The organism is Brevibacillus daliensis (assembly GCF_021245735.1).
GTDB classification, from domain to species: Bacteria; Bacillota; Bacilli; order Brevibacillales; family Brevibacillaceae; genus Brevibacillus_B; species Brevibacillus_B daliensis.
Genome location: NZ_JAJISB010000028.1, coordinates 1 through 57,671, shown reverse-complemented (window position 1 = coordinate 57,671; position 57,671 = coordinate 1). Strand labels below are relative to the sequence as shown.

Annotated in this window: 58 protein-coding genes and 1 other annotated feature (1 of these 59 running past the window's edge); of the genes, 6 read left to right on the top strand and 52 right to left on the bottom strand. The window is 41.3% G+C overall.

Annotated elements, in window-relative coordinates; translation table 11 throughout:
- Together LM917_RS17940 and LM917_RS17935 are read left to right on the top strand one after the other, a co-directional pair.
- On the top strand, positions 1 to 565 hold the end of the coding sequence (locus tag LM917_RS17940; RefSeq protein WP_232699057.1) for a methyl-accepting chemotaxis protein. Its footprint begins 1,409 nt before the window's first position; 565 of the gene's 1,974 nt are visible here — the last part of the coding sequence; its start codon lies off the left edge, out of view; its stop codon occupies positions 563 to 565.
- A 99-nt stretch (positions 566 to 664) separates the two neighbouring features.
- Positions 665 to 1,522 carry a transporter substrate-binding domain-containing protein gene (locus tag LM917_RS17935; RefSeq protein ID WP_232699056.1) on the top strand — a complete coding sequence of 286 codons (858 nt, stop codon included), beginning with the start codon at positions 665 to 667 and terminating at the stop codon, positions 1,520 to 1,522.
- Positions 1,523 to 1,697: 175 nt separating this feature from the next.
- Here LM917_RS17935 and LM917_RS17930 read toward each other — a convergent pair whose 3' ends face one another.
- The 7 genes from LM917_RS17930 to LM917_RS17900 form a co-directional block, all read right to left on the bottom strand.
- A complete protein-coding gene (locus LM917_RS17930; RefSeq protein WP_232699054.1) occupies positions 1,698 to 2,483 on the bottom strand; it encodes a type III pantothenate kinase in 786 nt (261 codons plus the stop codon).
- A 20-nt stretch (positions 2,484 to 2,503) separates the two neighbouring features.
- Complete coding sequence (nadC, locus tag LM917_RS17925; protein WP_232699053.1) at positions 2,504 to 3,352, bottom strand: carboxylating nicotinate-nucleotide diphosphorylase; 849 nt, start codon at positions 3,350 to 3,352, stop codon at positions 2,504 to 2,506.
- Positions 3,339 to 4,961: an L-aspartate oxidase gene (nadB, locus tag LM917_RS17920; RefSeq protein ID WP_232699052.1), complete on the bottom strand. Its 1,623-nt coding sequence runs from the start codon at positions 4,959 to 4,961 to the stop codon at positions 3,339 to 3,341. Before nadB ends, nadC begins: the two co-directional genes overlap by 14 nt.
- Positions 4,962 to 5,136: 175 nt before the next feature.
- A complete protein-coding gene (locus tag LM917_RS17915; RefSeq protein ID WP_232699051.1) occupies positions 5,137 to 6,765 on the bottom strand; it encodes a YybI family spore inner coat protein in 1,629 nt (542 codons plus the stop codon).
- A gap of 321 nt (positions 6,766 to 7,086) precedes the next feature.
- A complete protein-coding gene (locus LM917_RS17910) occupies positions 7,087 to 7,500 on the bottom strand; it encodes a Fur family transcriptional regulator (protein WP_232699050.1) in 414 nt (137 codons plus the stop codon).
- A 17-nt stretch (positions 7,501 to 7,517) separates the two neighbouring features.
- On the bottom strand, positions 7,518 to 8,357 hold the full coding sequence (locus LM917_RS17905) for a metal ABC transporter permease (protein ID WP_232699049.1): 840 nt from the start codon (positions 8,355 to 8,357) through the stop codon (positions 7,518 to 7,520).
- 36 nt (positions 8,358 to 8,393) lie between these two features.
- Positions 8,394 to 9,167 (bottom strand): metal ABC transporter ATP-binding protein, encoded by a 774-nt coding sequence (locus LM917_RS17900; RefSeq protein WP_232699048.1) that lies wholly within the window; start codon positions 9,165 to 9,167, stop codon positions 8,394 to 8,396.
- A 111-nt stretch (positions 9,168 to 9,278) separates the two neighbouring features.
- Between LM917_RS17900 and LM917_RS17895 the strand changes: the two genes are divergently transcribed.
- Positions 9,279 to 9,650, top strand: a complete 372-nt coding sequence (locus LM917_RS17895; protein ID WP_232699047.1) for an ArsR/SmtB family transcription factor — start codon at positions 9,279 to 9,281, stop codon at positions 9,648 to 9,650.
- A 73-nt stretch (positions 9,651 to 9,723) separates the two neighbouring features.
- Here LM917_RS17895 and LM917_RS17890 read toward each other — a convergent pair whose 3' ends face one another.
- Complete coding sequence (locus tag LM917_RS17890; RefSeq protein WP_232699046.1) at positions 9,724 to 10,695, bottom strand: metal ABC transporter substrate-binding protein; 972 nt, start codon at positions 10,693 to 10,695, stop codon at positions 9,724 to 9,726.
- A 176-nt stretch (positions 10,696 to 10,871) separates the two neighbouring features.
- On the opposite strand from LM917_RS17890, the gene LM917_RS17885 reads away from it, so the two are divergent.
- Positions 10,872 to 11,393 carry a PCYCGC motif-containing (lipo)protein gene (locus tag LM917_RS17885; RefSeq protein WP_232699044.1) on the top strand — a complete coding sequence of 174 codons (522 nt, stop codon included), beginning with the start codon at positions 10,872 to 10,874 and terminating at the stop codon, positions 11,391 to 11,393.
- Between the two features lie 75 nt (positions 11,394 to 11,468).
- Here LM917_RS17885 and nadA read toward each other — a convergent pair whose 3' ends face one another.
- The 23 genes from nadA to glmU form a co-directional block, all read right to left on the bottom strand.
- Positions 11,469 to 12,413, bottom strand: a complete 945-nt coding sequence (gene nadA, locus LM917_RS17880) for a quinolinate synthase NadA (RefSeq protein WP_232699043.1) — start codon at positions 12,411 to 12,413, stop codon at positions 11,469 to 11,471.
- Positions 12,414 to 12,490: 77 nt separating this feature from the next.
- Positions 12,491 to 13,366, bottom strand: a complete 876-nt coding sequence (locus tag LM917_RS17875; RefSeq protein ID WP_232699042.1) for an HAD family hydrolase — start codon at positions 13,364 to 13,366, stop codon at positions 12,491 to 12,493.
- A gap of 88 nt (positions 13,367 to 13,454) precedes the next feature.
- On the bottom strand, positions 13,455 to 15,536 hold the full coding sequence (gene ftsH / locus LM917_RS17870; RefSeq protein WP_232699041.1) for an ATP-dependent zinc metalloprotease FtsH: 2,082 nt from the start codon (positions 15,534 to 15,536) through the stop codon (positions 13,455 to 13,457).
- Between the two features lie 81 nt (positions 15,537 to 15,617).
- Complete coding sequence (gene hpt, locus LM917_RS17865) at positions 15,618 to 16,157, bottom strand: hypoxanthine phosphoribosyltransferase (protein WP_232699040.1); 540 nt, start codon at positions 16,155 to 16,157, stop codon at positions 15,618 to 15,620.
- On the bottom strand, positions 16,150 to 17,601 hold the full coding sequence (gene tilS, locus LM917_RS17860; RefSeq protein WP_232699039.1) for a tRNA lysidine(34) synthetase TilS: 1,452 nt from the start codon (positions 17,599 to 17,601) through the stop codon (positions 16,150 to 16,152). The genes hpt and tilS overlap by 8 nt, the downstream gene beginning before the upstream one ends.
- The gene (locus LM917_RS17855) at positions 17,573 to 18,028 is read right to left on the bottom strand and encodes a threonine/serine exporter family protein (protein WP_232699038.1); all 456 of its coding nucleotides are present in this window, start codon (positions 18,026 to 18,028) and stop codon (positions 17,573 to 17,575) included. The genes tilS and LM917_RS17855 overlap by 29 nt, the downstream gene beginning before the upstream one ends.
- A 15-nt stretch (positions 18,029 to 18,043) precedes the next feature.
- The gene (locus LM917_RS17850; RefSeq protein ID WP_232699037.1) at positions 18,044 to 18,796 is read right to left on the bottom strand and encodes a threonine/serine exporter family protein; all 753 of its coding nucleotides are present in this window, start codon (positions 18,794 to 18,796) and stop codon (positions 18,044 to 18,046) included.
- Positions 18,797 to 18,810: 14 nt separating this feature from the next.
- The gene (locus LM917_RS17845; protein WP_309241961.1) at positions 18,811 to 19,698 is read right to left on the bottom strand and encodes a serine/threonine protein kinase; all 888 of its coding nucleotides are present in this window, start codon (positions 19,696 to 19,698) and stop codon (positions 18,811 to 18,813) included.
- Between the two features lie 28 nt (positions 19,699 to 19,726).
- Positions 19,727 to 20,494 carry a VWA domain-containing protein gene (locus tag LM917_RS17840; protein ID WP_232699032.1) on the bottom strand — a complete coding sequence of 256 codons (768 nt, stop codon included), beginning with the start codon at positions 20,492 to 20,494 and terminating at the stop codon, positions 19,727 to 19,729.
- A gap of 68 nt (positions 20,495 to 20,562) precedes the next feature.
- On the bottom strand, positions 20,563 to 23,046 hold the full coding sequence (spoIIE, locus tag LM917_RS17835; RefSeq protein ID WP_232699031.1) for a stage II sporulation protein E: 2,484 nt from the start codon (positions 23,044 to 23,046) through the stop codon (positions 20,563 to 20,565).
- A gap of 381 nt (positions 23,047 to 23,427) precedes the next feature.
- Positions 23,428 to 23,742 carry an FtsB family cell division protein gene (locus LM917_RS17830; RefSeq protein ID WP_232699030.1) on the bottom strand — a complete coding sequence of 105 codons (315 nt, stop codon included), beginning with the start codon at positions 23,740 to 23,742 and terminating at the stop codon, positions 23,428 to 23,430.
- Positions 23,743 to 23,767: 25 nt separating this feature from the next.
- Positions 23,768 to 24,337, bottom strand: a complete 570-nt coding sequence (gene yabQ, locus LM917_RS17825; RefSeq protein ID WP_232699029.1) for a spore cortex biosynthesis protein YabQ — start codon at positions 24,335 to 24,337, stop codon at positions 23,768 to 23,770.
- Complete coding sequence (yabP, locus tag LM917_RS17820) at positions 24,334 to 24,618, bottom strand: sporulation protein YabP (RefSeq protein ID WP_232699028.1); 285 nt, start codon at positions 24,616 to 24,618, stop codon at positions 24,334 to 24,336. The genes yabQ and yabP overlap by 4 nt, the downstream gene beginning before the upstream one ends.
- Positions 24,619 to 24,739: 121 nt before the next feature.
- The gene (locus tag LM917_RS17815; protein ID WP_232699027.1) at positions 24,740 to 25,033 is read right to left on the bottom strand and encodes an RNA-binding S4 domain-containing protein; all 294 of its coding nucleotides are present in this window, start codon (positions 25,031 to 25,033) and stop codon (positions 24,740 to 24,742) included.
- 26 nt (positions 25,034 to 25,059) lie between these two features.
- Entirely contained in the window at positions 25,060 to 26,529 is a 1,470-nt protein-coding gene (gene yabN, locus LM917_RS17810) for a bifunctional methyltransferase/pyrophosphohydrolase YabN (protein ID WP_232699026.1), read from the bottom strand.
- A gap of 32 nt (positions 26,530 to 26,561) precedes the next feature.
- Entirely contained in the window at positions 26,562 to 28,202 is a 1,641-nt protein-coding gene (locus LM917_RS17805) for a putative polysaccharide biosynthesis protein (protein WP_232699025.1), read from the bottom strand.
- Between the two features lie 214 nt (positions 28,203 to 28,416).
- Positions 28,417 to 28,956 (bottom strand): stage V sporulation protein T, encoded by a 540-nt coding sequence (gene spoVT, locus LM917_RS17800; protein ID WP_232699024.1) that lies wholly within the window; start codon positions 28,954 to 28,956, stop codon positions 28,417 to 28,419.
- Positions 28,957 to 29,290: 334 nt separating this feature from the next.
- Complete coding sequence (locus LM917_RS17795; RefSeq protein ID WP_232699023.1) at positions 29,291 to 30,397, bottom strand: peptidylprolyl isomerase; 1,107 nt, start codon at positions 30,395 to 30,397, stop codon at positions 29,291 to 29,293.
- Positions 30,398 to 30,440: 43 nt separating this feature from the next.
- The gene (gene mfd, locus LM917_RS17790) at positions 30,441 to 34,007 is read right to left on the bottom strand and encodes a transcription-repair coupling factor (protein ID WP_232699022.1); all 3,567 of its coding nucleotides are present in this window, start codon (positions 34,005 to 34,007) and stop codon (positions 30,441 to 30,443) included.
- Positions 34,008 to 34,207: 200 nt separating this feature from the next.
- Positions 34,208 to 34,438, bottom strand: a complete 231-nt coding sequence (locus LM917_RS17785; RefSeq protein WP_232699021.1) for an anti-sigma-F factor Fin — start codon at positions 34,436 to 34,438, stop codon at positions 34,208 to 34,210.
- A 74-nt stretch (positions 34,439 to 34,512) separates the two neighbouring features.
- A complete protein-coding gene (gene pth / locus LM917_RS17780; protein WP_232699020.1) occupies positions 34,513 to 35,085 on the bottom strand; it encodes an aminoacyl-tRNA hydrolase in 573 nt (190 codons plus the stop codon).
- A 177-nt stretch (positions 35,086 to 35,262) separates the two neighbouring features.
- On the bottom strand, positions 35,263 to 36,216 hold the full coding sequence (locus tag LM917_RS17775; RefSeq protein ID WP_232699019.1) for a ribose-phosphate diphosphokinase: 954 nt from the start codon (positions 36,214 to 36,216) through the stop codon (positions 35,263 to 35,265).
- Positions 36,217 to 36,240: 24 nt separating this feature from the next.
- On the bottom strand, positions 36,241 to 37,620 hold the full coding sequence (gene glmU, locus LM917_RS17770) for a bifunctional UDP-N-acetylglucosamine diphosphorylase/glucosamine-1-phosphate N-acetyltransferase GlmU (protein ID WP_232699018.1): 1,380 nt from the start codon (positions 37,618 to 37,620) through the stop codon (positions 36,241 to 36,243).
- A 215-nt stretch (positions 37,621 to 37,835) separates the two neighbouring features.
- On the opposite strand from glmU, the gene LM917_RS17765 reads away from it, so the two are divergent.
- On the top strand, positions 37,836 to 38,858 hold the full coding sequence (locus LM917_RS17765) for a CobW family GTP-binding protein (protein ID WP_232699016.1): 1,023 nt from the start codon (positions 37,836 to 37,838) through the stop codon (positions 38,856 to 38,858).
- Positions 38,859 to 38,914: 56 nt separating this feature from the next.
- On the opposite strand, the gene spoVG is transcribed toward LM917_RS17765, so the two are convergent.
- From spoVG to metG, 11 genes are all read right to left on the bottom strand, one after another.
- Complete coding sequence (spoVG, locus tag LM917_RS17760; RefSeq protein ID WP_232699015.1) at positions 38,915 to 39,202, bottom strand: septation regulator SpoVG; 288 nt, start codon at positions 39,200 to 39,202, stop codon at positions 38,915 to 38,917.
- Positions 39,203 to 39,315: 113 nt separating this feature from the next.
- Positions 39,316 to 39,699, bottom strand: a complete 384-nt coding sequence (locus LM917_RS17755) for a RidA family protein (protein WP_232699014.1) — start codon at positions 39,697 to 39,699, stop codon at positions 39,316 to 39,318.
- The gene (purR, locus tag LM917_RS17750; protein WP_232699013.1) at positions 39,692 to 40,537 is read right to left on the bottom strand and encodes a pur operon repressor; all 846 of its coding nucleotides are present in this window, start codon (positions 40,535 to 40,537) and stop codon (positions 39,692 to 39,694) included. Before purR ends, LM917_RS17755 begins: the two co-directional genes overlap by 8 nt.
- Positions 40,538 to 40,598: 61 nt before the next feature.
- The gene (gene ispE, locus LM917_RS17745) at positions 40,599 to 41,477 is read right to left on the bottom strand and encodes a 4-(cytidine 5'-diphospho)-2-C-methyl-D-erythritol kinase (protein ID WP_232699109.1); all 879 of its coding nucleotides are present in this window, start codon (positions 41,475 to 41,477) and stop codon (positions 40,599 to 40,601) included.
- 239 nt (positions 41,478 to 41,716) lie between these two features.
- The gene (locus LM917_RS17740; RefSeq protein ID WP_232699012.1) at positions 41,717 to 41,899 is read right to left on the bottom strand and encodes a small, acid-soluble spore protein, alpha/beta type; all 183 of its coding nucleotides are present in this window, start codon (positions 41,897 to 41,899) and stop codon (positions 41,717 to 41,719) included.
- Positions 41,900 to 41,976: 77 nt separating this feature from the next.
- Positions 41,977 to 42,252 (bottom strand): biofilm formation stimulator Veg, encoded by a 276-nt coding sequence (gene veg, locus LM917_RS17735; protein WP_232699011.1) that lies wholly within the window; start codon positions 42,250 to 42,252, stop codon positions 41,977 to 41,979.
- Between the two features lie 277 nt (positions 42,253 to 42,529).
- Positions 42,530 to 43,423: a 16S rRNA (adenine(1518)-N(6)/adenine(1519)-N(6))-dimethyltransferase RsmA gene (rsmA, locus tag LM917_RS17730; protein WP_232699009.1), complete on the bottom strand. Its 894-nt coding sequence runs from the start codon at positions 43,421 to 43,423 to the stop codon at positions 42,530 to 42,532.
- Positions 43,420 to 43,980 (bottom strand): ribonuclease M5, encoded by a 561-nt coding sequence (gene rnmV, locus LM917_RS17725; protein ID WP_232699007.1) that lies wholly within the window; start codon positions 43,978 to 43,980, stop codon positions 43,420 to 43,422. Before rnmV ends, rsmA begins: the two co-directional genes overlap by 4 nt.
- A gap of 182 nt (positions 43,981 to 44,162) precedes the next feature.
- Positions 44,163 to 45,206 (bottom strand): resuscitation-promoting factor, encoded by a 1,044-nt coding sequence (locus tag LM917_RS17720; RefSeq protein ID WP_232699006.1) that lies wholly within the window; start codon positions 45,204 to 45,206, stop codon positions 44,163 to 44,165.
- 599 nt (positions 45,207 to 45,805) lie between these two features.
- Positions 45,806 to 46,570 carry a TatD family hydrolase gene (locus LM917_RS17715; protein WP_232699005.1) on the bottom strand — a complete coding sequence of 255 codons (765 nt, stop codon included), beginning with the start codon at positions 46,568 to 46,570 and terminating at the stop codon, positions 45,806 to 45,808.
- 110 nt (positions 46,571 to 46,680) lie between these two features.
- Entirely contained in the window at positions 46,681 to 48,711 is a 2,031-nt protein-coding gene (metG, locus tag LM917_RS17710) for a methionine--tRNA ligase (protein ID WP_232699004.1), read from the bottom strand.
- A 108-nt stretch (positions 48,712 to 48,819) separates the two neighbouring features.
- Positions 48,820 to 49,062 (bottom strand) — a binding site (T-box leader).
- 465 nt (positions 49,063 to 49,527) lie between these two features.
- Between metG and LM917_RS17705 the strand changes: the two genes are divergently transcribed.
- Positions 49,528 to 49,791 carry an AbrB/MazE/SpoVT family DNA-binding domain-containing protein gene (locus tag LM917_RS17705; RefSeq protein ID WP_232699003.1) on the top strand — a complete coding sequence of 88 codons (264 nt, stop codon included), beginning with the start codon at positions 49,528 to 49,530 and terminating at the stop codon, positions 49,789 to 49,791.
- Between the two features lie 138 nt (positions 49,792 to 49,929).
- Here the strand turns inward: LM917_RS17705 and rsmI are convergent, their stop codons facing one another.
- The 10 genes from rsmI to LM917_RS17655 form a co-directional block, all read right to left on the bottom strand.
- Positions 49,930 to 50,808: a 16S rRNA (cytidine(1402)-2'-O)-methyltransferase gene (gene rsmI, locus LM917_RS17700; RefSeq protein WP_232699002.1), complete on the bottom strand. Its 879-nt coding sequence runs from the start codon at positions 50,806 to 50,808 to the stop codon at positions 49,930 to 49,932.
- 17 nt (positions 50,809 to 50,825) lie between these two features.
- Positions 50,826 to 51,140 (bottom strand): GIY-YIG nuclease family protein, encoded by a 315-nt coding sequence (locus tag LM917_RS17695; protein WP_232699001.1) that lies wholly within the window; start codon positions 51,138 to 51,140, stop codon positions 50,826 to 50,828.
- Entirely contained in the window at positions 51,115 to 51,879 is a 765-nt protein-coding gene (locus LM917_RS17690; protein ID WP_232699000.1) for a tRNA1(Val) (adenine(37)-N6)-methyltransferase, read from the bottom strand. Before LM917_RS17690 ends, LM917_RS17695 begins: the two co-directional genes overlap by 26 nt.
- A gap of 94 nt (positions 51,880 to 51,973) precedes the next feature.
- The gene (gene yabA / locus LM917_RS17685) at positions 51,974 to 52,354 is read right to left on the bottom strand and encodes a DNA replication initiation control protein YabA (RefSeq protein WP_232698998.1); all 381 of its coding nucleotides are present in this window, start codon (positions 52,352 to 52,354) and stop codon (positions 51,974 to 51,976) included.
- A gap of 25 nt (positions 52,355 to 52,379) precedes the next feature.
- Positions 52,380 to 53,195, bottom strand: coding sequence for a PSP1 domain-containing protein (locus LM917_RS17680; protein WP_232698997.1), 816 nt, complete (start codon positions 53,193 to 53,195; stop codon positions 52,380 to 52,382).
- Between the two features lie 3 nt (positions 53,196 to 53,198).
- A complete protein-coding gene (gene holB, locus LM917_RS17675; RefSeq protein ID WP_232698996.1) occupies positions 53,199 to 54,182 on the bottom strand; it encodes a DNA polymerase III subunit delta' in 984 nt (327 codons plus the stop codon).
- 13 nt (positions 54,183 to 54,195) lie between these two features.
- Positions 54,196 to 54,636 carry a YaaR family protein gene (locus LM917_RS17670; RefSeq protein WP_232698995.1) on the bottom strand — a complete coding sequence of 147 codons (441 nt, stop codon included), beginning with the start codon at positions 54,634 to 54,636 and terminating at the stop codon, positions 54,196 to 54,198.
- 45 nt (positions 54,637 to 54,681) lie between these two features.
- Positions 54,682 to 55,011 (bottom strand): cyclic di-AMP receptor DarA, encoded by a 330-nt coding sequence (darA, locus tag LM917_RS17665; protein ID WP_232698993.1) that lies wholly within the window; start codon positions 55,009 to 55,011, stop codon positions 54,682 to 54,684.
- 378 nt (positions 55,012 to 55,389) lie between these two features.
- On the bottom strand, positions 55,390 to 56,022 hold the full coding sequence (gene tmk / locus LM917_RS17660) for a dTMP kinase (protein WP_232698991.1): 633 nt from the start codon (positions 56,020 to 56,022) through the stop codon (positions 55,390 to 55,392).
- Positions 56,022 to 57,521, bottom strand: coding sequence for an aminotransferase class I/II-fold pyridoxal phosphate-dependent enzyme (locus tag LM917_RS17655; RefSeq protein ID WP_232698990.1), 1,500 nt, complete (start codon positions 57,519 to 57,521; stop codon positions 56,022 to 56,024). The genes tmk and LM917_RS17655 overlap by 1 nt, the downstream gene beginning before the upstream one ends.
- Positions 57,522 to 57,671 lie beyond the last annotated feature (150 nt).

The following is a 57,671-nucleotide window of genomic DNA, read 5'->3' as shown; positions in this document are numbered from 1 at the left end:
TAAAGAAATCGGAATCATTTTGGATACGATCACTCAGCTTACCTCTCAGATCAATTTGCTTGCTCTTAATGCTTCCATTGAAGCAGCACGTGCGGGTGAACATGGTCGTGGCTTCGCAGTAGTAGCCGGTGAGGTGAAAAAGCTGGCGAACCAATCTGAAGAATCAGCAGGAAAAATCGCGGAGTTAATTGGAGAAATTCAGAACGACACAGCAAATGCAGTCAACATGATGAACAGCAGTCATAAAGACGTAGAAGATGGCGTGAAGTTGATTGAGGAAGTTCGTGATATCTTTGACAGTATTCTTTCTACTTCTCGTGATGTAGCTGCTCACATTCTTGATGTATCGGCAGCTTCAGAGCAAATGTCAGCAGGCTCTGAAGAAGTTAGTGCATCCGTTGAGGAAATGCACGCCATTTCTAAGTACTCTTCCGATGACGCAAGTGTTGTACTTGCTTCAACCGAAGAGCAGCTGCAAATTATGCAAGAAATCAACGATACGGTTGCCGAGCTTAATCATGTTGTAGAAGAACTGCAACACCAATTAGGTAAATTCACTCTATAGAATCCCGCTGCTTGTAAGGGGGGATGCCATGCAGAACTAGCAGCAAGAATTATACATCCTCACCACAATATTTTTAGATAACCAAAGGAGAGAGAAATCATGAAAAACTGGAAAAAATTATTACTAACTAGCTCAGTCGTAGCATCCTTACTTGTATCTGGTAGCATTGTAGGTGCTGCTCCTACGCAAAACTCATCGGCTCAAGCTACTAATGTAGCTGCAGCTGAACAACTAAAAAAAGATAAGAAATATGAATCTCGTCTGGATGAAATCATTGCACGTGGCTATATTCGTGTAGGTACTCCTGGTGACTACAAGCCATTTACATATCTGAACCCTAAAACGAAACAATACGAGGGTTATGATATTGATGTAATGAAAGAACTGGCTAAAGATTTGGGCGTTGAAGTTCGCTTTGTTGAAACCTCTTGGTCTAACCTGATGAATGATCTGCTTGCTGACAAGTTCGACATCGCTGCTGGTGGTGTTAGTCGCAATACTGATCGTCAAAAGAAAGCGTACATGACGGAAGGTTACATCGGATTTGGTAAATCCCCACTTATCCGTAAGGCAGATAAGGACAAATATAAATCTCTAGAAGATATCAACAAAAAAGAAGTTCGCATCGGTGTTAACCCTGGTGGAACAAACCAAATCTTCGTTAACACGTATCTAAAAAACGCAACAGTAACAGTTGTACCTAACAACCTGGATGTTCCTGGTCTAGTAGCAAACGGAACATACGATGTAATGATTACAGATAATATTGAAGCTATCACATATGCAAAAGCAGATGATCGTTTGTATGCAGCTTTGACTGATAATACGTTTACTAAGAGTGAAAAAGCTTATATGATTCAACGTGGTGATTTTATCTTCGCTAGCTACCTGGATGTATTCTTGGATGAAATGAGACTTCAAGGTAAATTTGATGAGCTTGCTAAAAAGTGGCTGTAAGATAGATTAAATTGTTTAGGCGTCCCTCGGGGCGCCTTTTACAATTCTGGTAAGAAGAGGCTCTTTTTTTTCGATCGAAATGAAAAAACCCTACAAGCATGTACATCGACACGCTGTAGGGCCCTCTTCTTCCCATAGTTATCATGCTCACCAGCTATATAAGTCGGTGAACAACTCATTTTTCACTCCTGCTCGCATCCATATTACGCTGATAGATCAATCGTAGTCCCTTCAAGGTTAAATCAGGATCAACTACATTGATACAATCCGTATTATCAGCAATCAAGGTAGCAAGACCACCTGTAGCGACTACAGTAGGATTACTATTCATTTCCTTTTTCATGCGATTAACGATTCCCTCTACTTGTCCAATAAAACCGTAGTAGATACCTGCCTGCATGGAAGCAACCGTGTTTCGTCCAATGGCGCTTGCTACTTTGTTAATTTCGATGCGTGGCAATTTGGAAGCACGGGTAAATAATGCTTCTGTCGCAATTGAAACCCCAGGTGCTATTGCTCCCCCTAGGTATTGCTTGCGTTCATCTACATAGCAAAAAGTTGAAGCAGTCCCAAAATCAACGATAATCAGTGGCGTGCCATATTCATGGATAGCAGCTACTGCATTAACGATTCTGTCTGATCCCACTTCTCTTGGATATTCTGCCTTGATATTAAGCCCCGTCTTGATGCCTGGACCAATAATGAGTGGAGTTTGTCCAAAATACTTCTTGCACATTCTTTCAATCGCTCTGTTTAATGGCGGTACGACAGATGATACAATGATCCCACTCACCTCGTTAAACGTTACTTGTGCATTTTGAAACAGACTACGAACCACCATACCATACTCATCTTCCGTCTTGCTACGATCGCTAGCAATTCGCCAGTGATGCACCAATTCTTCCTCTTTATACATTCCAAGTACAATATTCGTATTTCCTATATCTATTACCAGTAGCATGGTCCTTGCCCCTTTTGTTCTTATCTTTTTCGTTGATTAAGGTCCAGACTAATATCAAGAGCTTTGACAGAATGGGTCAAACCACCGACAGAAATGACATCTACACCTGTCATCGCAATTGCTTGTACCGTCTCCAGAGTTATTCCCCCGGATGCTTCTGTTATTGCTCTTCCATTAATAAGCGAAATCGCTTCAGACATCATTTCGCAGGACATGTTATCCAGCATGATGATATCAGCTCCTGCCTCTAGTGCCTGCTTCACTTCATTCAACGACTCTGCTTCCACTTCGATTTTCATGGTATGCGGGATGGCTTGTCGTGCCTTACTAACGGCATTCGTAATTCCACCTGCACCTTTAATATGGTTATCTTTAATCATGACAGCATCATATAACGCAAAACGGTGATTATGTCCGCCACCTACACGAACAGCATACTTCTCTAGTATACGCAGTCCAGGAGTGGTTTTACGAGTATCAACGATTCTTGCATTCGTGCCCTCAATTGCCTGTGCGAACTCATTGGTACGAGTAGCAATACCACTCATGCGTTGCATCAGATTAAGAGCTAGACGCTCGCCTGTTAGAATAGATTGTACGGAACCGCTCACCTCAACAATTACTTCGCCTTTTTGTACGCGACTGCCATCTTCCAATTTCTTGGTAAATACCAGCTTATCATCTACAGTATGAAATACAAGTTCTGCTATTTCGATCCCGGCAACTACGCCATTTTCCTTGGCATACAAAATACCTGTTCCTTGTTCTTCACTTGAGATTGTAGATGACGTCGTAATATCACCATGTCCAACATCTTCAAATAACCATTCTTCTATTTTTCTTTGCAGCTCTCTTTTATTCCACAACATGCTGGCTTGCCCTCTCTTTCATGAGACCCATGCTCATACTTTGAATTAAATGTACACACCAGTCTGTATCGTTCTTTTCTGGATAATCCAGACGATAATGTCCGCCCCTGCTTTCAGTTCTGGTCAAAGCTGCACGTGCCGTTAAGAGTGCAACCGTTAATAAATTCTTCATTTCAAAAGCTTCTTGGGTAGTGTAGTCCAACCCATATATCGCATGCATCTTTTCCAATTGATCAATCGTATCAGTTAGACTCTTTGCATCGCGCTTCACACCTACTTTTCGAAGCATTAACTTTTGAAGATGAAGCCGCTCTTTCATCACATTATATCCCTTTTGTGTAGAGAGATTTTCATGAAGATGATTCTGATTATTCTCCAGTTTTTCAAGTGTGGCAAGTCTAGCTGTGATGCGATGCCCAAATACAATCGCTTCAGATAAGGAATTACTGGCTAAGCGATTGGCTCCATGTACACCTGTGCATGATACCTCTCCGCAGGCAAACAGCCTTGGCAATGTGGTTTCACCATTCAGATCTGTTGTCACACCGCCCATCATGTAATGGCAAGCAGGTGCTACAGGAATCCAGTCTGTTACCATATCAAGACCATATGTTAAGCAAAATTCATAGATTGTCGGAAAGCGATGCTTAATCAATTGTTCCGACTCATGTGTAATATCTAAATAAACGTACGTAGAATTAGTTCTTTCCATTTCAGAAACAATCGCTCTGGCTACAATATCACGAGGAGCCAGCTCCATCAGTTCATGATAATTGCCCATAAATCGCTCACCATGAATGTTTCGTAAAATGGCACCTTCTCCCCGTACAGCTTCAGAAATCAAAAACCTTGGTGCATCTGGATAGCAGAGAGCAGTAGGATGGAACTGGATAAATTCCATATCTTTTACTTCCGCACCAGCTCGGTAAGCCATAGCGACTCCATCTGCTGTTGCGATTTCAGGATTGGTCGTATAACGGTATAGTTGTCCCGCTCCACCTGTTGCAAGTACGGTAGCCTGTGAACGAATCGCAATAATCTTTCCATCAGGTTTCATTACAAGCACACCAGAGCAATGGTTATTTTCTGTTAGTAAGTCAATCGCAAAATGCTCTTCAAATAAGGTAATTCGTGGTGAGGCTTTTACTTTTTCAGCTAGAGCACGCACGATTTCCGCACCGGTGGCATCACCTTGAGCATGCAGAATTCTACGTTCGCTATGCGCTCCTTCGCGTGTTAATTCGTATTCTCCATCTTCATCTTTATCAAAACGAGTTCCATATGTAATAAGCTCCTGTAGGCGATCAGGTCCTTCATGTACCAGTGCGTCAACTGCTTCATAAGAACAAATTCCGGCACCTGCCAATAAAGTATCGTGACGATGTAATGCAGGAGAATCAGATTCAGCGGTTACTGCAGCAATTCCGCCTTGGGCAAATCTTGTGTTACTCTCCATCAAACCCTTTTTACCAATCAGCACAACGTCAGCATTTTTACTGGCTTCCAATGCTGTGTACAATCCAGCAATCCCAAAGCCAATTACTACTACATCCGTCGATATATTGTGCAAATTCTCTGTATTGAAATTACATACGTATCTAGGGATCATCTGTCTACCTACTCTCTGTTCGCTTCAATATCCCCATCATTATAGCAAAACGTTTTCTAGCAATGAAGCACCTTTCTAGACAGTTTTGTAAACGTCTACACTCTTTTGGTAGAAATAACGTAAAAACGGCAGAAGAACATTCTCCTCTGCCGTCTATAGCTATTTGCTTCACGATCTATTTTTCTTTGCGTAATTCTAATGTTTCATTCACCAATTCTAACTTGTTATTTTTCACAGACCACACCGTTTTTGCAATCCCTAGTCTATCAGCATGAAACGACCCAGAGATACCTTGAATCGCTTCAAGTTCATAGATTCCATCTTTATCGATATCTACAGCAGTCAGCATGGACACAGGATCTGCCCAACCTTCTACTTTCTCAAGCAGCTTGCCGTCTCCTTTATACATGTTCATTTCGATGTAACCTGCTTTAGACTTACTGATATCCATTGTTTCTTTTAAGCCTGTTTTTTCATTGCTGATATTTACTTTGAAATTGTCTGCGAAATCTACATCATACTCGAATCCTCTTGAAAGCACTTCTTGGTCAGCTAACGCAGAGAGCTTATTATCAGTAAAAGTTAGAAGGCTGAATGTTTGCAAGCCACCGCTGCCACCATTCGGTATCTGTACCAGAATGTCTTTATTTTTATCTTTATTAAAGTGTCCGATGAACAATTTAGCATCATCGTATCCTTCATTTATTTCGCCTACTGTACCCAGAGTTAGTTTTTTTGTTTTTCCATCTTTAATACCTAGGGTAATTTCAGATACGTATAAGCTTTCTTTTCCTTCTGCTTTATGTCCTACCAGGAATATCTCATCACGAACACCATCGCCTGTTACATCTGCCAATTTTGAATCCAGGATGTAGTTATTCTCTTTTGTCTTTAGAGAAGCTTCTGTAAAAGCTTGTGTTGGTAAGTAATCAGGAGCAATGGAGTCATTGTCCCAATCAAAAGGAGTTACTTTTGTTTGTTCCAAAACTAACTTGCCATTCTCTACTTTCCATGTAGATTTGGCGAATGCCAGAGTATCTGCATGATAGCTACCCCAAATTTTTTGTAAGCCAACCAGCTTCACATTACCTTCTAAATCATAATCAACATTCAACTGACCCAATCCATTAAAAGCACCTGTTACTGGTTCTAATAATTTACCCTTAGCATCATACATACCCATCTCTAAGTAGTTCGCTTTATTTTCACTTATGTCTACAGTTGTTACTTCTTTCGTGCTTTTATTTGTAATAACTGCTTTGAATTGATCTGCAAAGGCTACATCAAACTCAATACCTTGGTTCAGAACATCCTGATCAATTAGAGCAGCACCTTTTCCACCGGCAAAGGTAATCAAGCTATATACGGATGTTCCGCCACTTCCACCAGTCGCCATTTGAACCAGCACATCTTCTGTGCCATTCTTATCAATATCAGCTGTTACCATTTTAGGACCATAACCACTGTCATCTTTACCTACGGAAACTTGGTTAAATTTCAGTGTTTTTCCATCCTGCATCACCAATGTGATGTTCTCCATATAAATATCTTCTTTTGCTTCTTTCGTACCAATTAGCGTAAGGCTGTCAGCAATATTATCGCCTGTCACATCTACAACAGCTGAATCCAAAACATAGCTGTTTGGTTTAACCTGCAAATCTTTTATAGAAAATAGGGTATCTTTTTCGAATTCTCGTAACAGTTTGGTAGTATCAACCGCATGAACCGGAAAGTTGACTGCCGAACCTGCTAAAAGACCCCCGCATAAAGCGATGCTAGTTAAGATTTTTACTGATGATTTCATATGTAAAACCTCCAAAGTGATAGTAAAATTTATCATTTGAGTGAATATTTTTCGTTTGAGTGAATATTTATCATCTCTGTTGATAAGTTTATCTTACCTCTCTGTTATTGGTAAGTGGTTACAAAAGTTTTACAACAAGTTACAAAAGGTTAACAGATAAAAACATTCTATATATTAGCTTTTCTTAAAAATAGTAGCTCCTTCTTCTTTGAATATTTGTCCATATTTTCCCCGTGAAAAACAATACTGCTTATCCATTCTACTACCACAAAAAAACAGAGCCAACTCTTTTTAAGAGAGGCTCTGTTTCATTATATTCATCTATTCATTACAAGCCTTACATGTACCATATACTTCGAATTTATGACCCGTTACCACGAAGTCTTCCGCTACATTAGGCATTACCGTCATGGGACAGTGAGGCACTGATATGGTCTTTCCACATGAGGTACAGATGATATGATGGTGATGACCAGTCGTAGAACAACTAAGTCGAAACTTACCTTCCCCATCAAATTCTGTTTCCTCTAATATCCCCAGATTTACGAAGGTAGAAATATTGCGATACACCGTATCAAAGCTGAGACTCGGATAATTGCCCCGCATCCGTTCCATGATATCGCGAGCTGATAGATATCTTCTCTCATCAGCACAAATCTTAAGCATTTCTTCACGCTTACCTGTATATTTGTATCCCTTGTCTTTCAACAATTGCAACGCTTGCTCCAGATTCATCTGCACTCTTCCTTTCCCTAGCGCAACATGGCTCGCAGGCGCTTCCCTCCCAAGACCAGAAGAAGAATAATTACTGCGACCAAAACTATCGTACCTCCGGATGCCCAATTGAGCATATAGGCCAGGTACAGTCCTGTTAAAACTGAGATTTCAGCAAATACAATCGCATAAATAATGGCTTGCTTAAAACTGCGTGCAATTTGTAAACTGGCAGCTACCGGAATGGTAATCAGAGCTGATATTAGTAAAACCCCAACAATTCTCATGGATGCCGCAATTGTAAGAGCAACCAGCACCATAAACCATAAATTGATGGTACGACGCGAGACACCAGAAACACGTGCAAACTCCTCGTCAAAGGAAACAGCAAACAATTCCTTATACATCAGAAACATCGTACCCAGCACAACAACTGCTACCCCTAAAAGGGCAAGTAAGTCTTCAAAGGTTACCGTTACAATACTTCCGAACAGGTAGGAATATAAATCCTGATTAAACCCATCTGCGATACTGACAAGTACCGTGAACAAACCTAGTCCAGTAGATAAAATAATTGGTATAGCTAAATCCTGATAGGCTCTATATACTTTACGTAACCGTTCAATGAAAAGCGACCCGATCACGGAAAACAACATTCCAAAAAACAGAGGATTTACCACACTAAAAAACGCAATCTTCTTGGAGATTAGCATTCCGAAGGCCACTCCCGACAGCGTTACGTGCGAAAGACCGTCTGCCATCATAGAAAGACGACGAACGATTAAAAACGTGCCCAGAATAGGTGCAATTAGCCCAATTATAATTCCTGAGAATAATGTATATCGTAAAAACTCATAGTTCCACCAATCGGCTAACATTCCTTGTTTTCCTTCTTTCTATTCCGCATCAACAGTTTAATGGTTGTGGGTTAGCAAGCGCACGCTATCTCCATACATCGAACGGAAAATCTCTTCCTGATTATGTTCATATTCCTCGGTTGTACCATGGAAATGCAATCGGCGCTGTAAGCATGCCACTTTATTTACCCACTCCATCATGACGCTCACATCATGACTTACAATTACCATAGTCATTCCCGTTTCATCCTTTAAAGATCGAAGCAGCTCATAAAATTGTTGGATCGACTCCTGATCCACCCCTACAGTAGGCTCGTCTAAAATAAGTAGCTCAGGCTCTGAGACTAATGCACGAGCAATAAATACGCGTTGAAGCTGTCCTCCAGATAGGTTGCTAATGCGCTCATTTATCTTTGCAGAAAGACCTACACGTTCAATAACGTCTGCCACTTGTTGGCGGTGTTCAGCAGTTAATCTACGGAACATCCCCACCTTACCAACTAAACCGGAGGATACTACCTCACGTACAGTTGCTGGGAATCCACTTGCTCCATGAGCAGCCTGCTGCGCTACATAACCAATTTTGTTCCATTCCTTAAATTTTTGCAGAGGCTGACCAAATAGATTGATTTCACCCTTCGATGGAACGTTTAACCCCAAAATCAATTTCATTAAAGTAGATTTTCCCGATCCATTTGGTCCGACGATACCCATAAAATCGCCTTTATTTAAGTGAAACGTAATATCTTCCAGTACCTTTTTACCATCTTCATATCGAAAAAAGACATGATCAAGGGAGATCACGCTACTTTGTTGAATGTCCTTTTGCATCTCATCAACTTCCTAACTATTGCATAATCGTAATAATTCCTATTTAATACTTCCATCCTACTATGAATCAGGGCTCTTCTCAAGTTATAATAGATAGAAGAGGTGATCGCTTTGTCTATCGGAGAACATACACAGAAGGACATTTGTGAAATTGAATGCGTTGAGGCTGAAAAAGTAAAAGATTTAAGGCCCCGGATCGAAGAAGCTAATGGTGTAGCACCATTGTTTAAAGCTCTGGCAGACGACACCCGATCCAAAATTATTTATGCGCTCTCGTTAACCGAAGAGCTATGTGTATGCGATGTAGCGGCCGTAATTGGTATTAGTGTAGCTACCGCTTCCCATCACTTGCGACTTCTTCGTAATCTGGGATTAGCTAAATATCGCAAAGTCGGAAAAATGGTCTATTATTCACTGGATGACGATCATGTTCGTATGCTTATTCATGCAGGCGTCGAACACGCAAACGAATCTAAATCGTAGCTCTTTCTTACTTAATCATGTAAACCCCGCCCATTAACAAGTGAGCGGGGTTTCCGCATGTGATCACTACTGCCTATTCATTCAAGGCGGTTTCTAATACCTTCAGATTGTCTCGCATGATGCTCAGATAATCTTTTCCATGTTTTTGCTCTTCTTCTAGCAAACCTTCCAACGGATTTAATACCGCTGTTTTCACCTTAGCCTCTCGTGCAATCACTTCAGCTACTTTTGGAGATGCAAGTGTTTCAAACATGATATAACTAACCTGTTTTTCTTTAACCATTTCCACCAGTTCTTTTAGTTCGGATGGAGACGGCTCATCTTCAGGAGAAACACCTGAAATAGAAATTTGTTGCAAATTATAACGATTTGCCAGGTAAGTAAATGCCTGATGCGAGACTACAAATTCTTTCTTCTTTGCCTGACTTGTCATCTCTTTAAAATCCTGATCCAGTTTATTCAAGTCATTTCGTAGTTCTGTATAATTCTCTTCATACTCCTGTTTATGGTCCGGATCAATTTTTATTAAGGCATCCTTCACCTTTTCTGCTTGCATGGCGAGCAGTGTAGGGTCCAACCACACATGTGGATCATTGCTACCGTGATCGTGTCCATCACCCTCATGGTGCTCCTCGCCTTCTACATGAGCGCCTGATGCGAGAAGTGGTAATCCTTCCGTCGCTTCTAAGATATTCATACCTTGTCTGCTGAAGTTGGTAGCAGCTTTTTCGACCCAAGCCTCAAAACCACCGCCGTTGTATACCAATAAATCACCTTTAGAGATACGTACCAACTCTTTTGCTGTTGGTTCAAAGTCATGTGCTTCCACACCTGGCGGAACTACATTGGTAACAGTAGCATGCTCGCCACCAATTCTCTCTGTAACATATTGCAAGGGATAAAGCGTTGTATATATGGCAAGCTTGCCATCATCTCCTAATTGGCCGCCCGTAAGATCTGAATTATTTTGACCACAGCCTGAAGCTAGTAATGCGATGCTGGCTAAACCAAGCATGACACCCCATCTTTTTATCTTGTTTAACACAGTAATCCTCCTCTGACCTACCCACACATATTTAATCGTAATCATTCCTATTTGCCTACCTCATTATACTTATATGCGAAAAAAAAGTAAACAAGAATCATTACGATTTAATATGTAAACTATTATTTGTAGAAAATCCTGTGATATAATCAAAAAAGTACAATGGGGGGGTATTTATGAAAATCAGTAAGGGTTTTTGGGTTATATCTGTTCTCACACTTGCACTTATAACAGGATGTTCTTCTACAAATCAATCATCTTCTAATCCTTCTGCATCTCCATCAGAATCAGCACAAGCACACACAACACATGCTCCCAATGGGGATTTGCAAGAGTTGACTGCCTCTATTTCAGCATTACCAACATTTCTTGATAAAGTAGATCCAACCATTAAAGATGTATATGCTATTGCTGGACAACATAATCAACTGCTCCAATCTATTCCGTGCTACTGCGGTTGTGGTGAATCAGCCGGACACATGCATAACGGTAACTGCTTTATTAAAGAAGTAAAAGAAGATGGCTCCGTTATCTGGGATGACCACGGAACACGTTGTCAGGCATGCCTAGAGATCGCCTTCATTTCAGGTAAAATGAGCACAGAAGGTAAAAGTGTAAAAGAAATCCGTGACTACATCGATCAACAATATGGGGAAGGCTACGCTAAACCTACACCAACCCCAATGCCTAAAGGCTAATAGAATATAAGAAGCAATAATGCCGGTATTTCCTCATAAGAAGAATACCGGCATTCATTTTTCTATTCGTTTACATTAATCTGGAGCAACTTCCAGCATGCGCTCTAATGAAGCACGAGCTCCATCAGCAACATGTTTAGGAACATGAATTTGAGGTTTCAGGTTCTCCAACGCTTCTACACATTTTTTCAGGTTGTTTACCTTCATATTCGGGCAAACCAGGTATTTGGAAGCAAAGTAAAACTTCTTATCTGGGCTATCCTTCTCCAACATGTAACGAGTCCCATCCTCTGTACCAATGATGAACTCCTTCTTGCTGGATTCGCGACAATACTTCAGGATACCAGTCGTAGAGCCTACATAATCAGCCAATTTAACCACTTCAGGACGACACTCCGGATGAACAACTACCTCTGCTTCTGGATAGGTTTCTTTCATTGTCATGATATCTTGAACGGATAACTGATCATGGGTATTGCAGTAGCCTTCCCAGATAATCATTTTCTTGTCAGTAAATTGAGAGACATAGTGACCTAGATTCTTATCAGGTACCCAGATAATTTCGTCGCCTTCAATGGACTCAATTACCTTTTTCGCATTGGAAGACGTACAGCAAATATAGGTTTCAGCCTTCACATCAGCAGATGTATTAATGTAGGCAACAACCTTGGCATTCGGATGCTGTTCCTTTAGTTTACGCAAGCCATCCACATTAACCATATCTGCCATCGGACAGCCAGCACGCTCATCAGGAATAACCACTGTTTTTTCTGGATTGAGAATTTTTGCACTTTCTCCCATAAAATGAACGCCACAGAACAAAATAACATCGGCATCTGTCTCTTTTGCCTTCTGAGCGAGCCCAAATGAATCACCTATAAAATCAGCTACTTCCTGGATTTCTGGACGCTGATAAAAATGGGCTAAAATAATGGCGTTCCGTTCCTTCTTCAGTTGCAACAATCTCTCTTTCAACTCTGCGTTACGCTGTTCCTTTTTCTGTAAAGCCAAGGCTTCCATGCCTCTACCCCCTGGTAACAATATCGACAGTGTCCGCGTTATTGTACTTCTCTTCTTACTAGATTGTCAATTCATTCCTAGCCCAAAAGGTGCTCGCGGATAAAGCATGCAACCCCATCTTCACAGTGGTGTTTAGCAATGTACTTAGTCAGCTTTTTCAAATCTGCATTCCCATTTTCCATTACGATTGGAATACCTACTTCAGAAAGGATCTCAAAGTCATTCATTTCGTCCCCAAACGCTGCTGTTTCTTCTCGTGGGACACTCCATTCTTTCATGAAGTATTGTAGGCCAACCCATTTATTCATGTTAACAGGCATGATTTCTACGTTGTGCGGACCAGAACTGGTTAGTGCCATCTTACCTTCCCAGTTGATTGCCTGTTCTCGTAACCATGCCAGCATAGTTGGATCACTATGCCAGAAAAACATTTTGCTGATTTCAAACTCACCCGATTTAATCTTAGTAACCAATTCATCTTTTTTGATGAATGTAGCCATCTCCGTAAATGAGAAGGTACGATTATTAAATTCCGTTGTGGAGACGCGCTCCAGGCTACCGGCATTCATGAGCATTTCTTTGATTTTTTCTTTGTCTTCTTCTACCATCCAACGGAAGCTGCTCTGGTCATGCGCTTCATAATAGATGTTGCTATGTCTCACTTTCTCAATGATATCGACAACGAGAGCGCCATCAAGAGATTTATATTGCATCAATTCTCCATCTGCATTAAAAATGGCAGAGCCATTACTGCAAACATATCCATCAAACTTAAAATTATCTACTGCTACACAGGCGGAACGATAAGGTCTTCCTGTGGACAGCACCAGTTTTACTCCTTGTGCTTGTAGGGCCAAGCATGCTTCTTTCGTTGCTTCAGCCATCTTGGACTCTCCATTTAACAATGTCCCATCCATATCGAATGCTACAATCTTACATGATAAGTTTTTCACGAAGCTACCTCCTTGGAGTTTACTCTATGACTACTATACTATGTTCAGGCCAAAAAAATAAGAGCGCCAAAGGCGCCCTTATGAATTATTAGATTTTATTATCGTCTTTTTTGTCAGGAAGATCCAGTGACTCATCAGTCGTTGGCTCTTTTGTCAATTTATCAACGATAACTTGGTCTGAAGCTTCATCAGCCTCAGTAGGCTCTGCAGGTTTTTCTTCTGCATCAGCAGTAGTCTCCTGTTGTTCAGCAGATTTCTCTTCTGTAGAAGGTTCTTCTTCTGCTTTTGCCATAATATTTACAGACACATCTTGTTCCGGCTCTTTATCCAGCTTGCCGTTTTCAATGACCTGCTTGATCTGCTCGGCATCCAGAGTCTCAACACGCAACAAGGTTTGTGCGATATTTTCCAATTGATCTCCATATTGAATCAACAGGTCTTTACAACGTTGGTATTGTTCATTAATTATCCGTTGCATTTCCTGATCAATTTCATAGGCAATCTGCTCGGAGTAGTTACGCTCATGTCCAAAATCGCGACCTAGGAAGACTTGACCCTGGCTTTGACCAAACTGCATTGGTCCCAAGTTACTCATACCGTATTCGGTAATCATGCTACGAGCAATTGCCGTAACACGTTGGAAGTCATTATGAGCACCTGTGGAGATATCTCCAAGCACCAATTCCTCTGCTACACGTCCACCTAATAGACCAACAATCTTGTCTAATAGATCGCCTTTGGTAGCGAAGAAGCGGTCTTCCTTCGGTAGCATAACGGTATAACCGCCTGCTTGACCGCGAGGAATAATAGTAACTTTGTGAACCATATCAGCACGCTTCAGGTGGTAACCCACGATAACGTGACCCGCTTCATGATAAGCAACCAGACGACGTTCATCTTCGCTAACCACACGGGATTTCTTAGCAGGTCCTGCAATGACTCGGTCAATCGCTTCGTCAATTTCTTGCATATTAATCTGCTTTTTATTTTTACGCGCTGTAAGCAATGCCGCTTCGTTCAACAGGTTTTCCAGATCTGCACCTGTAAATCCTGGAGTACGTCTAGCAATAATATCTAGGTCTAGATCGTCACCCAACGGTTTGTTGCGAGCATGAACCTTCAGTACTGCTTCACGACCTTTTACATCTGGACGGTCAACAGTTATTTGACGGTCAAAACGACCTGGACGCAACAAGGCTGGGTCAAGAATATCTGGTCTGTTTGTAGCCGCAATCATGATAATACCTTCGTTTGCGCCAAAACCATCCATCTCAACAAGCAATTGGTTCAACGTTTGTTCACGCTCGTCATGACCACCGCCAAGACCTGCACCACGTTGACGACCTACTGCATCAATCTCATCAATAAATATGATACACGGTGCATTTTTCTTTGCATTTTCAAACAAATCACGCACACGTGAAGCACCGACACCGACAAACATCTCTACGAAGTCAGAACCAGAAATACTAAAGAATGGTACACCTGCTTCACCGGCAACTGCACGGGCAAGCAACGTTTTACCTGTACCTGGAGGACCAACCAAAAGAACACCTTTTGGAATACGCGCTCCAACAGCAGCGAATTTGCGAGGGTCTTTGAGGAACTCAACCACCTCGACAAGCTCTGTTTTCTCTTCATCTGCACCAGCTACGTCCTCAAACGTAACTTTTTTCTTCTCATCGTTATACAGTTTGGCTTTGCTTTTACCGAAGTTCATCACTCGGCTGCCGCCACCCTGTGCGTTGTTCAACAAGAAGAAGAACAAGATAAACATGATCACGAAAGGAATAATAGAAGTCAAAAAGGTCAACCAGATATTATTACCTTCCGCTGGGTTGTACTTTACATTTGTTATCTTTTGAGCATCAATCTTCTCGTCTACCATTTTTATGAGATCTTCATTGTACAACGGTACATGGGTAAAGAATGCTTCTTGTAGATTGGCAGGCGTAGTAGGCGTAGTAATAAACTTACCTTCTACTCGATATGTACCACCTTCAACCCGGAAGGATGCCTCTTTAATGTTATCCTTCATCAAGTTCTCACGTAGAACCTGATACGAGGTTTCCGACATCTTCTCGGTTCCGGAGAGGACAAAATTTGCAATCCCTACCGTGACAAGGAAGACCAATAGATAGAACCCTGTATTCTTAAAAAAACGATTCATTGCTTACCTCCTCTCGCGAAAAAGACACTTCCATTATTTTAACACAAGCTAAAACCCATTCTCAACCTTGCTATCTATTACCTATTTTGAATAAACTTCTGGCTTCAAGATGCCGATGTACGGAAGATTTCTATAGGTTTCCGCATAATCAAGACCATACCCTACTACAAACTCATCTGGGATGTTATAACCGCTGTAGTCCGGGGAGATATTGACTTTGCGACGCTCTGGCTTATTCAACAGCGTTACTACTTTTACAGAGGCCGCATGGCGTTGCTTCAATAGCTCAACCAGGTGGCTCAAGGTAAGACCACTATCCATGATATCCTCAACAATCAGAACATGGCGATCTTGAACAGATGCATCCAAATCCTTCAGGATACGTACAACACCAGAAGATTGGGTACTATTACCGTAACTGGATACAGCCATAAAATCCATTTCACATTTAATATCCATCTCACGCAATAGATCTGCCATAAATACTACTGCGCCCTTCAAGATACAAATGACCAACGGGTTTTTATCACGATATTCCTCAGCTAAAATTGCACCCAATTCTTTTACCTTTTGGTTAATCTCTTCCTTGGATAGTAGAACCTCTTTTATGTCATTATTCATCTGTAACCTCCTGCAACTCATTTGCAAAATCAACCTGTATTAAATAATATCGGTTGGACTTGTTATTAATCCATGCATGTGCTGACCTTTTCACACCTGGAATCCACAATAATTGGTCATTGGAAAACAGTAAAGGAATTCGGTCTCGCTTGTTTTTCGGTACTTTATGATCAATCAAGATTTCTTTGACCTTTTTGGTATGAATGCCTGTATCAGTTGGGAAAGAAATTCGATCGCCTGGTAAGCGACTGCGAACCATTAATTCACCTGACAACACATCCGCATCAAATATTGCCAAAGTAGGTGTTCCTGTATACGATTCCGGCAAGTCCTCTTTAAATGAAATAGAGCGGATATGTATGAATAATTCTGCCTCTGGTATCCATGTTGTTCCCGGTACGTTCAATTTATATGAGAAAAAGGATTCATTATTGCTACTCACTTTTGTTCCTTTATAAAAACAAATCTGTTCGTACATTCTCTCTACCCGAATACCATCAGGCAAATCAAGAGAAGCGGATGGATTAGATTGTGAAATCATACGCAAAACGGCCTCCACGTGTTGCAGAGACCACTCTGTTTCAGTTGAGAGATAACTTAATAGTAGTGGAATCATTCTCCTTTGTAAAGCAAGGTCAAAAGTTTCAAAACACTTCTTTTTCAAGATAATTTCATTGTTCATTTTTCTAACTATTATCCGATTTAACGCTTCTTGACTCAAGGCTTGCAGATAGCGATCATCCGAATTAGCCAGCTCTGCTAATTGAAGAATATGCTCTTTTGCTCTCGTGTTCACTTGAGAAAGTACAGGGATAATATCCTGTCTAATCAAGTTACGTTTATATTTACGGGAATTATTACTACTATCATGCCTAGGTGAGAGCTGATGGATCTCACAATACTTCTCAAGCTCTTCTCTTGTAATAGCGAGAAGTGGGCGAACCAATTCTATCTTATCTGTTACTAACCAGCGTCGAACTGGCATACCACTAAACCCTTGTAAGCTGGTTCCACGCATCATACGAAACAATATGGTTTCCACCTGATCATCAGCATGATGTGCCACAGCAACCTTGGAAGCTCCAATTTGTAGTGCTGTATCAATAAAGAGCTGATATCGGACTTCTCGGCTAGCTACCTGTGCCCCAAGACCACTTTCCTTCATCAGAGCAGGCATATCCCGATAGTAGGAGTGACATATAACTCCTAGTGTATGACACATCTCTTGGACATATGCGGCATCTTCATCTGCTTCTTCGCCTCGAAAACCGTGGTTTAGATGTACAGCATGCAGCTTCCAATCATAGTGATATTGTTCATTTAATCTGGTCAGGATATGCAATAATCCAATTGAATCAACTCCACCAGAAACACCAACTACAATTGTCTCCCCAGGTAACAGGAGCTGCCTTTGTTCAATTTGCTTTTGCACCCTTACGTACATGACGAGCTACAATTCCTTTCCATAATGAGAAAATGGAGACTCCCAAGATGAGACCGGCAGCAATAGCACCCGCATACATCATGGTCATAACTCCGAGTGTGATTCCTCCTACATAGTCAGTATTAATGAAAGCAAGCATGGACTTGTAGGCAGTTGACCCAGGCACCAGCGGAATAATGCCTGCAATACTAAAATTGGTGGAAGGCACTTTCATTTTAATAGATAAAATCTGACTCGTTAACGAGATAAAAGTACCTGCTGCAAACGACGCTAATGTCAGTTCAGCACCATAAGCGGGCAACATTTTATAAATGATCCAGCCTGACATGCCGACAGCACCGGCATAAAAAATGGTATGCTTTGGAGCGTTGAACAACATCGCATAGACAAATGTAATGATATAACTAAGTAACATGCCCTTTAGCAAAATTAGTGTCCCCCTTTACAATGAGAGCACGATCGCTGCAGCAACCGCTACTGCCAATGCTGAAAGACCGGCCTCTACACCCCTGGCAACTCCTGCCATCAAATCTCCCGCCATCAAATCTCGTACGGAATTGGTTAAGGCTACACCAGGAAACAGCGGAATCATAGCACCTATAATCATTACTCCTAGTTGAAGATGCGCTGGAAATACCCAGGAGGCAATTAAGGTGAACATTCCACCAAGAAAGGAAGCAGCAAATTCAGCAAAAAACGTTATGGGCAAAAGACGATACAAATAATTGGAACTGGCAAAAACAATTGCACCGGCAATGGCACTAGGGATAAAATCCAAAAAAGTTCCGCCGATTAAAACAGCAAAAGAGCCGCTGCCTAAACCAGCCGCCACATTTAATAACCAATCCGGGTACTGAAATTTCTGAGAGGATATCTCAACCAGCTTGTCATGTGCCTCTGTAAGAGAAATTTTGTCTGCTACAAAATGACGTGATACCTCATTAACCATTGTCACTTTGTTCAGATTAATCGTTCTTTCACCCAAGCGGACCATCCGCGTTCGATCCACTTCCCCATGATCTTTAAAAGAGAAGATAATACTGGTAGGGGTGACAAAACTATGGACGCTTTTCATGCCAGCCGCGTAAGCCATTCGATTCATGGTCTCTTCAACGCGATACGTTTCCGCCCCGTTTTTGATCATTATTTCTCCGGCTAACAGGCAGGTTTCCATCACATAATTGTTGGACTCCATGTCAGTAGCATCCCTCACATCCATAGATAATACAACGATCCGGCCAGTAGTAGCATAGAAACAACAAACAGCCCACCTAGTAACTTACTACCCAACCCTTCTTTATTAGAAGCTACACTCGATCCTGCAACATTAACCGATTTTTGATGAAACGCATGTAGGATATCCGCTTTCATCTGGATCGCAGTTTGATACCTGCCTTCCAATGCTTTTTGTAACGGAATTCGGTAAGGGGCGACATGCTCGTTATCCGCTATTATAGCATAAAGCATTTGGACATGTCGCCTTACCGAAGGGAGTCTATTCCAGGTCTCTTTATCCGTACATAATCGCACCATCATGACTGCCAGGGAAAAAAGGTCGTATCCTGGATCAGCCCTGCGATCTCCTGCTTGCCATAGTGCCCGGTCATATTCTTCTGTAAATTGTCTGACAGCATGTCCCTGTTTGGATACACCTCCAAAATCAATGAGGCACACTTGTTTTCCTGATTTTACCACAATCATATTCTCTGGTTTAAGATCCCCGAATACATACCCGTGTTGATGAATGACATGCAGGTGAGACAGTAGCTGAATCAGTAACAACGGTAGCCACTCCTTGCCTACCTGCTTCAGGCTCCTGTCTAACCGTTCTCCTTCTACATATTCCATTGCATAATAGGCATGCGTCTTCCCCTCTATTACCACATCATCTACATCATAAATAGCTGGACCTATCTTTTCATTATGGGATTGTAGCTGGGTAAGCACATTTGCTTCCATCAATAAATCTATCGAATCTAAGCCGACTTTTAGTGCGACTTTTGTTCCCTTATGAAAAACGAGGTAAACGACACCGTTAGCTCCCCTACCTAACTCTTTTATGACCGAGTAGTCTTTGCCATGCCATTTCCCTTCCATGTATAGAGGAGCTTCTGGCATTTTTTGATTAGAAAACATGGTCCTGCATAAAGCCGCCATCTTCCTCATTTATACGGCTGTTTTTCTGATATTTGTTAGCCAGCTTTTCTGGCAATTCGATATGTCCAAATAAAGCAATCGCTTCAGTAATGGCAGGGCCTGTTGGGGTGATACCACTCATCGTTAAACTAGAGGAGAGTTGATATGCTTTTTCTACCTGATTGGTCCAAGGGATAAGAGTGTCCAAATGCTTTTCTTTCCCAGGAAATGAGCAAACAGCCATTTTGCTTTTTCCGCTTCGGGAACGTAGGCTAATGCTGAAATCAAAAATGGCCTGCTGAACGGCAGCAATCTTGTTTTTCATGGAGGCAGAGGTATCGACCAGCATAACAACTTCCAGACTACTTTGTTCTCCCAGTTCATCTACCATTCCCGCTACCTGCATTCTTTTTTCAGGACTAAGATTGTCCATCTCACTTTCACCGAGAATCTGTTTTAATTCTTTGTTGACCACATGCTGAATCGTGCGAGTCATTGCCTTTCTTGTTAACATTTGCACAGTTTGAGCCAACTGGGCTGGATAAACAATGTCGTGCATTCCTCCTCCTGCCTGTGCCATTTCCCGAATCTCCTGTTCGCCTTGCTCACCTAATTCATTTTTATCAATAACACCGATGACATTAACCGTAATTCCTTGTTCTCTCGCCAATGTTGCTGCCGCAATGGGACTAATCCCCGAATTAGAACAGCCGTCCGTAACAACCAGAATCTGCCGAAGTGTCGCAGGTTTTGCCATATAGAACCTCCCCTTCATTTCTGAATGATTTTTTATTAAGTATGGTCGGTCAATTGGCAAAACATACCTTAACTTACTACACGAGGCCGCTCTAATTTATCCATTCCGACTACCTGAATGGAAGACCACTGAGGTACATAGCGGTCAATTCTGGTAACGAGAACCGTCATATCATCTACAATATCTCCACTGTGTTCCCTTATTACTCTTTCCAGCAATAGATCGGCTATCTCCTGTGGGTCGTCTGTTTGTAATTGAGAGATAAGTCGCTTCATCCACATTTGCCTATTCTCAATATGTCTCGGTGCCTCATAGATTCCATCTGACATCATGATTAAGAGGTCGTCTGGTTTTAAATTACGAGTGACGATATCTACTTCTATTTCTTCCAAAATCCCTACAGGCAAATTGCTAGCAAATACGGTAAAGACATCATCTCCTCGCTTAATAAAGCTGGGTGTTGAGCCGATTTTAACAAATCTTGTCATGGCAGATTGCAAATCAATAATTGCCAGATCAACTGTGGCAAACATCTCCTCTGTGGAACGTAATGCCAGAATGGAATTAATTGTTTTAATTGATATCTTTTCATCCAGACCCGATTTGAGTAGCTGTTGTAGTAGATCAAGGGCAGATTGACTCTCCATATAGGCACGCTCTCCATTGCCCATTCCGTCACTGATCGCCACTGCCACTTTTCCATTTCCTAAATCCATTGTTTTAAAGCTGTCCCCCGATAACAGCTTCCCTTCCTTTGCAGCTCCTGCAACCCCTATATCAAGCTCAAATGTTCTGGCAGAAGCGAGACACATCCTGCATGATCCGTCTTTATACGCTTCACAATCCCTTTCTTTCACCACGATGTTCTCACCAAGAATATCTGTTAGCATGGGTGCGACGATTTTGGCGCATTCGTCTCGTCCATAGCAAGAAGGCTGGCTGATTTCGATGTCTACCTTTCCTTCTTCTAAACTGTGAATGTCCACTCGCCTCACTGATAAACCTAACCCCTCCAATGCTCGTGATACCTGCTTCTCCTGTAAGCTTAATTCCACTCCCTCCCGCTGTATCTCTTTGGCAAAATCACTCATCACCCTTGATACTCCAGACAACTGATCCGAGACTAGCTTACGACTCTGTTCAATTTGCTTTCGTAATTGGTTATATTCCATCATGCGATGATACTCCTGCTCCATCTGTTGGACAACCTTTTCTGTCTTTACACATTTCTTTTCCCATTCTTTAGGCAGAGGTGAGCCATGCATGGTTCCATGCTCATAGATAGTCCCAAGCATCGACTTCATAGACTGATAGGTCATTTCTGTATCTCGATCCCAGCATTGTTCTTTTTTCCAGCAACGTTGGCAGGTTCGTTCCGTTACCCTACTTAAAAAAATGTCCATTTCTTCTTCAACCACTTCACTATCTTTTTCTACTGTTTGGGAGAAAGAACGTGAAAGCTGCGTAAACAACTCGGAAAATTGCTCTATCTTACCAGCCGTCACAGCCCTGATTCGCCTCATGTACTCCTGATGTGATTGTGCATGTTCCACTGTCCCCGGAATATAGCTCGCTACCTGCTTCCAGATCATGGCTGGCGTTAGAACAAAAAGGATGGCTGCAATCCCCGTTTCAATTAAGGAGAAATACAACGTATCTGTTACACCACCATAAATAGCAAGAATAGCAGTTCCTATGACAAGCCCTGCAATTACCCCAATCTTGCCCCCTTCTTTTAATAGACCTGCAAGTAAACCGGAGAAGGCAAGTAAACTAATCTGTTGCAAAGCAGATACATCAGCCAAGCTTAAGATAAGCCCTGTCACCACACCTACAGCCGCTCCCACTGTTCCCCCACCCACAAAGGCGAATAATAACAATAGATACCTTGATAAGATGTGTTCCATGGATATGCCTTGTATCACCCACCCTACCGTGCCTGTCATGAGAGAGGCAAGTAAAATGACCAGACATATGATTTCCTCTGTTTTAAGAGGTTCGTAAGGCTTACTAATATGAATGATAGATAATGCCTGAATAAAAATGAGTGTGAGAATGAAGCTGAGGACTGATTCAACAGCAACCATCGTAACGCTGTAGGTGGATATCTGACTGGTAAGTAATGAAAAAAGAAAGTGACTAAAAAAGGAGGTACCTAATACGAAGAAAGGCACAGCCGAAAAATCCTTTCGCTTCCATCTACCTGCAATACGGCAAACTACCATGGAGAGCACCAAACTCAGAAGCGTCTGCAAGCCTAAAGGAACTGAGTGAGCAAAAGAACCTGCCAGCATACCGAAGGAAGCAGCTAATATTGTATCTCGTCGTAAGAAATACATCACGATAACAAAGGGGATAACAAAGGGGGATAGTTGTTCGAGGATTAAGGCACGTCCCAATAAAAATCCCATAGTTAAGGAAAGAATATGCCATTTATGCATGAAGGTTGCTACCCTTTCTCCCATACTCAAAACCTTTTGGGAAACATGCTCATTAATCATTTCAGTCAGATAATTACCAGAATGGGAAATAGTCTGATTTTTGTTCCACATAAGGATCGCACCTTCCGTTCTTTGATTTGTGGTTCTCATTATACGGAGGTTTTCCTGTAAAATTTGTCAAACGATAGAGGGATATTCCATAAATCGTACGACAAATTCATACCTGAAAAAAGATTAGAAAACTTGGCTTTTCCAAGCCTCTGGCGCAGGCAAAGCCTTAGTTGCACTTATGCAGAAAGGAATTTTTATAAATTCCTTTTTGTCAAAAAAAAAACCGACGTTTTTGCGATCAACGTCGGCCATCAGGTGATTCGCGCTCGGCGAAACGGGCTTACTATATTATATTCGCCATATCTTTAAAATGCCCTTCATATTTTGACAATCAATTTACGTGTTTTTGGAAATTTATTTTTCCTTATAATTCTATATGTATTATTCATGATCCGGGATTAGAAAAATAATCTCTCCTGGCTTGGACATAAAGTTGTTTTTTCTCGCTACCTCGGCGATATATTCAGGGTCTTCTAAGCGTTTCATGATGTTCTCTAGTTCTTCCTTCTGTTGGTTAACCTCTAATGCCTCCTGCTTCAACGTCTTCAAATCTTTTTCCGTAGCTTCCAATACAGAGTTTTGCAAATAGGCAGTATAGCCCGTCCAGATTAAAAAGCAACACACAAAGAACATGATGAATCTCAATCTGCGTTTGCGACCAACATTATTCGATTGATGAGAGGGACGTGTCCGCATGCCTGCTCTCCACCTTTACTACCTTCTATGTCTTCTTACTCTTAGATATCCATTTCTTTACAATCCCTTTGAGTCCTGCTATCTTGGGCTCAATTCTTTTCCACAACTTGCGACCCCACCGAACAAATGGCGACATCGGAAAGGTGATAATTTTCCAAAGGACTACTAAAAATTTTACTACAAATGAAAATAGAAAGACTAATGAAATCCAGAAAAAACGAAAAATCAGTTCCAAAGGCCTTACCAGTAGCATATCAATAACCTTAACACTAAAATTCATGATTCTTATTGCCCATTTTATCACGGCTAGCAAGAATTGGATATAAGTCTTGCTTACCAATAAAAAATAGATCCATGCACCTATTATTAGCCCAAAATAAATAGGGAATCTCACAATTCCTCCGTTTACTACGACCAGCACATAAAATACGACTCCTATACTGGTTAGCCAGAAGAGAATGTCCAAAATAAAGACAACCCAGAGAGGAAATCTTCCCTTATTCTTGAAAACATGATACGTATCAAATCCCATCCCCATCAATACACCACACAGGGCCATGAACGCCATCGTCTGAAGCTGGATATGGATACTCACTTGAACAATCTGCCGAAAAACCCTTTCGACCGGTCTCCGGCTTGCCCCTGTTCAAGATATCCCATATCATGGACGAAGCCCTCAATTGCTACTTCGCCTGTTTCAAGACTTAGGTTCTTCATATGTAAATTCTTGCCGCGAATAGAAAGAAAACCACCCTCCGTTTCCAGCAAAAATTCCTCACTATCAAAGCTTTCTACTTTCTTTACCCCAGATATGGCCAAGCTACGCCGGTTAATCATCACAATTTCATGACGAGATCGTTTATTTTGTTCATTCATAAAAAAACCCCTCCTTATCTTGGCAGTTCAGTCTACTCTTTATAGACTGATAACGTATGGGAACCATTCAGTTCCTCTTTGTACCAAGATATGGAGGGGGATGTCCGTTTAGAACCACTTGCTAGCTAAGCAGATACGCATCTTCTTCTTTTTCATCGCGTGGAACAGGTACTTCGCCAATAACGGTGTACATGGATGCAGCTTCATCTTTACGAGCATTTTCCTTTATTTCTTCTACCTTAACCGTTACAACCTTCTGTCCGAACCGGATGGAGATAGAATCTCCCACTTTTACATTGCTTGATGCTTTTGCTGCTCTTTCATTGATGATCACTCGACCTTGATCGCAAACGTCTTTCGCCAAAGTACGACGTTTAATTAATCTGGATACCTTCAAGAATTTATCAAGACGCATTTGTTACCCTCCTCTTCCCACTCAATTTATACCTGGTTTTTTGCTTCATTCCACCACTTATCCATTTCTTCCAGGTCTGTATCTGCAAATTGTTTATTATTTTCTTGTAGCTTTTGTTCAATATATTTAAAACGATTTTTAAACTTCAAGTTGGTCATGGCAAGGGCTGCTTCTGGGTCCACCTTTAGGAATCTAGCTACATTAACCACAGCAAACAATAAATCACCTAGCTCTCCTGCCTGTTCTTCTGGTGTTGCTTCCTGCAATTCCTGATATTCCTCTTCGACTTTGCCATAAACATCGGCAATATTGTCCCAATCAAACCCAACCTTAGATGCCTTATTTTGAATGGTAACGGCAGTCATGAGTGCCGGAAAGTCCTTAGGAATAGAAGACAGGATGGACTCAGTGGAGGACAGGGTTCCTTTCTCTTCCTTCTCCTGTTTCTTGATCTGTTCCCAATTTACCAGTACTTCTTCCGTATTTTCAGCGTTCGTGTCACCAAAGACATGCGGGTGTCGACGAATCATCTTGGTTGCCAGCGTAGAAATAATATCTTCGATCGTAAAATAACCATCTTCAGATGCAATTTGTGCATGCAGCAGAACCTGCAACAAGACATCACCTAGCTCTTCGCAAAGGTTATCAATATCATCTTCATCAATGGCCTCTGCTACTTCATACGCTTCCTCCAGCATATAACGTCGCAAGCTTTGATGCGTCTGCTTTTTATCCCACGGACATCCGTTTGGTCCACGTAACGTAGCAATAATCTCCTTTAATGTAGAGAATTGACGTAGTGATACCGCTTCCTGATTTGTGGGTGGTATATAAAGCAAACTTAGATTACCAAGATGATCCACCTGATCCAGTTCATACAGCTTTACTGTTTCGATTCGCTCCATTCCCGTAATTCCTACCGCTGTCGCTACAATTATCTCAAACTCATCAGGATAAACCTCCATCAGAGTCAATTTAGCATCAGAAGCACTCATTTGATCATAAACCTGGGCAACGACGGTATGGAGTGATGGTGTAAGCTGTGCTGGCAACATCTGTGTTGCATCCAGTAGAGTAAACCCTTCAATCGGATCGATGGACAGCCTCGCAAATAACGGGTCTAAAAAGCTTTGCCCACCTACAACCTCCACCTGAATACCCTGTTGATCTGCTTCTTGTAATAGAAGCTGCACCGTACGTTCTGCTACCAATGGATGTCCAGGAACAGCATAAGTAACAGAACCTTTCTCTTTCGCCAGTCCCATCAACTGATCAGTAATGTGACGATATACCTCTTCAAAGGTATCATGCGCCTCATAAACAGAATCAAATGCTGTAAAAGAAACACCTTCCGAAAGAAGCTCTTCCAATACGGGATGGTCAGCAGTCCGCACATAAAGATGCTCGGCTTGCTTCATTTTTTTGTAGATTCCAAGGGGCATTTGATCTAGATTACCTGCCCCTAATCCAAGAATCGAGATGATAGACGTCGTCATAACAGGGAACACTCCGTTCTTCGTTCTCTTCGTTATTTCCGCAATAACTTAAAGCGCTCGAAAATAGCAATCAACTTATGACCCTTAGGTATATAAGTAAGCTCTTCCCGTTTAATCCCCCCGGTGTACAAGAGGGCTAGCAAATACGTAATTAATCCGATAAATACAGCAAAAGTACCGACAATCGTTTGTCCCAGACGCTCGCTCTCAATCAAGCTGGTAGCAAAAAGATTCATGATGACTCCTGTCAGAACCACTAGCACTGACATAGCGATAACAGACAAGAATGGCTTCATCATTTCTTTCATAGTAAATGCCACCCCGATATGCTTGTTGATGGAACGCAGGTTAAGCCCGGCTGATACAATGTAGGCTATAACTGTTGCTAACGCAGCACCTTTGATATCAAGCAAAGGAATGAGGGCAAGGTTTGCCAGTAATTTTACCAATACCCCAAACATCAAGTGACGAGCTGGCAATTTAACATGTCCAAGTCCTTGCAAAATACCTGATGTAGATATTCCCATCGTGGCAAATACGATAACAAATGCCTGGATCGCAAGGGAGGCTGTTCCATTATCATTTCCATACACCATCACATTGACAGGTTCTGCTAATAAAGCAAGTCCAACAGTTGCCGGTAAGCCTAGCATGAACGTTAAGCGCATTGCCATGTTGGTACGGTATACGATCAGCTTCTCTTGATTTTGGGCAACCGCTTCGCTAATTGCGGGTACCAACGCTAATGATAAGGAAGTGGCAAAAAATGTTCCAAATTGAATCAATGGTTGTCCACGGTCATAGATTCCTTTTAATTCTTTAGCAATATCCAGTTCCATTCCCGACCATTGCAACAGATTCGATACTGTAAGCGAGTCGATCAATGGAATCATTGGAAGAACCAAGGCACCAATACATATCGGAATTGCATAATCCAAAATACGCTTCAATACCTGTTTATTACTTAGTGTATCTGTATGTTGCTGCTGGCGAAGCAGTTTGCGGTAGCCTCTGCGTCGCAAATGTCTTCTTGATCTCCGATAATAATAATGAAGAACAAAAAATGCAGCTAACGCTCCTGGAAATGCTGCAAACACAGCACCAGTACCAGCCAAATAAGCATCCTGATATGCACTCATCATCCAGTATGCAGAGACAAGAATGACGACAACTCGGATAATTTGTTCCACTACTTGGGATATTGCTGTGGGTAACATATCCTGTTGTCCTTGAAAATATCCACGCAGGATAGACACCATAGGAACTAATAACAATGACCATGAAACAGCTCGTAACGGTAATGTCAGTTCTTCATCGCCCATGATAGCGGCAATCACTGGTGCACCTATATACATCAATAGGAAGAAAAACATTCCTAGTAAGCCAAGTGAAATACTTGCTACCCGAAATGTCTTGCGCGCTCCTAAATGATCGTCAACAGCAAGCCGCTCCGATACAATCTTGGAGATTGCAATGGGAAATCCGGCTGTAGCCAGGATTAACAGGCTTGAATAAAGCGGATATACTTGCATATATACATACAGGCCGACGTCTCCTGTAATATTTTGATACGGTATGCGATAAAGCGCTCCTAATAATTTGGAGAGTAAACCAGCAATACCTAAGATAGCGGCACCTTTTACGAAATGATTTGCACTTTTCTCTCCAATCATACGTCTTCCATTTCTCCTCTTTAGAAAACTTAGCTTCGCATACGCAAAAAGGCTTGCCAAAGCCTTAGTTGCACTTACGCGAACCAAATATTTATTCATTCTGATTCGCCAAGCCAGAAACTTTGTCCATTATAACACAGGAGAGAAGGAGGAGAGCAAGCGCACCGCTTGAGGAAACAAAAATAAAGCCTCCCCACAGGAAGGCTTACAATCACTATTGTTCCATTTGTTTAGCAAGAAAACCTGCTGCTGTTTCCGCCATCTTTGTTTCTAATTCACCCATTTTATTCTCATTCTTACTTAATATAATAACGGCACCGATCGGATCGCCCCCTGCCACAATAGGAGCAATCACATAGGATGTATACTGCTCAGGGTTGTCCCGACAGATCTCATACTGTCCTGCGTTTCTCTCCACTTTGGATTTCCGCTCTTCCAATGCCTTTTCTACCTGATTACTAATTGGTTTTTCCAGATATTCTTTTTTAGAAGCACCCGATACTGCAATGACCATATCTCGATCTGAGATTATGACGATATGATTAAGGCTCTCATAAAGTGAATCTGCATACTCCTTGGCAAAATCAGCTAATTCTCCAATAGGAGAGTATTTTTTCAAGATAACTTCTCCGTCACGATCAACAAAAATCTCAAGTGGATCCCCTTCACGAATACGAAGTGTGCGGCGGATCTCCTTCGGGATTACGACCCGTCCGAGGTCGTCTATACGACGAACGATACCTGTTGCCTTCATAATCTTGTTGCCTCGCTTTCTTGAGAATACTAGGGTAGTAAGCTTAATTTAGGGGTTGCTCCTATGTTTTCCTATCTTCTCGTTTTTTACTAAACGTTTTTGATGAAATCATTTCCAGTTATTTTGTGATTAGCTTTGTTGTACTCCCCCCCGGGCGGTAGTGAGTAGATATAGTATTTGCCACCCCATGAAGAATATGCGATCAAACCAAAAAACATCCAACCCTTTTTGTTCCACAATGAACTTATAAAGAGTATATAAATAAAAAATAGCGATTCGAACAGCCTACAGGCTGATGAATCGCTATTTTCGTTTACCTATGGTGTTGTTTTGATTATTTTACAGGTGTATCGGCAGCTGGTGCTTCTGTACCTGGGTTAGCAGGAGCTTCAGCAGGCGTTACTTTCGGAAAATCCTTCTTGATAATTTCTTTGTCCAACTGAGTTGTTACGATTTCGAGATAGTTCTTTTCCAAAACTTGTTGTCTCAATTGGTCTTTCATGTCATCGTACGTTTTTTCTACACGATTTTCAACTTTAATTACGTGATATCCGTAGTCAGTACGAACAGGCTTCTCACTTATTTCACCAATTTTTTGAGCCATGGCAGCCGCTTTAAATTCTGGTACCCATTGGTCTACACTTGCGTCAGGATACAGACCACCTGTTTGTTTACTTCCTTCATCCTCTGATACCTGCTTGGCCAATGTTGCAAAGTCTTCACCCTTCTTCAGCTTAGCAGTTGCTTCGTTAGCCAGTTTCAATGCTTCTTCTTCCGTACGTCCTTCGAATTTATAAAGGATATGGCGTACAGATGCAAACGTGCGAGATTCTTTTGACATGCTATCATAAGTTTTTTTCACTTCTGCTTCAGGAACTTCTTTTTCCAATACAGCTACAGAAGCATTGATTTCAGCCAGTTGTTTTACAACCTCATCTTTTTTCACATTATGATTTTTCATCAATTGTTCGTACTTATCTTCCCCGCCCAAGACTTGAATGTATTGTTCTTTTAACGTTGCGTAAGCTTTTTCAGCCTCTTCATTTGCTGTTTTCTTCATTGCATCATCAGCTAGAGCAGCTTTTTGCTTCGTCACAATATATTGACGTGCATAGTTTTCAATCATTTCCTGGTTACCAGTACTGATTGCGTATCCTTGTGGTGGGTTGATAAAAGTAAGTACGCGAAGGAAATCTTCAAACTCTCCTGCTGTTAATTTGCCATCTTTGTATTCAACCAGTACATGATCAGCTTTTGCTTCATATGGAAGCTTCAACGGAGGAAAGGAGGCAACTATATCCTCTTCTTGCTTTTGCTCTGCTCCAGGTGTTCCTGTATTTTTATTGTCTGTGCCACATCCACTTAAAACTCCAAGCATCAGGGCTGTTGCAGATAGTAAAGCAAGAACTCGTTTGCCCCTTGTAAATTTATTTTTCTTCATTTATGAAAATCTCCCTTCTTGGCACTCCATTAGCACCTCGTGGTTAATGTAAAGAGGGGTCCGGACTTTTATCCTTTTGAACCAGATGGAACTCATTTAATAGGTTGGTAACCACCTTTAATCCCTCTTCGATTTTTAACCCCTTAACTTTAACAGTTACGATGATCTGTTGTCCACCTGCTGTCGTAGAAATCCCAACACGACGATCATATTTACTAGATAGCGCAAACAGCTCACCACCATCAATATTGGAGGTTTGACTTTCATGCAGGATTAACTTGATCACATCTGGATCTTTTTGGCTAATTTCAATAATGTGATAGCTAAGCGCTTGAATTCGCATTCGTGAGATAACTAATAGATTTTCGACCGGAGTTGGGATATTCCCGTAACGGTCAATTAACTCGTCCGCTAAATCTCCAACTTCTTCCATTGTACTAGCTGCCACGAATTTTTTGTACATCTCAATTTTTTGGCGACTATCGGTAATGTAGTTAGATGGAATATAGGCATCCAGCTGTAAATTAATCTCTACAGGTGACGCAGTGGCAATTTCAATTGTTTTCACTTCACCGCGCAATTCATCAATCGCTTCTTTCAGCATTTGGGTATATAGGTCAAAACCGACTGAATTAATGAAACCATGTTGTTCAGCACCGAGTAGATTACCTGCACCACGAATGGAAAGATCTCGCATGGCGATTTTAAAACCGGAACCAAGCTCAGTAAATTCCTTAATTGCCTGAAGACGTTTTTCGGCTACTTCTGTAAGAACCTTATCTTGCTGATAGGTAAAATACGCATATGCAATTCGATTGGAACGTCCTACACGACCGCGCAATTGATACAATTGGGATAAGCCCATTCGGTCAGCATTGTAGATAATTAATGTATTTACATTAGGAATATCTACACCTGTTTCAATAATGGTTGTACTCACCAGAACATCGAATTGTCCGTCCAAGAAATCTAATATGATACTTTCAAGCTCACTCTCATTCATTTGACCGTGAGCTACTGCTACCCGTGCATCTGGGACTAAGGCAGTAATATGTTCAGCCATCTGCTCTATGCCCTGTACTTGATTATAGAGGAAAAATACTTGTCCTTCTCGAGCTAACTCACGCTCGATCGCCTCTCGAACCAAAGCCGGATTGTAATCAAGTACATAGGTTTGTACAGGAAACCGATTCTCTGGAGGAGTTTCAATAATAGATAAATCGCGTACACCTAGCATCGACATATGAAGGGTTCGTGGGATAGGAGTCGCCGTTAATGTGAGTACATCCACATTTGTTTTTAGTTGTTTTAATTTTTCTTTGTGACTTACACCGAACCGTTGCTCTTCATCCACAATTACTAATCCCAGGTCTCTAAATACAATGTCTTTGGACAATAAACGATGGGTTCCTATTACAACATCGACTGTTCCTTCTTTAAGAGCTTTCATCGTCGCATTTTGTTCCTTACGTGAACGGAAACGGCTTAATACTTCTACACGTATTGGATAGTCAGCAAACCGTTCCTTAAACGTCTCAAAGTGCTGTTGAGCCAGAATTGTCGTCGGAACTAAAACAGCCACCTGTTTTCCTTCCATGACGGATTTGAATGCTGCCCGAATCGCCACCTCTGTTTTACCGTACCCTACATCACCACAAACTAGACGATCCATCGGGCGTTTGCTTTCCATATCTTCTTTTACTTCTGCAATCGTCCGCAATTGATCCACTGTTTCCTGATAAGGGAACATCGCTTCAAATTCACGTTGTTCCATGGTGTCTTTACTAAATGAGTGTCCAACCGCTTCTTCGCGCTGTGCATATAGTTTGATTAGATCTTCAGCAATATCCTTAACAGAAGATTCTACCTTGCTCTTTACGCGCTTCCACTCATTACCACCCAGACTATAGATCTTAGGTTGCGCTTCCTCACTACCCACATATTTTTGTACATGATCAATTTGTTCAATTGGTACAAACAAACTATCTCCGCCCGCATATTGAACATGCAGGTAATCTTTATGGATACCCAGAATCTCTTTTGTTTCGATTCCCAGATATTTACCAATACCGTGATTAATATGAACAACATAATCGCCAGGCTTTAACTCCAGATAATTTTTAATTCGCTCGGCATTGCTCATATTTTGATTTACTTTTCGTGCTTTACGTTGTTTAGCGGTAAATACTTCGCCTTCCGTCACAACTACTAACTTGCTCATAGGCATTTCGAAACCACTTTGAATATTCCCAATCATAATGATTGGTCTTCCAGGAGGAACCGTCTTCACCTCTTCAAGTAAAAGGTCAGCCTGCATTTCATAATCGTCCAGTACTCTCTCCAGCCTCTTGGCACGCTCCGCATCAGCAGCTACAAACAAGATTTGCTGATGTCCTTTCACCCATCGCTGCAACTCACCTTTAAGTACATTCATTTGCCCATGAAAATTTTGCATCGTTCGGCAATTAATATTTACGATGTTTTGAGGATGTGTTTTGGGTGTTTGACGTAAAAAGAGAGATAAATAGATAACCTGATGTTTATGATCATGTAGCAGCTCATCATATGTGCGGGACAAGCTCAGGTTTGACATGTATTGTCCCTGTTCGATTCTGCTGGTTACCCATTCTGATTCATCCTTTTGGAGGGTGGCAGCATGATCAATTACACGGGATGGTTCATCAACAATGAGAACTGTCTCTTTCGGCAAATAATTGAGCAAAGTCTCATTCTCAGGATAAATAGCAGAAATGTAGCTATATAAATGTGAAAAACGATGACCTTGGCGAAGATGCTCAATATCGCCGCCTATTTGTTTCATCATACGTTCTTTGACAGCCTCATCATTAATCTTGCCTAAGGACTCACCCAGCTTGGCTTCCAGACGATTGGCGCTCTCTTTCAACTGCGTTGTAAAAGCAATCATCTCTTTCACTGGACCAATAACATAAGAATCCAATTGCTCCAGTGAACGTTGTGTATCCATATCGAACGTACGAATGGAGTCAATCTCATCGTCGAACAATTCAATCCGAATAGGCCAATCGGAGTCTACTGGGAACAGGTCGATAATTCCACCACGAACACTTATCTCACCTTTTCGTTCTACCATTTCTACTCGTTCGTAGCCTAGCTCAATCAATTTTTGCAAAAATTCCTCAAGTTGAAGCGTGCCTTGCCGCTTAATCGTTATTTGTGCATCTTTCCAAACCTGACTAGGAACAGTTAGTCGGCGAATTCCTGCAAAAGGCGTAACCAAAATACCCGTATAGCCATTAGCTAGACGGTTAAATACCTGAATACGCTGTGCAAGGGTTTCTGGACTGGCAATCGCCATCTCGGAACCAATTAATTCATTTCCCGGATATAATAACACCTCATCTGGTGAAAGAAGTTCTGCTAAATCTTCATATACTTTTTGTGCCTGATACATATTGTGTGTAACTACACACAGAGATTGTTTATTCTCCTGATAAAGAGCTGCCATGAAGATATGACGTGCTGATCCAGATAATCCAGCAATCAATTGTTCATGTAGACCCTGGGTCAAACCAGCGAGAATAGTTCCAAAATTGGAATCCTCTTTTATTCGGTTTATGATGACTTGCATCCTTTATCCCCTCTCCAACCTTTCTCTCGTGCTTATGCAACACAACAAGCTGCGAAGCCAAATAAACGGTGACAACGCAGCAATCATTATTAATATGAAGTCTATTCGCAAAAATCAAAGAAAAACCTTAGCTTATATGCAAGCCAAGGTATATCCACTCGCAAGCTCCCATTTCAGTGCCTGACGTCAAAACCATTTGACTATTGCAAAGGATTTCCAATGAGTGAAAGCTCCGGATGCAAATCCAGCGCCTCCTTACAGTAGTCACATAGAACATGCACCACTGTATTCCCTCCATCATCCTTCGATATGATTGTTTGACGCTCCTGTGGGGTCAAGAAATGAAAACCTAGCTGTGTTTCGGTAATATGTTCCTGATTAATCTCACCCAAGTTGTGACCACAATAGCGACATAGATACCGATAACGCATGGAACCACCCCCACTTGATAAAAATACCAACTTATACAAGTAGTATAGGCAACTTCCAAGTGTTCCATACGAATCTAGTTCCTTGTAGGATTGTGATGATTCATAACTTGAACGAATGTATCCCCCTGTACCCAATCCTCACACGCTTTTGCAGAAAGATCAATAGCGTCCTGAATAAATGACATATCGCTTTTTGGAAATGAGTGAAGAACATAATCACTAATACTTTTACCCTGTTCTGGACGATCAATACCAATTTTGATTCGGTTAAACTCTTGGGTACCCAAATGCGCAATAATAGACTTGATGCCATTATGACCACCTGCACTTCCTTTCACTCGCAAGCGCAGCTTACCTACAGGCAAATCCAGGTCATCATAAATCACAATCAAATCATTAGCCGTTATCTTATAGTACGAAACAAGTTGGCCAACTGTTTCACCTGATAGATTCATGTACGTTTGTGGTTTTACCAGCAATACTTTTTCGCCTGATACATTACCTTCACCTATAATTGCTCTAAATTTCATTTGAGATAATGGAATATTTAATTGCTTACTAATTTTATCTATGGCCAGAAACCCTACATTATGTCTGGTATCTTCATACTGTTTTCCAGGGTTCCCCAATCCAATGATGACTTTCACGTTATTACCTCCAGCTTCAATTGACCTGCTCGTTTCATTTTACATGATCTCTCCTGTATACAACAAGAAAGGGAAGTCGACTTCTTTTGCCAAATATCTGCAAAAAATCCCCTGAAAAAGCAGATGATCCCATCCAGCTTGTCCAGAGGATTTAATTAGTATGTGTTTAGCCCAAGTCTATTCATCAAATAGCTTGCTAATTGACAACTCTTCGTGAACGCGAATGATCGCTTCACCAATAAGAGGAGCCACAGAAAGAACTTTGATCTTATCAATTCTTTTCTCTTCTGGTAGTGGCAATGTATTAGTAATTACCAGCTCTTTAATCGTTGAGTTTTGGATACGTTCAATTGCAGGCCCTGAAAGAACAGGGTGAGTGCAGCAAGCATATACATCCTTCGCTCCTGCTTCCACAAGTGCATTAGCAGCAATTGTAATAGTTCCAGCTGTATCAATCATATCATCAATCATGATCGCTGTTTTGCCTTCAATGTTCCCTACAATATTCATAACTTCTGCAACGTTTGGCTCTGGGCGGCGTTTATCAATGATGGCAATAGGTGCACCCAAACGCTCTGCAAGCTTACGAGCACGTGTAACGCCACCATGGTCTGGAGAAACAACGACAACATCCGACAGGTTTTTACCTTGGAAATATTTTGCCAGAATCGGCACTCCTAACAAATGATCAACAGGGATGTCGAAGAACCCTTGGATTTGGGTAGCATGTAAATCCATAGTAATTACTCTTTCTGCTCCAGCTGTTTCAATAAGGTTGGCAACTAACTTCGCAGTGATTGGATCACGAGAACGCGCTTTGCGATCTTGTCTAGCATATCCATAGTATGGCATGACCACGTTGATGCTCTTGGCAGATGCACGTTTCAAAGCGTCACATACGACCAATAGCTCCATTAAGTGTTCATTTACTGGAGCACATGTTGGTTGAATGATGAAAACATCCGATCCACGTACACTCTCATTTAGCTTGATCTGGCACTCTCCGTCACTGAACCGTGCAGTTTCCATGTTACCCAGACTTAACCCGATATGTTCGGCAATCTCATGAGATAGTTTCGGGTTAGCACTGCCGGTAAAAACCTTCAGCTTCGGATCTCGATAATTAGCCATCTTGTTAAAAGCCTCCCGTTATTCTTATTCGCTTTGTTTACGCGGTAAATTTACCGCATATCCCAGTTTATTTGTTTGGCGTTCCCGCGCAATCGCGAACGCTCCATCTGGCACATCTTGATTAATAGTTGAACCGGCAGCTACATAAGCCTCGTTCCCAACAGTTACAGGAGCAACTAAATTGGTGTTACATCCGATAAAGGAGCGATCACCAATCATTGTCTTATGTTTTTTAGCACCGTCATAGTTAACAGAAATGGTTCCACATCCGATATTGGTATCCTGACCAACTTCGGAATCACCCAGATACGTTAAATGGTTTACTTTGCTTCCCGCACCAATTATGGTGTTTTTCAGCTCGACAAAGTCTCCAACTTTCGCATGAGGACCAATATGAGTCTGAGGTCGAATATAAGCAAACGGACCTACAGTAGCCCCTTCATCTATTTTACTATGTGTGAGCACAGAATAGGAAATACAAACTGTATCCGATACGTCCATATCAGTCAGATCAGCCTGAGGGCCAATCTTGCAATCAGAACCAATCGATGTGTTTCCTTTTAAAACTGTATTAGGCAAAAGAACCGTATCAGACCCAATCGTTACATCAGCCTCAATATAGGTGGAGGCAGGATCAATTATCGTTACACCATTTCTCATATGCATTTCGTTTATGCGTCTACGCATATATGATTCAGCCATTGATAATTGAACTCGATCATTTACGCCCATTGTCTCGTCAGGATCAACCGCAGAGAACGCAGCTACCTTCTCATTAGCTTCACGAAGAATGGCAACGCAGTCTGTAATGTAGTATTCCCCTTGTGCGTTCTCATTTTTCACCATGCGCAGAGTATCCCACATTTTTTGATTATCAAAACAATAAATTCCTGTATTAATCTCAGTAATAAGACGCTCTTCATCAGATGCATCTTTTTGTTCTACAATGCGTGAAACCTCGTTAGTTTCATCTCGAACAATCCGCCCATATCCAGTTGGATCTGAGACAACAGCGGTAAGTACAGTAGCTGCTGCTTTTTGTTCTTCATGATAAGCGAGAAGCTTAGACAGGGTTTCTTTTGACAGAAGCGGTACATCTCCATATAAAAGAAGGGTTGTACCCGCTTTATCAGCTAAAGCATCTTTTGCTTGCAGGGCTGCATGCGCAGTACCCAATTGTTCTTCCTGCATTGCATAAATAACGCGGTCCTGCAGAGTTTCACGAACCTTATCAGCACCGTGTCCCACTACCACAACTACATTACTTACCTGCATGGTATCCAGGCTGTCCACTACATGTTGAACCATAGGCTTTCCACATACCGGATGCAGTACTTTATATAATTTGGATTTCATTCGAGTTCCTTGACCAGCAGCAAGAATGACTGCGTGAATGCTTGACATGTTAACCCTCCAACATACTGAAGTTCCATCATGACTATATCTAAATTAGATTATAATTTCAAGACATGATGAAATTTTTCCTATTTGTGTTACTCTACTATCACTTATAATCATTAATAAGCCATACCAAATCGCAGTACGACTTTTATGTATTTATAACCTTTTGCAAAGTCATGTATTTACCATTATTTTATTCTATCTGAGGAGAAGATGAAATGAGTACAGATGTATATATCTTGTCTGGTTATTTAGGTAGTGGTAAAACTACTCTGTTACAACAGCTATTAGCATATTTTCAAGAAACAAATGGACAAGTAGTCGTGATGATGAATGAAATGGGTGAAGAAGATATTGATGGTGAGCAGCTTGAGGGTTTTGGCTTTCCTGTTAAGAAGATGCTGGACGGCTGTATATGTTGTTCCATCCGGGGAGAATTGACTGATAATCTTCAAGAAATTTTTGCGAATATGTCACCAGATCAAATTATCATCGAAACAACAGGAGTAGCAGACCCGATCGATGTAGTAGATGCCCTTACCCATCCAGATTTTTATGATAAGCTAACTCTTAAAGGATTGATCAGCGTAATAGATGCTTCTCGCTTTCTTGATCTGAATTCCTTCTTTCAGTCAGGAAGCGCATTGATAAAAACCGTTCGTAATCAGGTGAAATATGCTGATCTTTTACTGCTGAATAAAGTGGACTTGGTAAAACAAGAGGTAGTGGAGAAGGTAAAACGAAAGCTGACAGAGTTAAATCCATTAGCCCCCCTCTATCTCACCATCCGTTCTGAGCTGGATATTGAAGAGCTGTTGACGATAAAGCGACTAGCACATGAACGAGACTTGGAAAATCGTCCTGCTTCGATTCCCCTTCAAAAAACAATAGTTCGGCAATCTGCATTGAATAAAATTAAGCATACCTTTGGTTTACAGAGCGAAACGCTTTACCATAGTATCCAAACCTTCGCTTATCACTTCAAGGGGCCTGTGAACGAAGAAGCTTTTGAAGACTTTCTCTATGCATTACCGAAAACCATATACCGAGCAAAAGGGTATGTACAATTCAAAGGGAAGGAAGAATTGATCTCTTTTCAACAAACCCAAACTCAAGTCCATCTTTTTCCGTTCCCTAATCACGGCCCCAAAATGGTCGCTGTTTTCATTGGTGAAGGGTTCGATCAGACTAAAATAATTCAGGATCTAGAGACCTGTTGCATGACAGAAAAGTGGGAATAGTATGAAAATGAAAAAAGCACCTATTTCCAAGGTGCTTTTTTACTATTCATTTGTTATTAAGCCCCTGCTTCTACCTGGGATTCTTCTTCAATACCAACGCGCTCATACTCTGCCAGCACTGCCGCTTGTATTTTTTCACGGGTTGCTGAGGAGATTGGGTGAGCAATGTCACGGAATTCTCCATCAGGAGTGCGTTTGCTAGGCATAGCCACAAACATACCGTTGTTTCCATCAATTACACGAATATCATGAACCACAAATTCATGGTCAATCGTAATTGAGGCGATTGCTTTCATTCTCCCGTCCGTATTTACACGGCGAAGTCTTACATCAGTTACTTCCATCATGTTCACTCCCTTTATCTATGGCGGATAGCGTATATTTCCACATGATGGGTAATTATTCCTTCTTCATTTTCCGAAAAATTGTAAAAAAACTTTTTATTTATACAAATTTTTTATTTCAGGCAAGCAATTACTTCAATTTCCACTTTGGCATCCTTAGGTAGACGGGCTACTTCGACGGTAGAACGAGCAGGACGATGTTCACCAAAATAGTGGGAATATACATCATTCATTGCACTAAAATCATTCATATCTTTAATAAAAACTGTTGTTTTAACAACATCTTGAAGAGCAAGACTTTCACTTTCAAGAATGGCATTCAAGTTAGCAAAAACCTGATGTGTTTGTTCAGCAATGCCACCTTCTACCATCATACCTTCTGGAGTTAAAGGTATTTGACCGGAAGTATAAAGAAAAGGGCCCGCTTTTGTAGCTTGGCTATAAGGCCCAATAGCAGAAGGTGCTTTTTCCGTAGAAACAAATGAGATGTTAGGCATGATCATCTTCTCCTTCTTTTCTTGAAAAATAACTACCTAGCTCAATCATAATCTGCTTTTCTTTTACGTCAACCTCTTGCAGCTTAGCAAGCGATACATAATCTTCAACAAGACGATCATCGTCATCTGCTGTCTCAACAAAAACACCACATCCCACTACAGTAGCCTTAAACTCCTGTAACAGGTCCATCATCCCTTGAATAGTACCGCCGGCTTTCATGAAATCATCGACAATTAACACACGCGATGATTCTGGCAGTGCTCTTCTTGCCAGGGACATAGTCTGAATTCTTTTACTCGATCCAGAAACGTAGTTAATGCTCACAACAGACCCTTCCGTCACCATGCTATTTCGACGCACAATAACGACAGGCACATTTAAGTAACTTGCTGTAGCGTAAGCAAGTGGAATTCCTTTTGCTTCTACTGTCATAACAACATCAACATCGCTATGAGCAAAAGCAGATGCAAACAATTTACCAATGTGATTCAGTGTTTTGGGATCTCCCAAGACATCAGACATATAGAGATATCCACCTGGTAATAATCTCTCCGGGCTCGCTAACTCTAAAATCAGGTTCTCCATAAAGAAGATGGCATGCTCCAGTGTGGTTTTCGGGATATATTTTACCCCGCCTGCTGCTCCAGCCACTGTTCGCAGATCGCCAATACCTTGTGATTCAAACGCCTCTTTTATGATAGAAAGATCTTCGCTAATTGAGGACTTTGCCGAACCGTATTCATCTGAGAAAAACGTCAAGGGAATCAATGTGTGGGGATGAGCTAAAAGATGTTGCGTCATATCCACTAATCTGGCGCTTCTGCGCAGTTTTCTCATCAATTCTGCCTCCATTTAAAAACCGTATATTATTATGATAATGTAACATTAATGTACGGAATTAATCAAGTATTTCCGTTTCGCCGCCACCTAATATTCGTACCGCATATACATCTTTTACGAAACCACGCAACGCATTGTAAATCCTATGTACCTTCGCTTCCTTTTGGACTAATCCAAACACCGTAGGACCACTGCCAGACATTAACACTCCGTCTGCGCCTGATTGGATCATTAATTCTTTTATTTGCATGACCTGCGGGTAACGCGTTAAAGTTACCTCTTCTAATACATTACATAGGTTATTTGCCATTAGAGAAAAATTTTTCGAAAGTATAGCATCCAGCATTCGTTCTGTATTCGGGTGTTTCTTAATTTGATCAACTCGAAGATTTCCATACACGTCTGCCGTAGAGACTCCAATGGGAGGCTTGGCCAAAATGACCCAGCAAGATGTAGGGCTTGAAAGATGTGTCAGCTTTTCTCCGCATCCTTTTGCTAGTGCTGTCCCACCATATACGCAGAATGGAACATCTGAACCAATCTCTGCTCCGATCGTAGCCAGTTCATCTAGCGTTAATCCCAAATTCCAGAGCTTGTTTAAACCACGCAATGTGGCAGCAGCATCACTACTACCTCCCGCCAAACCCGCAGCTACTGGAATATGCTTATCTATGTATATGTGAACACCCTTATCAACCGAATAACGTTCCATTAGCAACTTTGCAGCCTTAAAGGCATGATTGCGTTGATCGAGCGGAACAAAACTTGCAGAACAATCGATTAGGATTTCTCTTGACCGTAGTAATGTAAGGTCAACGCGGTCAGCAAGATCGACAGTAGTCATCACCATTTCCACATCGTGATAACCATCTGGCCTCTTTGAGAGTACGTCCAATGTTAGATTAATTTTTGCAGGAGCTTTGACAGAAACTCGCACCGTGTTCACCTCAGCTTATCCTAATCCTTTTTCTGATTTTACCATAGGCAGAAATAAGCTTGCCACTAGCCTGCCCGAATGTCAACTCATGTTAATAAAATATCTATTGAAGTTCTCTCGAAGAAGCTAGTTCTTCCTTAGACGAAATAATTCATGTACTCTCAAAAAAGACGTACTCTAAAGTAATTAAGTAAGAAAAAAAGCCGCAGAGGTCCCCCTCTTTGGCTTTTGTCAGCAGGCTATTTCATCGATTGTCTGGCTAATGCTTCCTCGGCAATCTGGATCGCTCGTTTTACCATGTTACCGGCATCACGAGTAGTGATAGCGCCCCATCCTTCACTCTTGACGGTGTCGTAAAAGCCCAACTCCTTGGCCAATTCATACTTGAGCTCCTCGGACATGATGCCTCTTCTTCGACTCATTGCGCTTCATCCTCCTTAGTCGCTGACATACCTTAGTATGAACAAGAAAGGACAAAACAAAACAGTAGAACTAAGTTCTACTGTTGGATAAAAGTAATCTTTATATGTGTATCATTGTCTCGACAAACCATTAATTCTACGGTCTCTGTTAAAATATCAGCATAGCTGTATGATACCCGTTCAAACAACTGGTCGTCATCTAGTTTAACTACGAATACTGAGGGGTATGTTTCTTCTAGGATGCCGGTCCTTTCGACGGTCTTTCTTCTTCCGCCATTGGCCTTCAGCATAATACGTTCACCAACGTGTCCATCTAAACTGCGTTTAATATCTACTAACGCGTTCCTAGCCATAATATTTATCCACCTCGCTTATGTCCAAGTATATCAGCCTAAGCTTAGTTTGTCAAACAAACGAAAAATTATATCAATCAAATAAGCTTTTTGTCAATGAATTTTTTCGGACATTCTTGTCACTTTTGTTCGACATTTTTTGCAAGTGCGAAAACTACCAAAAACCTACTATGTCAAGCAGTTTAGACATAAAAAGCCTTGACTTTCCCAAAGGATTGTCAAGACTTTTTTGGAGTATTTGAAGAGTTAAAAACTGGAGGCAATTCACGCTATGAAATTACCTGTTTTCGTTCATAAAATCATAAATCGTGTTAGCAAGAGTTGCGAATTCCTGCAAAGATAATGTCTCTCCCCGACGGTTTGGTTCAATTCCCGCTCGTTCCAACGCCTGTGTAGCAAGTTCTTTGCGGTCCTTCCCAAATAAATTGGTTACGAGATTATTTTGCAAGGTTTTACGCCGCTGAGCAAATGACGCTTTAACCACACGAAAAAAAAGTGCCTCGTCCTTCACTGCAACAACTGGCTCTTTACGTATAGCTAATTTGATAACCGCTGAATCGACATTTGGTCTAGGTACAAACACGCTAGCAGGTACAATCATTTCTACGCGAGCTTCTGCATAGAATTGTGCAGCAACACTTAATGATCCATAATCCTTTGTCCCTGGCTTCGCTGCAATGCGCTCTGCCACTTCTTTTTGAATCATGACCACGATTTTATCCAGTTTGATACCAGATTCCAACAATCCCATCAAAATTGGCGTTGTTACGTAATATGGCAAATTAGCCACAACGCTGACTGACTCATATCCTTCCAGATGCTCTTTAATTAGAGCTGGTACATCTAATTTCAGAACATCTCCGTGTACAACCGTAATGTTGTCATAAGGCGCCAGCGTCTCTTCCAGAATAGGAAGCAGGCGTTGGTCAATCTCAAGTGCCATTACTTTCCCAGCTGCTCGTGCCAATTGCTCTGTCAAGGCACCAATACCAGGTCCGACCTCAATAACTGCTTTCTCTTTCGTAAGCTCGGCAACATCAATGATATTGTGCAGGATATTTATATCGGTCAGGAAGTTTTGTCCCAGGCTTTTTTTTAGGTGAAAGCCGTATTTTTCAATAATTTCCCTTGTACGGGTTGGTGTTGCAATGTCTTTATAACCGGCTGTCATCTGTTAGCTTCCTCCTGTTCAACCTCAATCTGATCAACGGCAGCTATGAATTCGTCCCGACTAATCTGGAACATCTGCAATCGCTTAATAAGCTGCTTAGCATTGGAGTAACCGATTCCCAGAATTTCTCCCAATCGCGTCCGGCGATATTTGGTGTCCGTTCCGACAATCATCCCTGCCTGTACCAAATCCTCCAGGGTAATTTCGCTCTCTACCTCCAAAAATTCCGTTTTCACCTGAGAAAGTGCCTCGCGAATAACCTCTGGTGTTGCGTGCTCCACACCAACTTTTCTTTTTTTCATAGCATCTGCTCTTTTGATAAAAGCATGCTTGCAGCCGGGAACATTTTGACTGATTATCTTTCGGATTCGTTCACCTGGATAATCAGGGTCCGTAAAGACGATCACGCCTCGTTTTTCTTGTGCTATTTTTATTTTACGAAGGGTTACCTCATTGATTGCAGATCCGCCTGTTTCAATCGTATCTGCATCCACAGCTCGCTTAATTGCAGCCGTGTCATCACGTCCTTCTACGACGATAACCTCTTTGATTTTCATGAATAAATCCATCCTTCGACCAATTGTGTTTCCCCGCAAAAATAATTTGTTTTTTCTTGTCCAAAAAAGGAAACGAAACCAAGCCAATTTGCGTATAAGAAGTATAGAGATTCAATCAGTTTACCACATTTATGGGTAAAACAAAAGGACAGGAGAAATCCCCTGCCCTTTTGTTTATTATATTATGGTAATTTGGGCCCAATCACATGGACTGTTCTGCCTTTCTTTCGCCCGAATTTGACGGCTTCAGAATCGCTTTCCAAAAATACGTCCATTTTATTACCTTTGATCGCCCCACCTGTATCTTCTGCTCTACGATAGCCAATGCCCTCGATGTATACCCACCAGCCAAGTGGAACTACTTTCGGGTCAACAGCAACTGTTCTTCCAACCGTAGCTTTTACACCTGTGGCCGTCTTTCCATAACCGCCACCTGCGTTAGCTGTATAGGCTGAAAGCTCTACATTAGTCAAGACGCGTTTTGCGCGAATATCTTTACCGCCACGTGAAGCAAGAGTAGCTGCAACTACTTCCTGCTTCTTCGTTCCAACAGCCAGAACGCGATCTTGCTTTTCTTTTACAACTTCAGTCTTCACTAATTCACGAGAGGTCTCTTTTCCATCCTCTGTGGTCACCTTGTAATGCAATACTGCACTTCCAGCTTGACCTTTTTTCAATTCACGAATCTCGCCTTTTTTCAGGCTCGGGTCATTTTTACGCACTTCTCGAAACACTACTTCTTTATTTTCCTGCACTACTTTTTCTTCAACACTAATAACAGAAATTTCCGTATCTTTTGTCAGTTTAGAATCTAACGCAGGTGTTACCTTGTCATTCCCATCTGTTTTTATCCCTGCATCTTGTAAAACACCCGCAACATCTCTGTTGGTTGTCTGTACATGCTGTTTCTTCCCAGCTATTACTACAGGTATTTGCCAGCTCTTCAGTAACTCAACGGTCATATTCTCATCAACAGCAGCAGTCAAGTCCGGCCTGACTACATCTTTATCAATTATGCTTAGCTCTTTTTCTTGTAACAATTGTTCAACCGTTTTCGCTTTGGTCATGATGACCTCTGATTGTCCATCAACGATCAGAGTTACTTGTTTTGGCTGGATAGATAGGTTAAAGAAGTAGATACCCACTGATAACAACACACCTGCTGCAATAACTAAGATGGTGTAAAGCAGCTTCCTGTGCGGTACCCAGATATTACCTAATCCCATTCCCCACACTCCTTTGGTTAAGCCTGAGAAGGATATTATTACACTTTATACCTTTTGTCAAATTCTCCTCCTTTTCCTCTTTTATTTTTGTGTCCCACCTTTTTATCATGATTACTAGTCTCATAGGCAGTACAAGCTGTTTTATACCTTACCAAAAATCCAACCAAGAAAAATAGCAATTTTGTGTCGAGGGTCTCTGTCGATTCTTCGTTTTCGTTCGACAAAAGGTAATATTGGATTATTTTTCATGGGAAAGGACACTATGACAACATCCTATTCGCGCATGTCATTTACTAGAACGAATTATGAAAAAATCAGTTCAAATTTCCTGGTAACACTCTGTTTTCACTCCTTGTAAATTGCTACTAAATAAACAATTGCTTATATATGGATAAAGTGGCGTTTGGATGGCATAATTGGTAATAAACTTTTATAATAATAAATTTACTTTTTCATATATATTAAAAATTTACTTATACTAATCTTTCATTACCTAAACTTGTTTCTTCCTATATATAGGTTGATTTTTAAAAGGTTTCAAGCGAAAAGACCAGGATAGATTTTCCTGGTCTTTTTTCATTTATCTTTGTTTTTGTTTTTTAAATATTAAACAAACGACGTGCATTTTCATTGGTTATTTTTGACATTTCTTCAAATGATAATCCATGGATATTTGCCATTTCTTCTGCAACATATTTTACATATCCAGACTCATTTCGTTTTCCTCTAAATGGATGTGGAGTTAAATATGGGCAATCTGTTTCAATTAACAGCCTATCTAATGGAATTTTGGCTGCAACTTCTTTTGGCCTCTTCGCATTTTTAAAGGTAAGTGGTCCCCCGAATGAGATATAGAAGTTCATTCCAAGTGCTATTTCCGCCATTTCATAACTGCCGGAATAACAGTGCATAATTCCTCCTACCTCTTCCGCTTTTTCTTCTTTAAGGATCGTGATGATATCCTGATGCGCATCCCGATCATGTATGATAATCGGCATGTTTACTTTTCGTGCCAATCGAATCTGTTTACGAAATACTTCTGCTTGTACATCACGTGGGGACGTATCCCAGTAATAATCAAGTCCCATTTCGCCAAGACCAACTACTTTTGGGTGTTTACTTAACTCTTCTAGCCAATCCAAATCTTCCTCTTTCATAGAGATGGCATCTTGAGGATGCCATCCAACCACGGCATAAATAAAATCGTATTTCTCAGCAAGCTCTATGCAAGTCGGAATGGTCTCTCTGTTAAAACCTATATTTACAATAGTAGAAACTCCATTTTCTTTGGCTCGCATAATAACCTGATCACGGTCTTCATCGAACTGCTCCGCATTCAAATGAGCATGTGTGTCGAATAACATGGTAGATCGCTCCTCCTTACTTGTTAATCTGTGGACATTTTATCCACCCAAAAAAAAGAGAGGGAGGGATTCCATTACGGCTCCCGCATCTCTATATTCCTACCCGTTTCTTACTTTACAATTGCTCCATTTGGAATGTCTCCATCTACAGTGGAAACTTTCAGTTGGTCGCCTATAGATGCTGACAAAATCATACCTTGGGAAACTTCACCACGAAGTTTGACAGGCTTCAAGTTAGTTACCACGATTACTTTTTTGCCAATCAGTTCTTCAGGCTTATAGTACTTAGCAATACCAGATACAACCTGGCGCTCTTCATCACCCAAATCTAATTGGAACAAGAGTAATTTATCTGCGTTAGGGTGTTGTTTACATTCTTTTACCTCAGCCACGCGTAATTCAATCTTTCCAAAATCATCAATGCCGATCAGGTTGCTTTCAGCGGCTTTTTCTTCTTGTTTTGTCACTTCTTTCTTTTCTTCTGTCACTTGTTTGCCTTCCTTCCAAGCCTCTTGTTGCTTTTTATTTTCTTCTGCTTTCTTACGTGCTTCCGCTGTGCTAGCATCAATATATTTCAGTTCTTGTTCTACATCTAGACGAGGGAAGAGAAGTTCGCCACCACGGTTTACTTTTACACCTACAGGTAGTTTGCCCCACTCACCAGCAGTTTCCCAGTCTTTGCAGCCTTCCTTCTCAGCAATTCCTAGTTGAACCCAGATTTTCTCAGGAGTTTTGGTCATAAACGGCTGAAGCATAATAGAAATGATGCGAATGCTTTCCGCCAGGTTATACATAACGGTGCCTAGACGTCCTTTGTTCTCCTCTGATTTAGCAAGTGCCCACGGTTGTGTTTCATCAATATACTTATTCGTTCTGCTTACCAAATCCCAAAGATTCGTCAAAGCATTACTAAAACGCATTTTGTCTAAATGCTCTTCAACTTTGCCCTTGGTTTCTGTAGCAAGAGTAATTAATTGGTCATCGAACTCTCCTGGAGTGTTTGGTGTTGGAATAACACCATCGAAATATTTCTCAATCATGGCAATCGTACGGCTCACCAGGTTACCCAAGTCATTAGCCAGATCATAATTGAGGCGTTGAATAAAGCTTTCTGGTGTGAAGACGCCATCCTGTCCAAAAGCCACTTCACGTAGCAAGAAGTAACGAACTCCATCTGCACTATAACGATCGATCAGGAATTTTGGATCGATCACATTTCCTTTGGATTTAGACATTTTACCATCTGGCATTAATAGCCAACCGTGTCCGAATACTTGCTTCGGCAATGGCAAATCAAGTGCTAGCAATAGAATCGGCCAATAAATCGTATGGAAACGTAAAATATCTTTACCTACCAAGTGCACATTAGCAGGCCAGTATTGTTTGAACTTATCATCTTGATCCGTTCCATATCCAAGCGCCGTAATATAGTTAGCTAGGGCATCAATCCATACATAGATAACGTGTTCTGGATCAGATGGTACTTTTACACCCCAGTCAAATGTACTGCGGGATACACTTAGGTCTTGTAAACCCGGCTTCAGGAAGTTATTAATCATCTCATTACGGCGAGATTCCGGTTGGATAAAATCAGGATTAGCTTCGATATGAGCTAACAATTGATCTTGGTATTTGGACATACGGAAGAAATAGTTTTTCTCTTTTACTAACTCCACTGGACGGCCACAGTCAGGACATAAGTAGCCTTTATCTGTTTTTGCTTGCGTTTCTGTCCAGAAGGATTCACAAGGTACGCAATAGTATCCTTCATATTCCCCTAAATAAATATCTTCTTGATCAAGAAGCTGTTGGAAAATCTTTTGAACAATTACCTTGTGTCGATCTTCCGTGGTACGGATAAAATCATTATTAGAAATATCTAACTTAACCCATAAATCCTTAATCCAATCCACTACTGGATTAATAAACTCTAACGGCTGTTTTCCTTCTGTTGCAGCACGTTCCTGTAATTTCTGACCATGCTCGTCAGTTCCAGTCAGATAATATACATCATAACCGCGTAATCTTTTGTAGCGTGCCATCGCATCAGCAGAAATCGTTGTGTAAGCATTTCCAATATGCAGCGTGTTACTTGGATAATAGATCGGTGTCGTAATGTAGAATGTTGGTTTTTTACTCATATTGCTCTTCCTCCTTCTATATAGTAAATCCCGACATGTGCCGAAATTCTTGGATCGTTTAGGTCGTAGCGGTGGCTGTGTGCATAAAAAAAAAAGACTTCACCCCATTGTTGGGGCGAGTCTTTACTCGCGGTACCACCCAAATGCTCCATTCCCTCACAGAAATGGACTCGATAAGTAGCCTAGCTACTTTCCTGTAACGAAGGATTACGTCGCCCTTATCCACCTCATTAAGGTGGTTCAGGGTCGAAACTCCAGGACCATTTTCAGCAATTCGACTTAGCTGGCTTTCACCTGACCCAGCTCTCTTTATAAGCTTCCTATGCTTACTATTCCCTTCAACGTTCACATATAAAAATATAATGCTATTGTATACTAAATTATCCGTTCATAAACCTAATGTCAAGGGATAGGTAAGCATATTTTTTAACGTTACTCATACCGGTTTGTGTCCCTTTTTAATTTCGACATATGTCGAATATACAGATATTATTCGACATATTTCTTTTTTACCATAAAATCAGGACTTTATTCACATCTATTAACTTCCAATTCATTTAATCAATAATTTTTTATCACATCAAAATTTTATCTAGATATACTCTACAAATATAAGAAAAATTACGTAATTTAAGCAAAAAATGTTACTATAGTGAACATTACCTTCTATAAGTTCTAAAAATTGTAAATCTAGTATTGACACCTTTGGTAATGACTGGTATTATAACCAGTAGAATAATGGCGATTAATGAGTAAATTGAGTAAAAAGTAGGATGTTATTTTATACATGTAAAAATCTTGAGAGGGGAATATTAGATGAAATCAACTGGTATTGTTAGAAAAGTAGATGAATTAGGACGCGTAGTTATTCCAATTGAACTAAGAAGAACGTTAGGAATTGCTGAAAAGGATGCACTGGAAATCTTTGTTGATGGGGAACGCATCATCCTAAAAAAATATGAGCCTGCATGTATTTTCACTGGTAATGCTGATGACCTTGTTTATTTCAAAGGAAAAATGATCAGCAAATCTTGTATTAAAGAAATGGCTGCTATGCTGTCAGATTCTGATTCAAAATAATTAATCGCTTATAAATATAGGCTATTGCCCATTTCGGCAATAGCCTTTTTCTGTGAAAAACATCTCTACGTTTTTCATAAAATTGGATGTGACCACTTGCGGTCCAACAAAATGGTCATGACCGTTTTGTTTTTTCTTTTACTGATGATACTGATTATAGACATCACGTCTGGAAAGTCGGCGATCTTCGGCCGTTTTTTTGCATGCTTCTTTCACTGAATAACCCTCATTGATGTAGTGATCTACATGCTGATTCAAATCCAACTCATTCCACCATACTTCCTCGTGCGCTGGTTCAACATCAGCAGGATTTCGTCCTTCTACAATGATGCAAAACTCTCCACGAATTTCGCCCTCTTCTAGCCATTGGATCAGTTCGGAGAAAGTCCCGCGTGAAAATTCTTCGTATCTCTTTGTTAATTCTCTTGCTAATACAGCTTGGCGATCTCCCCACGTCTCAAGCATTGCAGTTAGGGTTTTGGTTATCCGATGAGGAGCCTCATAAAAAAGCAATGTTTCTTGATAAGTTGCTAATCTATCCAGCTCCAGTTTACGAGGTTTTTTATCTCTTGGTAAAAATCCGCAAAACATAAATCGTTCGGTTGGTAAACCGGAAGCAATTAATCCCGTTAGTGCCGCGTTTGCTCCTGGAATGGGGATGATACGGTGCCCAGCTTCAATGGCATCTCTCACCAAATCAGCTCCTGGATCAGAGATGGCTGGAAGTCCTGCATCACTTACAAGTGCAATGGATTTGCCTTCCCCTAAAATAGATAATAATTCACTTCCACTTGCTAGCTTATTATGTTCATGATAACTCACTGTCTTCTTCTCAATTTCAAAATGAGTTAATAGCTTTCTCGTCTGTCTCGTATCCTCGCAAGCGATTAAATCTACCTCACGCAATGTACGCAAGGAACGGACGGTGATATCCTCCAGATTGCCAATCGGAGTAGCAACCAAGTAAAGGATACCCTCTCCTTCTGTTATGGATGAAAAGCTTTTTTGTATATTCATCGCTCAATTCTAGCTCCTTACCCGTCATTTCTGCTTTTTATGGCAGTCCCGTATATGGCAGATCGTTCTGCAACAATCAGCTTCTCCTTTTGCGGGCGTTTTAATCGTTTGATCTGCTCTTCCCGCTTCAGTCCCCAGGATCGATCTATTCCTTCTTCCCAGTAGACGAGATAAACAGGACATCTGGCCCGGGTATATTTTGCACCTTTTCCCTCATTATGCTGTTTAAGACGCCTATGAATTTCTGTCGTATACCCTGTATACAACGTGTCGTCGCTACATTGCAGAACATAGACATAATGACTTTTATGAGAGGGAATTTTGGTTTCCATAATAGACTTCATACAGTTCTTCACAATATTCTTCCCCTTGTTTATACACGATAAGCGGTGGTGAAATACGCAGTTCCGGTTTCCCCCCACGTACGCCCTCAATAAGCACCATGTTAGGTTCTGCATCTACTCGTGGATAAACCAGCCTCATTCGTTTTGGTTCGATGCCATATTGGCGCATGTAAGCAGTAATGTCAATCAATCTGGTAGCGCGATGTACCAGTGTCAGCTTGCCACCAACTTTTAACATTTTACTGCTCACCCGAATGACATCCTCTAAATTAAGATGAATCTCATGCCGAGCAATTGCTCTATGGTCATTTTCGCTCACTTTACCCGTGATGGGTGGCATGTATGGCGGATTGCAGGTGATAAGGTCATATTCACTTGCACCTAATTTCTCTATTGCTTCCTTTACATCACCATGATGCATCGTAATGCGCTCTTCCAGGTTGTTTATTTGTACATTTCTCTCTGCCATATGATACAGGCGTTCCTGAATCTCGATCCCTTCGATTTTGGCAAAAGGTGTTCTAGTGCTAAGAAGGAGAGGAATTACCCCATTACCTGTACAGAAATCAAGAATTTTTCCCCGCTTCGGCACAGTAGCAAACCGACCGAGCAATACCGCATCCATGGAGAAGCAAAAGACTTCATGGCTTTGAATTATTTTTATTTCATGTGTGAGCAAGTCATCTATTCTTTCCGAATCATATAAAACGACCTTTTTATCTTCCATTAAGAGCCCTCTCTTGCTGGTACAACCACATAGATGCACCATAATAACTAGGAAAAAGCGACCTGTCCGTTCCAAGACATCCAGGTCGCTTTACTTATTTTTGTCCCCCGCTTAAGAAAGATAAGCAAAAGAGACAATCACCTTCTTTTCTTATACTACCGTAGTGAACATTACATATATGAAACCCTTCTGCATAAAGCCTTGCCAGATTATCATATCCTTCGCCCACTACCACTTTTTTAGCAGATACACCTCGTTTGACGTTGGAGACAGGCACTTGCTTTTTAGAGGCAGTCTTCCTAAGAGGCTTATCTTGAAGAAATCTGGAACGAAGATGTTCGTTTTCAATCATAAGCTGCCCGTTTTCTTCCAATAGCTTATCAACGACATCTTTTAAGCTGCCAATTTCTTGATATAGTTCTCCTACTCGTTCTTCCATGCTCGCGATTTTAGCGAAGATATCTTGTTTCTCCAACTTCATCACCTCTCGCTACCTATGCTCATCCAATCTCCGGCTTGCTTGCGACAATCTCTTCAAAAGGAAATTCCATCACTCTTCCCGCTTCCAGCAGATCAATTTGAGCTACTCTTCCAAGGATGTTCAGACTAACAACACGTCCATCTCCCATTGGAGTTTTCACCCAAGAGCTTAGTTCAGGGATTTCCTCCTTCGACGTTTCATAGTTGTCATTTTCGTATTTTAAACAACACATGAGACGTCCGCATAATCCGGAAATCTTTGCTGGATTTAGAGAAAGGTTCTGGTCTTTGGCCATTTTGATAGAAACAGGCTCAAAATCTCCCAGGAATGTGGAGCAACAAAGCATACGTCCGCACGGGCCAATCCCACCAAGCATCTTGGCTTCATCACGAACACCAATTTGCCGTAGTTCAATACGCGTACGGAAAACTGCTGCTAAATCTTTTACCAGTTCACGGAAGTCTACTCTTCCATCCGCTGTAAAATAGAAAATGACTTTGTTTCGATCAAATGTATACTCAACATCAACCAGTTTCATATCCAATTGATGCTCCCTGATTTTGGTTTGACAGACCTGAAATGCATGTTTAGCAGCCACTCTGTTTTCTTCTACCTGAGTAGCATCTGTCTCATCCGCGATACGGATTACTTTCTTCAAGGGTAGGACAACGTCTGATTCTCCTACTGATTTTTGGCCAATTACAACCTTGCCATATTCCACTCCGCGAGCCGTTTCCACAATAACGTGGCTATCCTTTTCTATCTCTAGCTCATCCGGATCGAAATAATATATTTTACCCGCTTTTTTAAAGCGGATACCTACCACCTCATACAAAATTTATCCCTCCTGGATATGAAGAACAAGCCGCTCCAATGCTAATTGGGGGTTCGCATTACGCTCTAACCGATTTCTTGTCTCCATGGCTACGTCGATCCCTTTCAAAATATGAGCTTGCGTCCATTGAAAGGTCTGCTCCTGTAATGCATTCTGTTGGTCCTTGTTGACAATATGAGCGTGTCGCCCAATCTGATGATAGAGGATGTCTCGTAGCCAAAGGATGAGCAAATCCAGAAAGAGAGGAAGTTCTTCTTTTACTCTATCGTTACGTTGCAATTGATCATGTATAGTAAACAATGCTTGTGATCCTTGTTGTCTCAATTCCTTTCCCAATTGTATCACCATAGCTCGAAGCTGTGCAAACCATTCTGATTGGCTTAGAAGACGTGCTTCTTCCAAATTTGTAGTTATTTGGGAAGCTACCTGTGCCACTCCTGATGGAATACCTTCCTTGATCAATAAACTGGTAATAAATTCAGCGGATAAAGGAGAAAAAACAAGTGTCTGACATCTTGATAGTATAGTAGGTAGAATAGCATGTCCATTTTCAGACAACAACATAGCTAACACACCCGGAGGCGGTTCCTCCAAAAATTTGAGTAAGCTATTTGCCGCTTGTATGGTCATTTTATCAACATGTTCAAGAATATATACTTTATGGTTGGACTCCACAGCACGCATTTTCATCTCTTTTTGTAGAGCACGCACCTGGTCAATCTTTACAGATGCCCCATCTGGAGCAATATGATAAACATCGGGATGATTTCCGGAAGCAATGCGTTGGCAGTTTATGCATGTCCCACAAGCGTCCATGGGGTCGTCCAAGCAAAAGATTGATTTAGCAAGATGCATTGCCACATCTTTCTTCCCTACCCCTCTTCCACCTGTAAACAAATAAGCATGCGCCAACCGATCATGTGCCAGGCTGTTTGCCAGAATTTCTGTTACTCGTTGTTGTTTTTTAGCTAGTTCATTCCAACTCATCTAACTTCCACACCTAAAAATATAAATTTATTAGCATTCCTCTAATTTCCCCAATACGGGCAAGCATATCAATTAAAGGTGCTTCTTCACTTAATAACTCATCCGCTAACGCTAACAGCTCAGCGTCAATTTCCTTCACAATCTTATGCACGCGGCTTCTGCCCCGACGATTCAACACCTTACGTTCATCAAGGGTGACACCATGTCTTACCGCTTCTTCCATGAATCGCTTAATTAAGGTTCGATAAGCATAATAGTCACGAACATTGCGGGAACGAGCCAAGATTTCCCCTTGGGCATCAATCTCCTTAAGAAGAGTTTGCAGCCTTTCATTACTAAGCCTCTCTCCCTCTCCTTTGACCATATCCCTGAAATTGGTCTTTTCAACCGGTGCGCCTCTTCGTTGTTCCGTTCCTTTTATTAATGCCGGTCTAAGCCCGTTTTCAATCTTCATTCTTACCCACTCCCGCCTAAAACCATTATCCTTCTCTATCTTAACTCAAAAGGAATGAAAGTGCTCAACATCCATTACAAAAACGGCTGCTCCTCCGACTTGAACTTCAAGTGGATAGGATAAAAATGAATCTACACCGCTACCCAAAGGTGAAACAGGTGTCACCATCTGTTTGCGGGATTGGCAATTTTTCTCGATGATTGTGATCAACTCAGGTACACGTTCATTATCAGTACCTACAAGAAAAGTGGTATTTCCAGCGCGAAGAAAACTCCCCGTACTAGCTAATTTCGTAGCACGAAACCCTTTTTTGACCAGCGCTTGTGATAAGCGCCCACTATCTTTATCCTGCACAACAGCGATGACCATTTTCATAGCGATTCATCCTTTCTGCTTCGCAAATCTGATGCCAAGCTCGCTTCCTTATTCTAGTGTTAATCCATATTTACCCTGTCTAAACATATATAATCTTTTGCTTGCTACTTTTATTGGCTATTATTCGCCTAACCCTATCTACTTTCCTTTACCACTCATCCCTTGTTACCTGGTTTTTCATTAATAATTGGATTTGAGATGATCGAAAAATCTAACTTTTCCTCATGTTTATGCCTATTCCCATATTATGTGAAAACCTGTGATTGGTGTTTGTTATGGCGTTTCATACATTATACAGCATGATTCAACTTTTTTTTATTGTAACATATGCTATTTATACAAAAAGAAGAAGCGCACGAGTTACGCTCCTTCTTTCTCTTAAAACTTACCCGTTTGTACTAAACTGGATATAATCTGCTCCAATACATTTTCTAATGATTGATTGGCGTCTATCCGCAGTATTCTCTCTGGATATTGTTCCACTACTTGCTCATAACCAGCTCGTACCTGCTCATGAAACTTCATCCCCTCTAAATCCAGACGGTTAATCTCTCGTTCATCATTAGAATGAATACGTGCCAAGCCTACCTTTGGATCAACATCAAGATAAAGCGTTACATCAGGTAAACAGTCCTGAATAGCAAACATATTAATAGAAAGAACTTGTTCGATTCCCAATCCGCGTGCATATCCTTGATAAGCTAGGCTACTGTCTACAAATCGATCACATAACACGATTTTTCCCTCTTCCAGTGCAGGAAGTACTTTTTCTACCAAATGTTGTCTGCGCGCTGCTGCATATAATAAAGCTTCCGTGCGGCCATCCATTTTCACATGTGCAGTATCAAGAATGATATGCCTGATTTTCTCAGCGATTTCTACACCGCCCGGTTCTCTGGTTACTAAGACCTCATGTCCCATTTCAACAAGCTTTTCTTCAAGAAGTGTGATGACTGAGGATTTACCTGCCCCTTCTCCACCTTCCAATGTTAGAAATAATCCGCGTTTCACTATTTACCTCCGTACCTTTCGTGCTCGGTCTGTACAACTCGTAGCGTCTTCATCTGTCCATCTGCTACTCCTTGGAACCTTGCATTTTTATCTCGTAATTCCTGTAATAAACGTATCACTTGCGTATCAATTTCTTCTCCTGGTGTAAGCAAAGGGATACCAGGCGGATAAGGAATAACCATTTCTACACAAATCCTGCCCGTTGCCTCCTCAAGTGGTACTGTTTCTGCTCTTGCATCAATTGCCTCATGCATGGAAAATACTTTTTTTCTTAGGAAACTTGACGATACCATTCCTGATTCAAAGGTAGTGGTAGCGACCTGTTTAATCTGTAAATGAATCTGTTCCATGCACTTGATTAGTCGTTCGATATCTTCTTCTGTTGTGCCTGAGGAGCTGATAAGAAGCACATGATGTAAATCTGCCAGCTCTGGATATATTCCTGCCTCTTCAAGTCTAGCTTGTAAATCATATCCTGAAAGTAACGAAGTGCGTAATGTCAGCACCAGTTTTAAAGGATCGCTTGTCTGATATACCTGATTAGGCTGTTTTTGAACGACGTGTAGCCAAGGAATTTTCTTCAGCTCTTCCCTTGCATAATCAGTCAGCGCAACCGCTCTGGTCCATTCCTTTGAACCTTCCATCACCATATGGCGTCTTGCTAAATCTAGAGAAGCCATTAATGGATACGATGGGCTTGAGGATTGCAGCATGGCTAAATAGTGGTACAAGCGTTGCCTATTAATCCGTTCCCCTTGTATGTGCAGCATGGAGCACATTGTAAAAGCGGTTCCCATTTTATGCGTAGATTGGATCGCTACATCAACTCCACACTGCATCGCAGATGGCGGTAGTGAGCGATGAAAACCATAATGAGCACCATGCGCCTCATCGATCAGAAGAGGAATATTATGACGATGGACGACTGTCGCCATTTTTTCCAGATCAATACCCATTCCATAATAAGTTGGATTGGTAAGAAATACAGCTTTTGCGTCAGGATGTTCTATCAAAAGCCGCTCAACATCTTCACGCCTTACTCCTGCAGCCAAGCCTGTTTCCGGATCAACCGCAGGGATAACATAAATAGGTTCCGCCTGTGCTAACACCATTCCATGGTAAACCGATTTATGGCAATTGCGTTGTACAATTATTTTATCACCCGGTCTACATACGGTTAGAATCGTAGCCAGATTCCCTACTGTCGTTCCTCCAATCAGGAATTTTGTCTCTTCCGCATCGAATGCGGCTGCAGCTAGTTCCTGAGCCTGTGCTATAACTCCTTCAGGCTGATGTAAATCATCTAGTCCCGTAATTTCAGTCATGTCGATCGACAAGTAATTATGAAAAAAAGCTTTTGACTCCTGATCAAAGCTCTGCCCCATTTTATGACCGGGAACATGAAATGAATGTGGTTTGGATGCAGTATGCCGTTTCAGCGCTTCATAAAGGGGCGCAGTTCGCTGTTTTTCTTCCCACTTTTGTTCATTGTGACCCAAACATTCTCACGCCCTTTGCTCTCATGTATCCTAATTGTAACACGGTTAACACGGTTCATGAGAAAAGCTTCTATTGAAAAGGGCTTAAAAAATAACTGTTTTCTTCCTACTATAGTGGAGAAAACCAGCTTCTCTTTTCACCCTTCGCAA

What these genes read in the sequence shown, in the direction of transcription:
- nadC (WP_232699053.1), bottom strand. Translation starts at nt 3,352, where the DNA reads ATGTTGTGGAATAAAAGAGAGCTGCAAAGAAAAATAGAAGAATGGTTA.
- glmU (WP_232699018.1), bottom strand. Translation starts at nt 37,620, where the DNA reads ATGTCAAGCATTCACGCAGTCATTCTTGCTGCTGGTCAAGGAACTCGA.
- LM917_RS17900 (WP_232699048.1), bottom strand. Translation starts at nt 9,167, where the DNA reads ATGCAAAAGGACATTCAACAAAGTAGCGTGATCTCCCTTGATCATGTC.
- LM917_RS17695 (WP_232699001.1), bottom strand. Translation starts at nt 51,140, where the DNA reads ATGGAAACCAAAATTCCCTCTCATAAAAGTCATTATGTCTATGTTCTG.
- rsmI (WP_232699002.1), bottom strand. Translation starts at nt 50,808, where the DNA reads ATGAATATACAAAAAAGCTTTTCATCCATAACAGAAGGAGAGGGTATC.
- LM917_RS17910 (WP_232699050.1), bottom strand. Translation starts at nt 7,500, where the DNA reads ATGAATCTGGAGCAAGCGTTGCAATTGTTGAAAGACAAGGGATACAAA.
- veg (WP_232699011.1), bottom strand. Translation starts at nt 42,252, where the DNA reads ATGGCTAGGAACGCGTTAGTAGATATTAAACGCAGTTTAGATGGACAC.
- LM917_RS17715 (WP_232699005.1), bottom strand. Translation starts at nt 46,570, where the DNA reads ATGTTATTCGACACACATGCTCATTTGAATGCGGAGCAGTTCGATGAA.
- holB (WP_232698996.1), bottom strand. Translation starts at nt 54,182, where the DNA reads ATGAGTTGGAATGAACTAGCTAAAAAACAACAACGAGTAACAGAAATT.
- metG (WP_232699004.1), bottom strand. Translation starts at nt 48,711, where the DNA reads ATGAGTAAAAAACCAACATTCTACATTACGACACCGATCTATTATCCA.
- LM917_RS17830 (WP_232699030.1), bottom strand. Translation starts at nt 23,742, where the DNA reads ATGCGGACACGTCCCTCTCATCAATCGAATAATGTTGGTCGCAAACGC.
- yabN (WP_232699026.1), bottom strand. Translation starts at nt 26,529, where the DNA reads ATGACGACGTCTATCATCTCGATTCTTGGATTAGGGGCAGGTAATCTA.
- spoIIE (WP_232699031.1), bottom strand. Translation starts at nt 23,046, where the DNA reads ATGTGGAACAAAAATCAGACTATTTCCCATTCTGGTAATTATCTGACT.
- LM917_RS17755 (WP_232699014.1), bottom strand. Translation starts at nt 39,699, where the DNA reads ATGCCTAACATCTCATTTGTTTCTACGGAAAAAGCACCTTCTGCTATT.
- LM917_RS17795 (WP_232699023.1), bottom strand. Translation starts at nt 30,397, where the DNA reads ATGAAGAAAAATAAATTTACAAGGGGCAAACGAGTTCTTGCTTTACTA.
- LM917_RS17935 (WP_232699056.1), top strand. Translation starts at nt 665, where the DNA reads ATGAAAAACTGGAAAAAATTATTACTAACTAGCTCAGTCGTAGCATCC.
- rnmV (WP_232699007.1), bottom strand. Translation starts at nt 43,980, where the DNA reads ATGAAAATCAAAGAGGTTATCGTCGTAGAAGGACGTGATGACACGGCT.
- darA (WP_232698993.1), bottom strand. Translation starts at nt 55,011, where the DNA reads ATGAAAATGGTCATCGCTGTTGTGCAGGATAAAGATAGTGGGCGCTTA.
- rsmA (WP_232699009.1), bottom strand. Translation starts at nt 43,423, where the DNA reads ATGACAGCCGGTTATAAAGACATTGCAACACCAACCCGTACAAGGGAA.
- ftsH (WP_232699041.1), bottom strand. Translation starts at nt 15,536, where the DNA reads ATGAATCGTTTTTTTAAGAATACAGGGTTCTATCTATTGGTCTTCCTT.
- LM917_RS17785 (WP_232699021.1), bottom strand. Translation starts at nt 34,438, where the DNA reads ATGCGTTATCGGTATCTATGTCGCTATTGTGGTCACAACTTGGGTGAG.
- LM917_RS17850 (WP_232699037.1), bottom strand. Translation starts at nt 18,796, where the DNA reads ATGGAGTCCAACAATTATGTGATGGAAACCTGCCTGTTAGCCGGAGAA.
- nadA (WP_232699043.1), bottom strand. Translation starts at nt 12,413, where the DNA reads ATGGAAGCCTTGGCTTTACAGAAAAAGGAACAGCGTAACGCAGAGTTG.
- LM917_RS17705 (WP_232699003.1), top strand. Translation starts at nt 49,528, where the DNA reads ATGAAATCAACTGGTATTGTTAGAAAAGTAGATGAATTAGGACGCGTA.
- LM917_RS17840 (WP_232699032.1), bottom strand. Translation starts at nt 20,494, where the DNA reads ATGGCAAAACCTGCGACACTTCGGCAGATTCTGGTTGTTACGGACGGC.
- LM917_RS17905 (WP_232699049.1), bottom strand. Translation starts at nt 8,357, where the DNA reads ATGTTAGCCGATTGGTGGAACTATGAGTTTTTACGATATACATTATTC.
- LM917_RS17670 (WP_232698995.1), bottom strand. Translation starts at nt 54,636, where the DNA reads ATGAAGATTGAAAACGGGCTTAGACCGGCATTAATAAAAGGAACGGAA.
- mfd (WP_232699022.1), bottom strand. Translation starts at nt 34,007, where the DNA reads ATGCAAGTCATCATAAACCGAATAAAAGAGGATTCCAATTTTGGAACT.
- LM917_RS17885 (WP_232699044.1), top strand. Translation starts at nt 10,872, where the DNA reads ATGAAAATCAGTAAGGGTTTTTGGGTTATATCTGTTCTCACACTTGCA.
- LM917_RS17805 (WP_232699025.1), bottom strand. Translation starts at nt 28,202, where the DNA reads ATGATTGGAGAGAAAAGTGCAAATCATTTCGTAAAAGGTGCCGCTATC.
- LM917_RS17740 (WP_232699012.1), bottom strand. Translation starts at nt 41,899, where the DNA reads ATGAGTCGAAGAAGAGGCATCATGTCCGAGGAGCTCAAGTATGAATTG.
- LM917_RS17815 (WP_232699027.1), bottom strand. Translation starts at nt 25,033, where the DNA reads ATGCGTCTTGATAAATTCTTGAAGGTATCCAGATTAATTAAACGTCGT.
- LM917_RS17690 (WP_232699000.1), bottom strand. Translation starts at nt 51,879, where the DNA reads ATGGAAGATAAAAAGGTCGTTTTATATGATTCGGAAAGAATAGATGAC.
- yabP (WP_232699028.1), bottom strand. Translation starts at nt 24,618, where the DNA reads ATGAATGAACAAAATAAACGATCTCGTCATGAAATTGTGATGATTAAC.
- spoVG (WP_232699015.1), bottom strand. Translation starts at nt 39,202, where the DNA reads ATGGAAGTAACTGATGTAAGACTTCGCCGTGTAAATACGGACGGGAGA.
- LM917_RS17915 (WP_232699051.1), bottom strand. Translation starts at nt 6,765, where the DNA reads ATGAAATCATCAGTAAAAATCTTAACTAGCATCGCTTTATGCGGGGGT.
- LM917_RS17930 (WP_232699054.1), bottom strand. Translation starts at nt 2,483, where the DNA reads ATGCTACTGGTAATAGATATAGGAAATACGAATATTGTACTTGGAATG.
- LM917_RS17845 (WP_309241961.1), bottom strand. Translation starts at nt 19,698, where the DNA reads ATGGAAGGGAAATGGCATGGCAAAGACTACTCGGTCATAAAAGAGTTA.
- spoVT (WP_232699024.1), bottom strand. Translation starts at nt 28,956, where the DNA reads ATGAAGGCAACAGGTATCGTTCGTCGTATAGACGACCTCGGACGGGTC.
- tilS (WP_232699039.1), bottom strand. Translation starts at nt 17,601, where the DNA reads ATGTACGTAAGGGTGCAAAAGCAAATTGAACAAAGGCAGCTCCTGTTA.
- hpt (WP_232699040.1), bottom strand. Translation starts at nt 16,157, where the DNA reads ATGAATAATGACATAAAAGAGGTTCTACTATCCAAGGAAGAGATTAAC.
- LM917_RS17720 (WP_232699006.1), bottom strand. Translation starts at nt 45,206, where the DNA reads ATGGGATTAGGTAATATCTGGGTACCGCACAGGAAGCTGCTTTACACC.
- nadB (WP_232699052.1), bottom strand. Translation starts at nt 4,961, where the DNA reads ATGATCCCTAGATACGTATGTAATTTCAATACAGAGAATTTGCACAAT.
- purR (WP_232699013.1), bottom strand. Translation starts at nt 40,537, where the DNA reads ATGAGAAAACTGCGCAGAAGCGCCAGATTAGTGGATATGACGCAACAT.
- LM917_RS17775 (WP_232699019.1), bottom strand. Translation starts at nt 36,216, where the DNA reads ATGGCTAATTATCGAGATCCGAAGCTGAAGGTTTTTACCGGCAGTGCT.
- LM917_RS17765 (WP_232699016.1), top strand. Translation starts at nt 37,836, where the DNA reads ATGAGTACAGATGTATATATCTTGTCTGGTTATTTAGGTAGTGGTAAA.